Annotated in this window: 47 protein-coding genes and 3 tRNA genes; 20 read left to right on the top strand and 30 right to left on the bottom strand. The window is 34.9% G+C overall.

Annotation, left to right across the window (positions count from 1 at the left end; translation table 11 throughout):
• Nucleotides 1-336 precede the first annotated feature (336 nt).
• Nucleotides 337-3,006, bottom strand: coding sequence for a DUF7133 domain-containing protein (locus tag B0X80_RS19415; protein ID WP_077343339.1), 2,670 nt, complete (start codon nucleotides 3,004-3,006; stop codon nucleotides 337-339).
• A gap of 333 nt (nucleotides 3,007-3,339) precedes the next feature.
• Between B0X80_RS19415 and B0X80_RS19410 the strand changes: the two genes are divergently transcribed.
• On the top strand, nucleotides 3,340-3,534 hold the full coding sequence (locus B0X80_RS19410) for a tyrosine-type recombinase/integrase (RefSeq protein WP_077343336.1): 195 nt from the start codon (nucleotides 3,340-3,342) through the stop codon (nucleotides 3,532-3,534).
• Between the two features lie 28 nt (nucleotides 3,535-3,562).
• Here B0X80_RS19410 and B0X80_RS19405 read toward each other — a convergent pair whose 3' ends face one another.
• The 4 genes from B0X80_RS19405 to B0X80_RS19390 form a co-directional block, all read right to left on the bottom strand.
• Nucleotides 3,563-4,315, bottom strand: a complete 753-nt coding sequence (locus B0X80_RS19405; protein WP_077343333.1) for a hypothetical protein — start codon at nucleotides 4,313-4,315, stop codon at nucleotides 3,563-3,565.
• A gap of 3 nt (nucleotides 4,316-4,318) precedes the next feature.
• The gene (locus tag B0X80_RS19400; protein WP_077343330.1) at nucleotides 4,319-5,191 is read right to left on the bottom strand and encodes an HAD family hydrolase; all 873 of its coding nucleotides are present in this window, start codon (nucleotides 5,189-5,191) and stop codon (nucleotides 4,319-4,321) included.
• 673 nt (nucleotides 5,192-5,864) lie between these two features.
• Nucleotides 5,865-6,788, bottom strand: coding sequence for a DNA cytosine methyltransferase (locus B0X80_RS19395; protein WP_077343328.1), 924 nt, complete (start codon nucleotides 6,786-6,788; stop codon nucleotides 5,865-5,867).
• Nucleotides 6,789-7,691, bottom strand: coding sequence for a DNA cytosine methyltransferase (locus B0X80_RS19390; RefSeq protein ID WP_077343326.1), 903 nt, complete (start codon nucleotides 7,689-7,691; stop codon nucleotides 6,789-6,791).
• A gap of 218 nt (nucleotides 7,692-7,909) precedes the next feature.
• Here B0X80_RS19390 and B0X80_RS19385 point away from each other — a divergent pair, with 218 nt between their 5' ends.
• A complete protein-coding gene (locus B0X80_RS19385) occupies nucleotides 7,910-10,618 on the top strand; it encodes a class I SAM-dependent DNA methyltransferase (RefSeq protein WP_077343324.1) in 2,709 nt (902 codons plus the stop codon).
• A gap of 415 nt (nucleotides 10,619-11,033) precedes the next feature.
• A complete protein-coding gene (locus B0X80_RS20670; protein WP_281253034.1) occupies nucleotides 11,034-11,159 on the top strand; it encodes a hypothetical protein in 126 nt (41 codons plus the stop codon).
• Nucleotides 11,160-11,226: 67 nt separating this feature from the next.
• On the opposite strand, the gene B0X80_RS19380 is transcribed toward B0X80_RS20670, so the two are convergent.
• The 4 genes from B0X80_RS19380 to B0X80_RS19365 form a co-directional block, all read right to left on the bottom strand.
• The gene (locus B0X80_RS19380; protein WP_077343321.1) at nucleotides 11,227-11,919 is read right to left on the bottom strand and encodes an SOS response-associated peptidase family protein; all 693 of its coding nucleotides are present in this window, start codon (nucleotides 11,917-11,919) and stop codon (nucleotides 11,227-11,229) included.
• A 38-nt stretch (nucleotides 11,920-11,957) separates the two neighbouring features.
• Nucleotides 11,958-13,214: a Y-family DNA polymerase gene (locus B0X80_RS19375; protein WP_077343318.1), complete on the bottom strand. Its 1,257-nt coding sequence runs from the start codon at nucleotides 13,212-13,214 to the stop codon at nucleotides 11,958-11,960.
• A complete protein-coding gene (locus B0X80_RS19370) occupies nucleotides 13,202-13,615 on the bottom strand; it encodes a LexA family protein (protein ID WP_077343315.1) in 414 nt (137 codons plus the stop codon). Before B0X80_RS19370 ends, B0X80_RS19375 begins: the two co-directional genes overlap by 13 nt.
• A 63-nt stretch (nucleotides 13,616-13,678) precedes the next feature.
• Complete coding sequence (locus tag B0X80_RS19365; protein WP_077343313.1) at nucleotides 13,679-14,122, bottom strand: DUF6641 family protein; 444 nt, start codon at nucleotides 14,120-14,122, stop codon at nucleotides 13,679-13,681.
• Nucleotides 14,123-14,248: 126 nt separating this feature from the next.
• Here B0X80_RS19365 and B0X80_RS19360 point away from each other — a divergent pair, with 126 nt between their 5' ends.
• The 5 genes from B0X80_RS19360 to B0X80_RS19340 all read left to right on the top strand — a co-directional run bounded on the left by B0X80_RS19360 (nucleotide 14,249) and on the right by B0X80_RS19340 (nucleotide 18,844).
• Nucleotides 14,249-14,449 (top strand): hypothetical protein, encoded by a 201-nt coding sequence (locus B0X80_RS19360; RefSeq protein ID WP_077343310.1) that lies wholly within the window; start codon nucleotides 14,249-14,251, stop codon nucleotides 14,447-14,449.
• A gap of 305 nt (nucleotides 14,450-14,754) precedes the next feature.
• Nucleotides 14,755-15,696, top strand: a complete 942-nt coding sequence (locus B0X80_RS19355; protein WP_077343307.1) for a hypothetical protein — start codon at nucleotides 14,755-14,757, stop codon at nucleotides 15,694-15,696.
• 121 nt (nucleotides 15,697-15,817) lie between these two features.
• A complete protein-coding gene (locus tag B0X80_RS19350) occupies nucleotides 15,818-16,627 on the top strand; it encodes a bifunctional DNA primase/polymerase (protein WP_077343304.1) in 810 nt (269 codons plus the stop codon).
• Complete coding sequence (locus B0X80_RS19345) at nucleotides 16,627-18,216, top strand: DNA primase family protein (RefSeq protein WP_077343302.1); 1,590 nt, start codon at nucleotides 16,627-16,629, stop codon at nucleotides 18,214-18,216. Before B0X80_RS19350 ends, B0X80_RS19345 begins: the two co-directional genes overlap by 1 nt.
• Nucleotides 18,217-18,367: 151 nt before the next feature.
• Nucleotides 18,368-18,844 (top strand): hypothetical protein, encoded by a 477-nt coding sequence (locus tag B0X80_RS19340; protein ID WP_077343300.1) that lies wholly within the window; start codon nucleotides 18,368-18,370, stop codon nucleotides 18,842-18,844.
• Between the two features lie 118 nt (nucleotides 18,845-18,962).
• Here B0X80_RS19340 and B0X80_RS19335 read toward each other — a convergent pair whose 3' ends face one another.
• Nucleotides 18,963-19,154 (bottom strand): hypothetical protein, encoded by a 192-nt coding sequence (locus B0X80_RS19335; RefSeq protein WP_077343298.1) that lies wholly within the window; start codon nucleotides 19,152-19,154, stop codon nucleotides 18,963-18,965.
• A gap of 170 nt (nucleotides 19,155-19,324) precedes the next feature.
• On the opposite strand from B0X80_RS19335, the gene B0X80_RS19330 reads away from it, so the two are divergent.
• Complete coding sequence (locus B0X80_RS19330; RefSeq protein WP_077343296.1) at nucleotides 19,325-20,389, top strand: tyrosine-type recombinase/integrase; 1,065 nt, start codon at nucleotides 19,325-19,327, stop codon at nucleotides 20,387-20,389.
• 44 nt (nucleotides 20,390-20,433) lie between these two features.
• Here the strand turns inward: B0X80_RS19330 and B0X80_RS20490 are convergent, their stop codons facing one another.
• On the bottom strand, nucleotides 20,434-22,581 hold the full coding sequence (locus B0X80_RS20490; RefSeq protein ID WP_175623993.1) for an AAA family ATPase: 2,148 nt from the start codon (nucleotides 22,579-22,581) through the stop codon (nucleotides 20,434-20,436).
• A 412-nt stretch (nucleotides 22,582-22,993) separates the two neighbouring features.
• On the opposite strand from B0X80_RS20490, the gene B0X80_RS20665 reads away from it, so the two are divergent.
• A complete protein-coding gene (locus B0X80_RS20665) occupies nucleotides 22,994-23,122 on the top strand; it encodes a hypothetical protein (RefSeq protein ID WP_281253033.1) in 129 nt (42 codons plus the stop codon).
• Between the two features lie 107 nt (nucleotides 23,123-23,229).
• Here the strand turns inward: B0X80_RS20665 and B0X80_RS19320 are convergent, their stop codons facing one another.
• Genes B0X80_RS19320 through B0X80_RS19310 form a run of 3 tightly spaced genes read right to left on the bottom strand, consistent with a single transcriptional unit; the run spans nucleotide 23,230 to nucleotide 25,635 of the window.
• Nucleotides 23,230-24,564, bottom strand: coding sequence for a DUF6575 domain-containing protein (locus B0X80_RS19320; RefSeq protein ID WP_077343294.1), 1,335 nt, complete (start codon nucleotides 24,562-24,564; stop codon nucleotides 23,230-23,232).
• A gap of 1 nt (nucleotide 24,565) precedes the next feature.
• Nucleotides 24,566-24,949, bottom strand: a complete 384-nt coding sequence (locus tag B0X80_RS19315) for a hypothetical protein (RefSeq protein WP_077343292.1) — start codon at nucleotides 24,947-24,949, stop codon at nucleotides 24,566-24,568.
• Between the two features lie 8 nt (nucleotides 24,950-24,957).
• Nucleotides 24,958-25,635, bottom strand: coding sequence for a DNA-methyltransferase (locus B0X80_RS19310; RefSeq protein ID WP_245825504.1), 678 nt, complete (start codon nucleotides 25,633-25,635; stop codon nucleotides 24,958-24,960).
• Nucleotides 25,636-26,098: 463 nt separating this feature from the next.
• Between B0X80_RS19310 and B0X80_RS19305 the strand changes: the two genes are divergently transcribed.
• Nucleotides 26,099-26,287 carry a hypothetical protein gene (locus B0X80_RS19305; RefSeq protein ID WP_077343288.1) on the top strand — a complete coding sequence of 63 codons (189 nt, stop codon included), beginning with the start codon at nucleotides 26,099-26,101 and terminating at the stop codon, nucleotides 26,285-26,287.
• 206 nt (nucleotides 26,288-26,493) lie between these two features.
• Nucleotides 26,494-27,048, top strand: a complete 555-nt coding sequence (locus B0X80_RS19300) for a hypothetical protein (RefSeq protein WP_077343286.1) — start codon at nucleotides 26,494-26,496, stop codon at nucleotides 27,046-27,048.
• Nucleotides 27,049-27,105: 57 nt separating this feature from the next.
• Here the strand turns inward: B0X80_RS19300 and B0X80_RS19295 are convergent, their stop codons facing one another.
• Nucleotides 27,106-28,179, bottom strand: coding sequence for a tyrosine-type recombinase/integrase (locus B0X80_RS19295; protein ID WP_077343284.1), 1,074 nt, complete (start codon nucleotides 28,177-28,179; stop codon nucleotides 27,106-27,108).
• Between the two features lie 153 nt (nucleotides 28,180-28,332).
• On the opposite strand from B0X80_RS19295, the gene B0X80_RS19290 reads away from it, so the two are divergent.
• Nucleotides 28,333-28,527, top strand: a complete 195-nt coding sequence (locus B0X80_RS19290) for a hypothetical protein (protein ID WP_139345354.1) — start codon at nucleotides 28,333-28,335, stop codon at nucleotides 28,525-28,527.
• A gap of 196 nt (nucleotides 28,528-28,723) precedes the next feature.
• Here B0X80_RS19290 and B0X80_RS19285 read toward each other — a convergent pair whose 3' ends face one another.
• The 6 genes from B0X80_RS19285 to mutY all read right to left on the bottom strand — a co-directional run bounded on the left by B0X80_RS19285 (nucleotide 28,724) and on the right by mutY (nucleotide 34,850).
• Nucleotides 28,724-31,282: a DUF5906 domain-containing protein gene (locus tag B0X80_RS19285; protein WP_077343280.1), complete on the bottom strand. Its 2,559-nt coding sequence runs from the start codon at nucleotides 31,280-31,282 to the stop codon at nucleotides 28,724-28,726.
• A 100-nt stretch (nucleotides 31,283-31,382) separates the two neighbouring features.
• On the bottom strand, nucleotides 31,383-32,351 hold the full coding sequence (locus B0X80_RS19280) for a hypothetical protein (RefSeq protein WP_077343278.1): 969 nt from the start codon (nucleotides 32,349-32,351) through the stop codon (nucleotides 31,383-31,385).
• A 662-nt stretch (nucleotides 32,352-33,013) separates the two neighbouring features.
• Nucleotides 33,014-33,089, bottom strand: a tRNA-Thr gene (locus B0X80_RS19275).
• Nucleotides 33,090-33,191: 102 nt separating this feature from the next.
• A tRNA-Phe gene (locus B0X80_RS19270) sits at nucleotides 33,192-33,267 on the bottom strand.
• Nucleotides 33,268-33,450: 183 nt separating this feature from the next.
• A complete protein-coding gene (locus B0X80_RS19265) occupies nucleotides 33,451-33,729 on the bottom strand; it encodes an oxidative damage protection protein (RefSeq protein WP_077343276.1) in 279 nt (92 codons plus the stop codon).
• Nucleotides 33,730-33,758: 29 nt separating this feature from the next.
• On the bottom strand, nucleotides 33,759-34,850 hold the full coding sequence (gene mutY, locus B0X80_RS19260) for an A/G-specific adenine glycosylase (RefSeq protein WP_077343274.1): 1,092 nt from the start codon (nucleotides 34,848-34,850) through the stop codon (nucleotides 33,759-33,761).
• Between the two features lie 473 nt (nucleotides 34,851-35,323).
• On the opposite strand from mutY, the gene B0X80_RS19255 reads away from it, so the two are divergent.
• From B0X80_RS19255 to B0X80_RS19245, 3 genes are all read left to right on the top strand, one after another.
• Nucleotides 35,324-35,665, top strand: coding sequence for a 50S ribosome-binding protein YggL (locus B0X80_RS19255; RefSeq protein WP_245825503.1), 342 nt, complete (start codon nucleotides 35,324-35,326; stop codon nucleotides 35,663-35,665).
• 68 nt (nucleotides 35,666-35,733) lie between these two features.
• On the top strand, nucleotides 35,734-36,462 hold the full coding sequence (gene trmB, locus B0X80_RS19250; protein WP_077343272.1) for a tRNA (guanosine(46)-N7)-methyltransferase TrmB: 729 nt from the start codon (nucleotides 35,734-35,736) through the stop codon (nucleotides 36,460-36,462).
• A gap of 218 nt (nucleotides 36,463-36,680) precedes the next feature.
• Nucleotides 36,681-37,115: a hypothetical protein gene (locus tag B0X80_RS19245; RefSeq protein ID WP_077343270.1), complete on the top strand. Its 435-nt coding sequence runs from the start codon at nucleotides 36,681-36,683 to the stop codon at nucleotides 37,113-37,115.
• Between the two features lie 13 nt (nucleotides 37,116-37,128).
• On the opposite strand, the gene B0X80_RS19240 is transcribed toward B0X80_RS19245, so the two are convergent.
• The 9 genes from B0X80_RS19240 to B0X80_RS19200 form a co-directional block, all read right to left on the bottom strand.
• On the bottom strand, nucleotides 37,129-37,467 hold the full coding sequence (locus tag B0X80_RS19240) for a hypothetical protein (protein WP_077343268.1): 339 nt from the start codon (nucleotides 37,465-37,467) through the stop codon (nucleotides 37,129-37,131).
• A 108-nt stretch (nucleotides 37,468-37,575) separates the two neighbouring features.
• Complete coding sequence (gene ung / locus B0X80_RS19235; protein ID WP_077343266.1) at nucleotides 37,576-38,262, bottom strand: uracil-DNA glycosylase; 687 nt, start codon at nucleotides 38,260-38,262, stop codon at nucleotides 37,576-37,578.
• 106 nt (nucleotides 38,263-38,368) lie between these two features.
• Nucleotides 38,369-39,661: a threonine synthase gene (gene thrC, locus B0X80_RS19230; RefSeq protein WP_077343264.1), complete on the bottom strand. Its 1,293-nt coding sequence runs from the start codon at nucleotides 39,659-39,661 to the stop codon at nucleotides 38,369-38,371.
• A 99-nt stretch (nucleotides 39,662-39,760) separates the two neighbouring features.
• On the bottom strand, nucleotides 39,761-40,723 hold the full coding sequence (gene thrB, locus B0X80_RS19225; RefSeq protein ID WP_077343345.1) for a homoserine kinase: 963 nt from the start codon (nucleotides 40,721-40,723) through the stop codon (nucleotides 39,761-39,763).
• Nucleotides 40,723-43,179, bottom strand: coding sequence for a bifunctional aspartate kinase/homoserine dehydrogenase I (thrA, locus tag B0X80_RS19220; RefSeq protein WP_077343262.1), 2,457 nt, complete (start codon nucleotides 43,177-43,179; stop codon nucleotides 40,723-40,725). The genes thrB and thrA overlap by 1 nt, the downstream gene beginning before the upstream one ends.
• Nucleotides 43,180-43,863: 684 nt before the next feature.
• Nucleotides 43,864-44,577 carry a M48 family metallopeptidase gene (locus B0X80_RS19215; RefSeq protein ID WP_077343260.1) on the bottom strand — a complete coding sequence of 238 codons (714 nt, stop codon included), beginning with the start codon at nucleotides 44,575-44,577 and terminating at the stop codon, nucleotides 43,864-43,866.
• Between the two features lie 31 nt (nucleotides 44,578-44,608).
• The gene (locus B0X80_RS19210) at nucleotides 44,609-45,076 is read right to left on the bottom strand and encodes a YebG family protein (protein ID WP_077343258.1); all 468 of its coding nucleotides are present in this window, start codon (nucleotides 45,074-45,076) and stop codon (nucleotides 44,609-44,611) included.
• 178 nt (nucleotides 45,077-45,254) lie between these two features.
• On the bottom strand, nucleotides 45,255-46,643 hold the full coding sequence (dbpA, locus tag B0X80_RS19205) for an ATP-dependent RNA helicase DbpA (protein ID WP_077343256.1): 1,389 nt from the start codon (nucleotides 46,641-46,643) through the stop codon (nucleotides 45,255-45,257).
• Nucleotides 46,644-46,862: 219 nt separating this feature from the next.
• Nucleotides 46,863-47,591: an alpha/beta fold hydrolase gene (locus B0X80_RS19200; protein WP_077343254.1), complete on the bottom strand. Its 729-nt coding sequence runs from the start codon at nucleotides 47,589-47,591 to the stop codon at nucleotides 46,863-46,865.
• A 138-nt stretch (nucleotides 47,592-47,729) separates the two neighbouring features.
• Here B0X80_RS19200 and B0X80_RS19195 point away from each other — a divergent pair, with 138 nt between their 5' ends.
• The 4 genes from B0X80_RS19195 (at nucleotide 47,730) to B0X80_RS19180 (ending at nucleotide 51,478) form a co-directional block, all read left to right on the top strand.
• Nucleotides 47,730-49,367: a response regulator gene (locus B0X80_RS19195; protein WP_077343252.1), complete on the top strand. Its 1,638-nt coding sequence runs from the start codon at nucleotides 47,730-47,732 to the stop codon at nucleotides 49,365-49,367.
• A 405-nt stretch (nucleotides 49,368-49,772) separates the two neighbouring features.
• Nucleotides 49,773-50,441, top strand: a complete 669-nt coding sequence (locus tag B0X80_RS19190) for a GntR family transcriptional regulator (RefSeq protein ID WP_077343250.1) — start codon at nucleotides 49,773-49,775, stop codon at nucleotides 50,439-50,441.
• 525 nt (nucleotides 50,442-50,966) lie between these two features.
• Nucleotides 50,967-51,275, top strand: a complete 309-nt coding sequence (locus tag B0X80_RS19185; protein WP_077343342.1) for a DUF1289 domain-containing protein — start codon at nucleotides 50,967-50,969, stop codon at nucleotides 51,273-51,275.
• Nucleotides 51,276-51,402: 127 nt separating this feature from the next.
• A tRNA-Phe gene (locus B0X80_RS19180) sits at nucleotides 51,403-51,478 on the top strand.
• Nucleotides 51,479-51,625 lie beyond the last annotated feature (147 nt).

Below are 51,625 nucleotides of genomic sequence, written 5' to 3'. Positions count from 1 at the left end.
TTTGGTGTCGAGTTTGGCACTTATGGTTTAGAAGAATACGTTTCTTTACAAACCATTAAAATGTCGAAATAGTCAGGTCATAAATCTCACTTTATTTGTATTTTAATGTAACCTGTGGGGGGGGGCACTTAATAAATAACTTCTGTTCGGCTTAAGTTATTTTCCTCAATAATACTATTGTATTCAGATCGCCATTCACTCATAACACAAAGTTAATGTTATGAGTGAATGGATTTTATAAAGATAATTAATTGTAATATGTTTATCTAAAGTACTTATGAGGATTTTGACGTCCTGTCCTGAAATAGCCTCTTGATTGGTAACGGGTATATAAAGTTACTCTATTGGACTACCAAATATATTCAATTCAGTAACAGCCCAAGCCACTTTAGAACTACCATTTTTAAGCGTGAATTTAATAAACTTAGCTTGTTGACCTAGCGTTTCACTTACTCTAGTTGCGCTCTTTTCAATATTTGAATCAACGGTTTTCCAGTTTTTTCCGTCGATAGAGAATGTTAAATCGAAAGCGTTGGCACAGTGATGTTTCCACTTGTTACACTCCATCACAACTTGTGAAATTTGATAAACATTGGGCAGCTCTACCTGCAGCCACATACCTATTTCTTGTAAACTCTCGCTTCCCCATTTAGCCCAATCTGCTTTGCCATCAATTAAAGCGTCGAAATTTTTAGGATTATGGCTAGCGCTAAATTTCCATTGAGTTTTATTGGTTAATTCATTCCCGTAGGTTTGGTTTAATTCACTTATTGTCCACGGAGTATTTCTCTTGTTTAAGGCTTTAAGTGTTTTAACGTGATTAGCGGTAACCATTGAAGCTTTGTTATTAAAATTATTTCTAACATACGTTAATACATCAGCTATCCATTGGTCGTTATTTGATGCGATTGAAGCCATTATGCCACCAACATAATTCTTTTCTTCAATAGGCCCCGTTAAGCCATGTAAAACAATACTGCCAAGACTCGCTAAATTACCATTAACACGAGCATTGTTATGAAATGATGGTGCAATTAACTGTTCACCTGCAGGTGTGCCTTTACCGTCTTTGCCATGACAACTTGCACATAATGAATTGTAGTTTTGCGCGCCACGTTTTAACGACATTGCCAATTCTTTGTTGCCTTTAGCTAAAGCAGCCGACTTTTCTTTTTCCACTATTTGATATGTAATCGCCTGATTAATCGCTGCTATGCTTTTATGTTCAGGATATTTAGCCATAATTTGTTTACGGATTTTGCTTTGCTGTGTAGTTGGCGTATCAACATAGAAGGTAGATAAAAATATTTGCTGCGTTAGTTCAATATCGGCTTTTGAAAGCAATGATTGCCAAACATCAATGATGCTTTTATCTGATTTACTGACCAACTGTTCCGATATTCTTAAAGCTGCGGTACGAACATTACTATCAGTGTCTGAAAAAGCTGATACTAATAAATCTTTATCGATTATACCTAGCCCTTCTAATGTCCAAAGCGCATGTAAACGTGCATGGCTATTTTTATGGTTTTTAACTATATTTTTAAGTTCTGGTACAACTGATTTATCTTGTGAAAGCACAATGAGTTTTTGCGCATTAATACGCCACCAATGATTGGCATGCGCTAGGTGTTTGGTTAATTCAATAGGTGTTTCAGCGTACATGTTCGGCTTTGCGCCTAATTTGATTTCTGGCTTAGTTATACGGTAAATTCGGCCACCACCAACGATATCTGCTAAGCCAAATTTATCGATTACCTTTCTTAGAAATGAACCTTTTCTAGTCCAATTTCCTTCTTGAATAATTCCGCGGTACATATCAACAATATAAAGTGTGCCGTCTGGGCCTGTTTCACTCCAAACTGGGCGAAATGCAGCGTCAGTTGATGCAATAAATTCTTTACGTTCTGCCTGATAAGGATGGCTAATAGTGGTATAACCATCTTTACGTACTACTTCAGCGCGGCGAATTAAGTTGCCTACAGGTTCAGGTGCAATATAGTTTCCATATAACTCAGGCAGTTTATCGCCTAAGTAAATATTTTGGCCGGCAATGCCAGTAATATGATTTAAGGTGTTATCTTCTCTTAAACGTTTGGGGCCACCTTGTACATCAGGCGTTGTTTCAATCGGAAATACTTCGTTAAAACCCTCAGTTGTTTCACCATTAATAGGAATTATCCCGTAAACACTCGGAAACTGAAAACCAAATACAGGGTTTTCTCCACCGGCGGAAGAATAATAAAAACGTCCGGTTTCATCTTGCCCAAGACCCCATTGTCCTCCGCCGAAGAGTATTTCTTGACGTGTTACTTTGCCATTTTTTATTCGGTAGCGTTGATTGCTGTAAGTAACATATAACCAGTTATCAATTCCCCAAATTAAGCCGCTTGGTTGGTGTTCTAAATTACCGCCGCGAGGACCACCTTTAAAAATGGTGGTGCGTTTATCAGATATACCATCACCATCTAGATCTTCAATTAATAATAAATCAAAGGTATTGGTTTCACGGGCTAATATTTTTCCATCTTCAAGTGGCAAAATCATGCGAGGTAAAAGTAAGTTTTCAGCAAATACCGTATAACTATCAACCACACCATCGTTATTAGTATCTTCAAGTCGCTTAATACGACTTACAGGGTTCATTTGCCCTGTACCATCAGCATCTTGCATATAAGTCAGCATTTCAGCGACATACATTCTGCCTTTACCATCAAAGGTCATTAATACGGGTTCTTCAATGGTTGGTTCATGAGCAACAAGTTCAGTTATAAAACCGTCTTGCACGACTATTTTTTCATGAGATGCTTGTGGCGAAAGACCAACAATTTTATTTAATTGTTTTTTGTATCCATCGCCATGTTTATGAACTTTTGAACTGTCAGCTTTACTTGGTTTTTCTGATGAATTAGCTGAATGTACATCTTCACTATCAGTTGGAGAGTTACAGCCTAGCTGTAAACAAAGGGTTAAATAGAGTAAAGGTCTACTGATTATTCTTATCATAGTTTGGCTCATTTGAATGGTTCATAAAATCGTGAACAATATTTTTATAATCTAGCGTTAGCTATGCGATGAAAAATATCACATTTATGAGGAAAACGTTATATTTTATTAGTGAAGTATTGTTTTTGTTAGTAACGTGTGGAGTGGGTCAAATAGATATCTATCATTAATACGGATTTTAAGCTTGTATATAGGTTTTAAAATCTAGAAGAATGAGAAGCTGCACCAAAAATGGCTTACCTAATAAAGAGTACGATAAAAGCGGTAATAATCCACGCAAGCATTCTACTACCTAAATTCTCTGAGTCTTTCCTAATATGAGTAAATGCTGGTATTGAAGATTTCCGTGTACATGATTTTCGTCATACATGTGCTTCAAGGCTTGTTCAGAATGGTATGACGGTTCAAGAAACTGCTCATATATTAGGGCATTCAAATATCGCAACTACAATGCGATATGCACACTTAGAAAAGAATCAAGTGGCTGAGAAAATGAAAGCTGTGATTGATCGGTTTAATGATTTATAACCCGAGTATTTTATAAATGAAAATACATTTATTTAACTATTTTTCTAATTATATTCAAATGACGATCCATATGATCGTCAATTTCTTTTTTGAAAAGTTCTAATTCGCCCTGAAGTGATACAACTGAGCATGAATTTTGAGGACAATTATCAACCTGACTTTCTGATAATTCTGAAAGGTTTCTTTTTAATATCTCTGACTGTTTTAACAAAGTATTTAGTTTATTATTTGTCACTGAGAATTGTGATTCAACGCTTGCCGCTTGAGTGTTTTCTTTTCCATTGCTCGTAAAAAACATTAAAGATATAGCTATTGCGACTAATGCTACTGATACACCATTGTAGAATATTTTTGCTTTAGTTGTACTGTGTAGTTTTTTCCACCATAAAAACTTGATTGCACTAGATTCACCGATAGCTTGAGTTAGTCCAATTTCGGGAAGATCATCTTTGATCTCATTTTCTAGATCTATGCCTTTTAACACTGCGCCTTTAAGTAATGGGTGGTACCAATACACATCAACAAAAAAAACTAAATTCCAAACAAATAGAGCTACTAGGGCTATCAAGCTACCCACTGGAATTGTTGACTCGAATATATTTATTTCATAATTTGACTTAAGACTCACACCGATAACACTGATAAATGCAGAGATAATTAGTAAACCAAAGTTTCGAACTTTCATTTCTAAGTCATTAAAATGTTGTTGTACATCGATAACTTTTTTCCAAACTTCAACATTTAGTTTAAGCTTCTCTAGTGCTATTTCTTTATCGTTCATGGACTAGCTCAATTTGCTTGTGAATTTTTGAAATGAAAAAAGTGTGAGTATTTCTTCAAACGCATTAATAGTGTAATTGGGTGGATTATTATGACTTTGTTCTTTTATTTTTATTTCTCGTTGAACGTCTTCATTAGTCCAATGAGTAACAGCTCTTAATAAATCATAATCCGAAGTGTTACCTGAAAAATGCGCGGTTCCGTATTTAGCAAATACATCAGAAACACCAGCTTGTTGTGCCATATCCATATCTTTCATTTCACTATCTCCCACGTAAATACAATTTGAAGGAGTTGAGCCTATATCTTTTATTATATCTAACAATAAAGTAGGGTTAGGTTTGAACTCCCCATCAGGAGTGAATTTGTGATCCATTTGACTAAATTCAAATTTTGTATGTGTTCCTTCACTGTCTGGTAATTCATGATCAGGTGGAGAGTATAAAACGTCGATATAGTTGTCTAAACCCAGTTTTTTAATTCTATATGAGGTGTAATAAGATTTTGATTCAGTATAAGCAACTATATATACACCAATTTCTTTTAATTTTTTTAAGGTATCTTCTACCGTATCGTATAGTTTTAAGTGATGTTTACGTGCTTTTCTAAAAGCATAAATAGCATCATTCATCACTTCTTTGATATTTTCCGGCTCTCCATAAAGCTTTTGGAGACTAGGTAGACTTTCAAGTAAGAAAGCGTATTCGGCAGTACCGTGTTTTTGATGGATGCTTTTCATCTCAGAGAGAATAGTTTCTTTGTTTACACCTGAAATTGAACATATACGCTCAATCATTGCAAAGTTACTTGCATACCAAACGCCAAACCAGTCAAATAGTGTATTATCTAAATCAGTAATTAAGACGTTTTTTTTCATAATGGATTCTTTAAAATAGTTAAGGTTTTTAGGATAGCTATAGTTTTTTAACTATTGTATCAGGGCTCTTTATTGCGTTATTTTACACGTAATAAAGAGTAAGTCGATAAGACTGACTACTTTAAACAACAAACTAACGGATATCACTGGTGCTAATACCCAGTTCGGATATTTACACCATCAACTAATTTACCCTAATAAAATTCACCCGCAGTTTTAGTGAGTTGTATACCAACCTATATACCCTAAGCAACGGATCAAATCCTTTTTTCACCGTAGAAATCACTTAATAAACTTTTTTATTCTGATGGAATTACCCTAATATCCAATGTGCCCTAATTGGGTTTATTCAAAACAGGGTGTATTTTGTGCCTATTGATATCACGAAATAAATAATAAACTGACGTGTACACCACTAATAGTGCAGGGTAGATAAAATATTGGTGTAAGTGAAAATTGATTTAGAATTTAACCAATCGCTAGATACAAAAAAGCCCTAACCGAAGTTAGGGCTTGAATGAATGGTGCCGACTGCCGGAGTCGAACTGGCGACCTACTGATTACAAGATAGCGGCTTGGTATAGCTAAAGTCGCCATTAATGCAGTTTAACTAGCTGAATAATATATTGAAATACAATTATAGCCCTATGATTTATTGACGTGAAATTCAATATTAAGCTCTTTTCTCGTAATTACTTTTAACTTCTATTGACTCTATATACCTTAGAATTGAGTTCGCAACATGTTCTGCCATTTTTACAGGAACCGCATTTCCAATTGCCAATTCCATAGCTGTCTTACTGCCATTAAACTGAAAATTCTCAGGGAAAGTTTGTATGTAACTTCGTTCTTTCGTTGTAAGTGCTCTTACTATAGAGATATCTTTTGATTTATCAGCAGAATGAATAACATAGTTTTGTGGGATTGGACGGTTAATGCCTCGTATTGTTGCGCTAGGTTCATTAACTGAAAATATAGCTCGCCTTTGATAGCTTCTCGGGTGCATATAATAATATTCAGTATCCAGCTTATTCCCAAAGTATTCTTTTACTGTCAATGGTTTTATAGAGTGGTTACTTAATAACTCCTCTGTTAAAAAATCGTCTTCAGAATATAAATGTGCTACTAAAAAAAATCTTTTTCTAGCTTGAGGAACGCCTAAATAACTAGAATCTAAAACTAACTGGGTTATTCCATAACCTGAACGTTTTAAAATATCTAAAGTTTCAGGCAATATCTTGCTACGAGTTATATTGTAAACGTTTTCCATCACAACCCATTCAGGTCTTATCTTTTGAATTATTTCGGCATATCTACGTGTTAAATTAGCTCTTTGTCCATTTTCATTTCTTTTTCCTGCAATTGAAAAGTCTTGGCAAGGGGGGCCCCCAATAATCATATTGGGAGAAAATCTTGCAATGTCATTATCAACATCGCTATTGGATAAGTCTTTTAGGAAAATAGGGTGATCAAAATTATCTTTATACACGTCAACTGCATGCTTCCAGTTATCAAACGCAGCATTTATAGAAAAACCAGCATTTTGAAACCCCAAAGACATCCCGCCACAACCAGAGAATAGATCTACAACCTTCACTTAAATACACTCACTTTTCTTTATATAATTTTTTAAAGCTGATCCAACATATTCAGCAAGTTTAACTGGTACAGCGTTACCTATCATTAGATTTAAATTTGTTTTAGTCCCAAAAAAATTGAATTCTTCTGGGAATGTTTGTATATAGCTTCTTTCTTTTACTGTAAGCGCTCTAACTTTATCACCTATTTCGACTAAGTCACCAGGATGCTTTTTGTAACCTTTAGGAATAGGTCTATCAACTCCACGAATAGTTACGCATGGTTCATAGATACTAAATATTGCTCGTCTATTGTAATTTAAAGGGATTCTAAAATAATATTCTACACCTAAAGAATCACCTAAATAATCAAAAATAGACATTGGCTTTTGAGCTAACTTTTCATTTAAAGCATCAGATAAAAAGTGGTCTTCACCACCTAAATGACCAATCAGAAAAAAGCGTTTACGTTTTTGGGGAACACCACACAAAGATGCATCTAATATAGTTTCTGTTAAGCCGTAGCCAGCTTGCTTTAATATATTCTTAGCTTGTTTCAAAACGCCACTTTTAGTTATTCGAGATACGTTTTCCATGACAAAGAACTTTGGCTTAACAGATGAAACAATATTACTAAATGTGACTGTTAAATCAGCTCTTTTACCATTCTCATTTCTCTGTCCTGCACTAGAGAAATCTTGGCATGGTGGACCACCTATCAATATATCAGGCTCAAAAAACTTTAATTCGTCTTTAACTGATTCGTCACTAAGGTCTTTCACATAAGCTGGATGAGTAAAATTCTTTTTATAAACTTCAACCGCTGGTTCCCAGTGGTCATATGCTGCTTGAATAGAGTAACCACAATTCTGAAATCCTAATGTCATTCCTCCACAGCCTGAGAATAAATCTACTACTTTCATTAACGCCCTAAAAATAATTTTAATTGTTCAAGTTTTTACAATACTTAAATCTACAGATTTTTAAACAGCATTATAGCTTAAATACTAGATATTTTTACAGTGTTTTTATTGCAAATTTATCCACAGTCGATACTATATATTTTTTTATAGTAATCCGTTAGTTAAACGGCCTACACCAGTATATGTATTTTAAAATGGACTTTCAGAAGGATAAATAGATGCCATTAACTTGGAATGAAATTAAAAACAGAGCTCTTGCATTTTCCAATAAATGGATAGATGAAACTTCTGAACAATCCGAAGCAAAAACATTTTGGGATGGATTTTTCGATGTATTTGGTGTTGATAGAAAGCGTGTAGCTACTTTTGAAAAGCATGTTAAAAAACATGATGGAAAAGATGGGTTTATAGATCTTCTCTGGAAAGGCGTCATGCTTGTAGAACATAAGTCGAAAGGGAAAAGTTTAGACAAAGCTAAAACCCAAGCGTTTGATTATTTTGATGGATTGAAAGATCGAGATTTGCCTAGATATGTAGTTGTCTCTGATTTTGCACGTTTTAGGCTTTATGATCTAGAAAATGATACTTATAGTGAATTTCAACTAGAAGAACTACATGAAAATGTTTACTTATTTGGTTTTATAGCTGGTTATACAACAAAGCCATTAAGAGAACAAAAAGCTGTAGATATTCATGCGTCTGAAAGCATGGGGGAATTATACGAGCAATTGATCAAAATTGGTTATAAGGGACACGCTTTAAGTCTTTATTTAGTCAGGTTACTCTTCTGCATGTTTGCGGACAATACAGGTATTTTTGAGCGACAGCAATTTAGGATTTTTCTTGAAGACCGAACAGCCGAAGATGGTTCAGATTTAAGTAATTATCTGAACGAACTATTCCATATATTAAATACACCTACTGCTGAACGTTTTAAAAACTTAGATGAACAAAAGATGGCTTTTCGACATATCAACGGAAAGTTATTTGAAGAGAGTTTGCCATTAGCTTCTTTTGATTCAGACATGAGACAACTATTACTTGATTGCTCTGCATTAGATTGGTCTCAAATATCTCCAGCAATTTTTGGATCGTTGTTTCAATCTGTGATGGATGGGAAATCAAGACGTGAACAGGGGACTCACTATACCAGTGAAGCTAATATTCTTAAAGTTATAGAACCACTTTTTTTAGATAGCCTAAGAGAAGAGTTTGACCTTGCACTAGATGATAAAAACAAACTTTTAATTTTTCTTGATAAACTTTCCAATCTTAAATTTTTTGATCCGGCTTGTGGGTGTGGAAACTTTTTAGTTGTTGCCTATAGAGAATTACGGATACTGGAAATGGATGTTATTCAAACCCTTGTAGATAAAGGTTGGCTTGACGTTGAAGTGATTTCTCTGTTTAAAGTTAATATTGATCAGTTTTACGGTATTGAAATAGAAGAATTTCCAACTCAAATAGCCAGAGTAGCAATGTGGTTGATTGATCATCAAATGAATTTAGTTGCATCTATAAAGTTTGGATTTTACTTAGCACGTATTCCTTTAAATAACAGTTCAACAATCGTAATTTCCAATGCATTGTTGATTAATTGGGAAGATATTATTCCTGCAGATGAAGTTTCGTTTATATTTGGTAATCCTCCTTTTTCAGGGGCGAAAGAAGTAAGTAAAAATAAAAGTAAAGCCAAAGACAGAGCTACTGTACTTGGTCATATCAAAAACTATGGTTTACTAGATTATGTAGCTGCTTGGTATGTGAAGTCTGCAGAATACATTAAGAGAAATAATAAAGTGACATGCGCATTCGTTACTACAAATTCATTGGTGCAAGGAGAGCAACCGGGGGTTATATGGGAGTGGTTGCTTAATCAAAAAATTCAAATACACTTCGCACATCGTGCATTTCCTTGGAATAATGAAGCGAAAGGAAAAGCTGGAGTTCATTGTGTAATTATTGGTTTTGGTTCACCAACTTCAACTTCTAAGTTCTTAATAGATTACTCTAATGCAGATGGTTCGCCAGTTCGAACTACCGTTTCGAACATAAATCCATATTTAGTTGACTATAAAAATTTAACTCTTAAACGTCGATACAAGCCCATATCTGAAGTAACAAAATTGAAAATTGGTAATAAGCCAATAGACGATGGAAATTATATATTTTCGGAAGAAGAGAAGAGAGAATTTATCGTAAAAGAGCCAAAATCTAAAAACTATTTTAGGCCATACATTGGTGCTGAAGAATTAATAAATGGTGGCTGCCGTTGGTTTTTATGGTTAGGCGATTGTGAGCCAAGTGTACTAAAAAAAATGCCTCATGCTCGAAAAATAGTTTCGTTAGTAAAGAAATTTCGAGCTGATAGTAAAAGCAAACCAACACAAAAATTAGCTAACTTTCCTACTCGTTTACATGTAGAAAATTTTCCAGAAGAAAACTATTTAATTATTCCTGAAGTATCTTCGGAAAGACGAGAGTTTATTCCAATTGGATTTGAAGTTCCAAGTACCATGTGTAGTAATTTAGTAAAAATTATGCGCTCATCAGATCTTTATCATTTTGGTGTTTTAACATCAACCATGCACAATGCTTGGACTAGAGCGGTATGTGGCCGTTTAGAGAGCCGATATAGGTACTCAAGTAATATCGTATATAATAATTTCCCGTGGCCTGAAGCTCCTACTGCAAGTCAGTTGAATTCTGTTAGAAAAGCAGCTAAAAAAATATTGGATGTGAGAAAACTCTTCAAGAAAGAAACTCTTGCTGATTTATATGATCCAGACTCAATGCCTCCAGAACTAAAAAAAGCTCATATGAACTTAGATAAAATTGTCGATAAAGTTTATAAGAAAGAGGAGTTTGATTCAGAGAGAGAAAGGGTTGAATTCTTATTTGAACAGTATGAGCGGTTATTAGATTAATTTGAGGATAAATCTGGTGTAGAACAGACTGTTTCACTTTGAAATCATAGAAGTATTTTTGCGTTGTATTTTTCATAAATACAACCTTAATTACAGAGAGAACTGATTGTCGAGTAGCAACTTAGTTACATGAAATTTGGTTGGTATTACGGGTAAGTGTAGAAGCTTACCCTATCTAGGCCGAACAACTGACTATCAATAATTAACTTGGTTACTAGTATTGCCTTGTGAATATACTCGAAATTCAAAAATTTACCCTAGCTATACCGAACAACTGATATGCAATCCGTTGTTCCCCGTTATTACTAAAGGGGATTAAAGCAACTAGCACTAAATTTGAAACTAAGACCCTATTTCTTGATGTAATTACTGCTGATTTTTCGATAAATACCTTGGAAGCAATGAAGGTATTAACATGACACTATCCGATATTAAACCTATAAAACCAACACCACCGAAGAAACCACGTAAACCTAAAAAGCCAATTAAAGGTGTTGTAATTATTGATACTAAAAAAGCAGATAAAACAGATGATAATTAATTAACTTTACTTGGTTAACAAAAGTTTTGTTATTAATAACCGCTACAGTTTAAATAAAACTATCTGGTTAATCTGCTTTGATTAATTCTGGCTCACTAATTTGATTATGTGTTTTGGGTTTATCGATTTGGTGAGCGGTTAAATTTTGTGGAATATGTGGTGTAAGTAAATGATTGAAGTTATCGACATTTGTATTGCTAGTATCTAACCATGAATTAATCAGTGAATCATTTTGTGGTAGCATTAATGGCATAGCTTTACTGTGTATATGCTTTAACTTTTCATGTGGTGGTAAAGTAATTACTGAACAGGAAGTAGTGACTTCACCTGTTTGCTTATTAATCCAATCTCTTGCTAAACCACCTAATAAGATACCACCATTTTCTGCTTGCATATCGTAATAATGAACAGGCTTTTTATTGTGAAATTCAGTTTCACCAAAGCCTTTAACTGCAATAATGCAACGTGATTGCCGATATGCTTGATATCCAGCACTTCTTGGTGTGTTTAATTTATCAAATCTTGTATTAAATGATGTGTATTTTGATGGTTTAAAGCCGTTTTCGTGCTGTTCTAACAATAACCACCATATAGCGTTTTGAACAATTCTACTTTCATTAACATTTCTTACGATTGAAACGGTATCAGCAGCGCTAACAAACCTTTTATCGATAGGTTTATCAATGACTTTATTAATGTTTAAGCTGGTATAACGTTTTTTTACACCGCTATCAAATGTTGCATTAAATCTGCCGCACATAACTGGAGTTTAGTTTTAGTAATTAACTTTTATCAAGTTTAACACCTTATTTTAGGTATATGTTGCCAATTAGAAGTGTACTGTGGACTAAGAAAGTTGCGCTTCATATTCCACTTTTCTGTTTCTCCTGCACTGGCAATGTTAATACTCCCTTGACCATAGCGGTGATTAATTTTATCTAAGCACTGCATTAGCTTTGGATTAGTATTATCAGGTGTAAATAAATCAGCTTGATAAAATTTATTACTGGTTAATTCAATAGCACCAACACCACAACGATAAAAACTCACTCCTGATTGATAAATGTTAGGTAATACAGTTGATACTGCACTGGCTAGTTGATTAGTGTTATCGGTTGGTATCGCAAAGGGGTAAACAATCGCTTGTTTGTAGTAGTAATCATCATGCGGTGAACTGGCAGCAAATATCATGAGTTTATGGGTTTTTGATGATTGCTTACGAAGCTTTCGCGCAACTATCGTAGCGTGGCTAGCAAGTGCTGCATGTAATGTGTGGTAGTCAGTAATTCGTTGCCCAAAACTACGGGTAGAAAATATCTCTTTTTTAGGCTCTTTTACTTCATCCCATGAAAGACATGAAATACCGTTTAATTCACTTACTGTTCGTTCAGTTACAACACTAAATTGTTTTCTTATATCTTTTGGGTTTTGCTCTGCTAAATGTTGAGCCGTTGTTATACCTTGTAAACTAAGTTTTTTAGCAATACGCCCTCCAATACCCCATACATCACTAGTTTTCATTTGATTTAAAATGGGTTTAGCAGCTTCAATGTTGTTAATAACAGCAACACCATCAAAACCCACAAGTTTTTTAGCGGCATGATTTGCCGCTTTTGCTAAGGTTGCTGTATGGCCAAAGCCAACACCAACAGGTAAGCGTGTTTCTTGCCAAATAGCTTGCTTTATTTGATGGCCGTATTGATGCCAATTATTAATGGCTCGATGAAAATTATCGAAATGCAAAAAGGCTTCATCAATTGAATAAATGTGGTGGTTATCACAATACCTAGCGATCACAGTCATCATTCGCTCAGACAAATCAGCATATAGCTCATAGTTTGATGATCGAATAACTACTTGGTGTTGATAGAGTAAGTCTTTGATTTGAAAAAAAGGTGTAAACTTAGGAATACCTAGTTGTTTGGCAATAGGGCAAACGGCACAAATACAACCATCGTTGTTTGTTAAAACAACAACAGGTTTATTGCGAATGCTTGGATCAAACACCTTTTCAGCTGACGCATAAAAGGAGGTTGCATCAACTAAGCAATACATGCCACTAACTCAGGTGCTTTATGGTGTAATCGAATAGAACGGGTGACTACACCTTCAACTTGAAATTCATCTTGCTCTGAAATAGTAACAGGTTGGTGATATTTAGATGCGGATATTAATCGTGCTTGTACTTTATCAATGAGTTTGCATACAAAACATCCATTGTAATTAGCAACAATAACATCACCATTTTTGGCAGATATTGCGCGATCAACTATCAGTAAATCACCATCAAAAATACCTACACCTTGCATAGATTCACCAGAGGCTTGCCCAATAAAGGTAGCATTTGGGTGTCTTATCAATAACTGATCAAGTGATAAACCTAACTCCTTGTATTCCGCTGCTGGCGATTCAAATCCTGAAATACCCGCTTCAATGTATATAGGAATAACTTTCATACAAACCAAAACTATACTGTAAAAATATACAGTATAGTTATAAAGTGATCATTAATAAAGAAATTATGATTTAGTTGTTTTAGTTGGTCCTTTAACTTTAGCTAATTCAGTATCTAAGAAACCTTGCTTGGTAGCATCGATAATCGTATCAATGACCGTTAACAATTCACCTTTGTTACCAACATCAATCGTTGGTTTGTTCTTTTGAATTTCCAATGATTTAGTACCGTATTTGATCTCAAAATAATACTTACCAGTCGATTGATAAAACCAAGGGCGAACACGTTTAGGGCGTTTTACTTTTCGTTTTTCACCTGATTCATCATCAGTAATGAATACTTCCTTATATGCAACAAAATCAGTGTTATCTAGTAAACACTTAACCATAGCACGCTGCTCATTTAAACGAGTAATCAACTTATTGCGTTTTACTTCAATAGGGTTGATAGCTTCAACTTTTGGTTTAGCGATAAAGCTTAATACTTGTAGTGGGTTTGCTTTAGTCATAGTAACTCCTGATTAATTTAGTAGGATTACCATCAAGCCAATTAACTTATAGGGCAACGGTTACTTTTGTTGGCTTTTAATCTTGTTGGTTGGATGGTGTAACTACCAAAGTTAAAGGATATTGTCATGCTAACCACAAAACAAGTTAACGATATTGCATTAATAGTTTTAGATGCTGATATCGATATTAAAAACTACAATGAAGTCGAAGAGTATGTCGGCTTGTTACTAGAAAATATTGCAGGGTGTGAGTGTTTATCTGATGATGAGTTTAAAGCTATTGTGCAACAAGTACGTGTAATGATAGAAACGCTACCAAACTGTTAAATTAACTCCCAACACCATAGCTGTAGCCAAATAATATTGGCACAGTTTTATTCCTTTTATAGGATATCCAGATCCGCTAACTTATTTTTTATTAAAGGGTAAGGTTAAGTTATCAGTAAACACAATTTCTGCGTTTGGTTCCCTCTTTACTGCAAAGCCAGAAAAAGCAGATGATTATTAACAAACAAAAGTTTCTGTAGCTGTTACTAGTAATTAATTAACAGCACTAGTTTATAAAAATATAGTCTGTTTTTTCTGCTTTTACATTGTAGAATCGAGTTTCGATTTTATCAGTAGTACTTTGTATGCCAGTTAATTACTTAAACACAATTATTGATACGCATTGTTTTGACGAGTTAGTAGTTAACTCCACATCAGATAATAAACCGCTCTATATAAAGCTATTTCAATCAGCATTAACCTTCATAAAAACAAAAGATTATATCTGGGATGATGGTTTTGTAGATCCAAGCTTTATTCAGTGGGGGATCGATTGGGTTAATGAGCATGATGATGAATATATCGAATCTAAGTTAAATGAGTATGTTACCCACATTACTCGTTTAATGAATGACTTTGATGGTTATTGGTTTAAGCAAGAGATCATCGACATATTAGAAGATGAACATTACTTTGCTGAAAATTTTGCGATTACTGCAATAGTATATGCTGTAAATGGATTAACTGACAATAATGATAAGTTTCTTTATTTGGCTACTCGATGTGAAAGTTTCATGTACTTTGCTGAAGTGGCTGCCAAATCGTTGTTACGTGCTGAAGAACAAATCGACAGTCGTAATAAAGGCTTAAAGAAGTCTAAGAGTAAAAGAAGTCGTAAATCACCAATTGCACTTAAAATTGATCACTTAGCTAGCACCATTTGGCAACAACTACCTGAGCTAAGTAGCTCTGCTGCGGCTGAAAGCATTTATTCAAATCTGTCATGGGTGCTGAGCAGTTATCAGGGATATCAATGTAAAGCTTTCTATGAGCTAGGGTTATCTGACGAAGTATCTTCAGACGATGATGTTAACAATCATGCAATACCACACCCTGATAAAGATGATGTTATTTGTATTCCTACCAAGTTAAAAAGTGTTGATGCAATCAGAAAGCAAATAACACCCTTAAAGCCTAATACCGATAGAAAGAATAATTCCAGAGACTACATTCAGCAAGTACAGAAAATACTTGCTCCTGAGCTGACTTGTTCTAGTCCTAGCTGCCAGTGCAAAAATAAATTCTAGAAAAATTGGAAATTGGTAACCCGTTTCCAATCGTCCAATTTAAAATCCTTAATATTCTCAATCGAACGGTGACCAACAACGGCTCACCACCTTTTGTTTATTTAATTTTAAGGATTTACACATGACTATTTTATCTAACGCAACATCAATGGTATCACGTGGCTGTTCGGTATTCCCATTGGTAGCAAACGAAAAGTACCCTGCGGTTAAAAGCTGGAAAACAGAGCACACCAATGACCCTGAGGTTATCGAAAAGTTATTTGCAGATAACTTATATAACCTTGGTATTCCAACTGGCTCAATTAGCAACGTTATTGTTATCGACATTGACATTAAAGATGGTAAGAACGGGTTAACCGCTTTAGCTGAAAAATTTGGTGATACTTTTGAGCCATCACAAGATGTGTTTATGCAGAAAACACCAACAGGTGGATTGCATATATTTGTCGATTGGACCGACAGAGAGCCACTGAAAAATGGTGTCAATATACTTGGCATGGATGGTGTTGATATTCGTGGTGAAGGTGGTTTTGTTGTTGGTGCTGGCTCTACTCTTATTGTTGACGGTGAAGAAGTTGAGTATAGAGTCAAAGATATTGAAGCCCCATTTGCTGAAGTAACTGGCTGGATTGAAGAGTTACTTGCTGAATATCAGCAAGGGAAACCACAAGCAGTATTTGACCCGACTAAAGCAATGGAAGGTGTTGATGTTGGTAAACGCAATGACACGCTTTTCCGTTATGCCTGTCACTTAAAAGGTCATGAGCTCGACATTGGTTTTGTTACTGGCTTTATTAAACATGCTGCTAGTTTGTGTCAGCCACCGTTTCCAGAAGATGAAGCCGAGCAAATTATTGCTAATGCTTTTGCTTACGAGCCTAAGTTTCGTAAGCCAACTAAAGTTGTAACATCGCTAGAGGAGTTATTGTAATGACCGCAGTATCTCTTACTAACTCTAATTTACCTAGCTACTACATTGAGTATGCTGAAGTACTAGCAACAGGTAATGCAGACTTTAATACAATCAAAGCATTTGCGGATTTAGACGAACCGTTTGCGTATACAGAGCTTGGTAATGCCAAGCGCTTACCAGAGCTGACCAAAGGGCACCTTGTATGGGTGCCTGAGATTGAAAAGTTTGCTGTGTATAAAAATGGCCGTTGGAAAACTGATGAAGACTTTGCTCATTTTCGTGTGATTGATTTACTGCTTGAAAACCTAAATGCAGAAATTGGCTTTTATGCTGTGTTGATTAGGCAGTTAAAAGGTATGGCACATGAGCATAATGCAAAGCCTGTACTTGAAGAATTTCAGCGCAGAATGAAAGCTATCCGTAGCCATATGCTTGCTTCACAGCGTAAATCGGTGATCACGGCAACGATGGATTTATTCAAAGCGCAGCCAGGTATTTCAGTATCGTATAAGGATTTTGATAGTAAGGGTCATTACCTTGGGTGCACTAACGGCATTGTTGATTTAAGAACAGGGGAATTCATTGAAAACGATCCTGCTTACTTAATGATGAAGTCGGCAGCAGTAGTGTTTGATTCAAAGGCTGAATGCCCTAAGTTCTTAGCATTTTTAAACGAAATATTTCAAGGCGACCAAGACAAAATTGATTACCAGCAACAGATACTAGGGCAAGCGTGTATTGGTTCGATGAATAAAGATACGCTAACGCTTGAAGTTGGTGATGGTGCTAATGGTAAATCGGTTAAAAACGACTTGGCAATGCAGATCTTAGGTGATTATGCTGCGCAAGTGTCACCTGATGCCTTTATGGGGAAGACGGATAAACCTGAATACGTGCAAGCTAACTTACTTAATGTGCGATTTGTATGTATGAACGAGTCAGAGCGTGGCGATAAATTAGCGGGTGCTGTGGTTAAATCTTGTGTTGATAGTGGCATGGTGACTGCTCGCCACCCATATGGTCGTGGTTTTCAATATCAGCCGTTTTACACACCTGTATTATTGACTAACTTCATGCCTTACATCTCGTTAGATCCTGCTATCTGGCGACGTATAAAAGTGATCCCTTTTGACTATACCGTACCAAAAGAAAAGCGCGATCCTAACTTGCGTAAAAAGTTATTCGATGAAGAAGCAGCTGGTGTCTTAAATTGGATGATAGCTGGCGCTATGCGTGTACTTGAGCAAGGCAAAGTGATAGTGCCACAGTCGATTCTGGACATCCAAGACGGCTTTAAACTTGAGTTTGATAAGGTGGGTCAGTTCTTAAATGAATGTTGTGTAGAGCGCACTAGCACTAAGCCACCTGAAAAAATGAAAGTTCGTATTACGCCACTACGTAAAGGTTATGACAAGTGGTGTAAAGATAATGGTTATCGCGCAACGTCAACCCGTGACTTACGTGCCGAGCTTGAAAAGAAAGGCTTTCGAATCGCTAAAAGTACAGGTGGTCACGAATACGTTTACGGTGTCGAAATTAAAGATTTCGGTGATTCTATATCACTGATACTCCCTGAAGATGAATCCCAGTCATTAATGGATTTGTAATTTTTGTTTAACCGCAGAATTAGCAGATGTTATTGATGATACTTAAGTAGTGTATTGCAGTAAGTTGTAATTGTTTACCACTACTTTGTTGGATTTATCTCATCTGCTTTTTCTGCTCACAGTTTAGTTGCTCAATATAGGAGAATTTACCATGAGTACAGAAAAGAAGTTTAACCTTGAAACCCTTCGTCAAGCTATGCGAGAAGCGTGTGAAACCAATGATATTGATCATTATATACAAGGTTTATATGGTCCAACGGATGAACAGTTAGATGCTGAGCATGAAGAAGAATTTCGTTTGTTTATGGATGAGGTGGATCTGGCAAAAAGGTTGTCACTAGTTGAGTTCTTAGGTGAAGTAGTTAATCCAGATTATGTGCATAATTTGGTAGACGAGCCACCAAAAGCTTTGGTAAATGATATTTATCGCTTGTATACCGAATGGTGTAAGTTAGCCGATATGCCAACATTGAACGAAAAAACGTTCTTACATGGTTTATACCTTTTCGGGTTTGTTAGTGAAAACTGGCATATAGGTATTGAAGGAATCACTGGCATCGGTATCGTCGAAACTGATACTGAAATTCGGTTGAATCTTGTACCTAATTGTCATGCAGAGCTTAATTAGCCATTAATGTAACAACAGATGGAGCAGATAGTAACTTAACAACTTAATACTGAGATTTAATATTTTATAGAAAACCTTAGTAACTTTTTTGTAAGAAATCTATCTGCTTTATCTGGTATTAAAGTAATGAAGTAAGCAAATCACCAAATCCCACCAGAGAACCGTTAATTTGATAAGTAATATTACTACTAGGATTATACCAACCAAGTGGCTCGCCGTTTGGATTTCTTATTTCAATTCGATAGTTACTTAATCGGTGTATAAATCCCTTCAAACTACCGTCAGCGTTTTTTAATGTGGTTACTGCCATATAGTTATTTCCTTAATAATTTTAACTAAAACCAGCATCAAACCAATTACCAAATAAGGCAACGGATTAGTGTGAAAACTGGGTGTTAAATTCCTTGTGTTTGCTGTTGTCAGTAGGCGAGTAACGGATGGAAAGTAATGTCATATCAACGGATAAATTAGGAAATCGTTATGACATTAATTAAACAAAAATCAGGTATTTTTCAGGTGCGTTTTATGGTCGATGGTAAGACGTATCAAAAATCATCACAAACCAAGAACAAAGCCAAAGCACAACAAGTTGAACGTCAGTTTCGCCAAGAAGTGTTAGACAAAAAGTTACTTGGTGCTAAAGATACAATCACGTTGTATGGCGCATTAGATAAGTTTCAGTTATCAAAAGTTGACTTAAAGTCCTATGGTGATGTTTGCGGTCAAATTCGTGGTTTAAAAACGTATTTTGATGATAAACCGCTACATGATTTATCTACTGCTGATGTTGAGCATTATGTATTAACACGTAGACAAGAAGGAAGAGCAGCACAAACCATTGAACACGGTATTATTCAGCTGCGTGGTTGTGTCGATTATATGGAACGACTTGATTACCAAGTACCAACGATTAAGTTTCCAAAAATTAAAATACAAAATCAGCGATTACGGATGCTAAGCCGTGACGAAGAAATTCGGTTATTAAACGAGCTAGAGCCCAATAATACCAAATACTACAAAAAACTAACGCCAAATACTGAAAAAGGTGAATTACTTAAACAACGTCAAGATAACTATGATTTAGTGGTTTTATTGCTTGATATTGGTGCTAGGTATAGTGAAGTAGCAGAGCTTTCATGGCAGCAAGTTGATTTAACAAATAAAACCATTTTGCTTAAGCGTAGTAAAACGAATAATGAAGCGGTGTTATATATGTCAAATCGCGTGTATCAGGTGTTAAAAAGAAGAAGTGAACATAAGGTACATCAGAAATGGATATTCACCGATAAATCGGGAAATAATCCACGTAAGCATTCAACCATTGCTATTCGCCGTGCTATTGAAAATGCTGGTATTGAAGATTTTCGTGTACATGATTTTCGTCACACTTGTGCTAGTCGATTAGTGCAAAATGGTATGACGGTTCAGGAAACTGCTCACATTTTAGGACATACCAATATTGCTACCACAATGCGCTATGCACACCTTGAGCAAAATAAAGTTGCTGAGAAAATGAAAGCGGTGATTGATCGGTTTAACGACTAATGAAAAGTCCTATGTCAATATCGACAGAGGACTTTATCGATATACTAAAAGGTTGCAATTTTAGATAAAATTGCAACTTTCTCCTTATCAAGGGAACTATTACTAATGTCGATAGCTGGTTGGAATATATTCATATCCATTTCAAAGTGATTAAATTCGTTCAATAATGTTTTGCGGGACATAAAAAATACACGATTGCTTATAGCTTCTTCGCTATTTCCCTTAAATGCGGCACTTATAATATTGGTTAACATATCGTGTTGATTGGTATTTACATTGAAAGTATCCACCAATTTTTTTTCTACACTCAGCCTAAGAAATAGGTAGTTGAGTGTATGTGTGAGTGTCTTAGATAAAAGAGGATAGTTATCAGGAGAAAGGCCAGTTAGGTTAGTATGATCGAAATTGATAATATCTTCAGCTGACAATTGATGTTCTTGCTCTATAACACCTTCTCCCAATACTTGATTATAAATTTCAGTTAGATTTACCTTTGTTGTTTCGTAACCATGCATTAATTTTGTTAACTGATTTTTTTGCTCTACGAGCCCAAAAATTTGACAACACCCTCTTAAAAATGGGCTTATGGCTACTATGAAATTTCTTTCATCTATAATTTCATTTTTAACATCATTACGTAAGAAGTTGAGGAACTCATGAATATAGAGCAGCAGTTTTACTTCATTATTATTAACTTCAATAAAGCCGTTATTCTCTCCGGCTGTGTTGTTGAAGTAATATAAGTTAAGGCTATTTTTTTGTTGGTGTTCTAATAGTTTTATTAGATCCGTATTATGAGTTAAAACAATAGTTTTTTTCCCAGATAGTATTCTTAATATAGCGAATGCAATTTTATTTTTGTAAATAGAGTCAAAACTTGAAATTGGATCATCAAGAATAATTAATTCTTGCTCTGAATTCTTTGCTTTTAATAGTTCGAATGCTAAAGACAGAAAATTTTGTTCGCCATTACTTAAGTTGAGTTTTTGCCTTTCTTTTTTTAGAAACTCTTTATCTCCTAACAATAACTTTAAGTTTCCATTTTTATCACGAATTAAAGAAATTTTTCTCTCTAAACAATCGTTTAAAAATTTTTCTATGAAAAGAATATCTTCATTTTCAAATTTTGGTTGCTCTTTCTTTAGTTCTCGATACTCAGTAACTGAATCAGTTAAATTGGTTTGATTAGTTTTTTGAATTATTTCATTTGTAATTAAGGGGGGGAATAGCCCTCTATAGAATAATAGTTCCGCAGTTAAAGCATCAATTTCAGTTCTATCATTAGAGTTTAATGCGGTTCTTAATTTTTCTTTTATTTGAAAAGGGTCTGCTACTGTAGTGTTGTTAATTATTTGCTCAGCAATTACTTTCGTTGTTTTATCTAGTTTAGATATGGAATATTCTCGTTGTTGGTTTTTTAACTTAAGCTGATTATCTGTATCAATATTACCATCGCAAACGACACAATCAGTAACATGACTGTACTTCTCAATTATAGTTATCGCATCAATCTTTTCTTCATACTGAACAATGTGTTTTTCATCATCATTCATCGCAAATTGATGTTCCAAAATAGCCCTAATAGCTGATGCTTTATTGCTGTATTCGTTGATGAAAAACCGAAGCTTTATTTCATCGTGTTCGGGAATATTTTCTAGTTGCAGTGAAGATATGTAGTCAATGAACTCATCTCTGTCTATTTCTTGTCCTTTGGATTTTGTATTTGCGATATCTGACAAATAATTTTTAATATTTGCATCTGAAATTAAGTCGTCAAATGGAGTTTTTTTAGTTTTAATTACAAAGTTATCTTTAAGTGTCTTTGGTAAGGTACGAGTAAATAACTCTTCAAAGCTGTTATCAATTAAGGTCTTGAGTTCATACTCTCTTTTAATGTTATCACCTAAAATAAAATCTTGTGTTTCGCCTTCTATGATATTGCGATCATTTTGATCAGATATAACATGTGCTATTTTGTCGTCTTCATTAGTAAAGGTAGCTCCATTAATATCAACGTTATACTCCCCTTCCTGAGATATCACTTTAGAAAAGCTGGTTTTGCCAGTTCCATTGGGCCCGTATATTACAGCTACTTTTTTAGTGCTAATATCTATGGTGTTATTTGTGGTTAAGTTAGCAAACTCAGGGCAAAAAATAGTTTCTTTAGCGATCGATTTAATTGTTAAAAGCATGTTCAATCCTTGAATTTTAAAATTACTTAAACATAACAAAAGCATAGGACTATATGTAGCCTTAATTTTAAAATTCACTGAGTAGTTACGGATATCACAGGTGCTAATACCCAGTTCGGAATTTTACACCAGCAGATAATTTACCCTAATTATCACAATACCACTAAAACTGTGGGGTAGGGAATACCCAATTAATTCCAAGTAACGGATTAAATCCTTTTTAACCTGTAAAAATTGCCTGAAAAACGAGTTTACCTAGATGAATTTCCCCTAATACCCAATTTGCCCTAGTGGTGTTTTTTCGAGATAGGTTGGATATTGTGCCTACCGAACACACGAAATAAATAACTAGCTGACGTATAGGCCACGGATAGTGCGGGGTAGACGAAATATTGGTGTAAGTGGAAATTGATTGAGAATTCAACCAATCGATAGATACAAAAAAGCCCAGCTAATGCTGGGCTTATCTGATGAATGGTGCCGACTGCCGGAGTCGAACTGGCGACCTACTGATTACAAGTCAGTTGCTAGGTCTAGGTAACTAATTGAAATCAAATGATTAATTTTCTATTTATTTCTGAAGTATGAATATATAGCACTAATGAAAAACAATCATCTACATCAATCATTTATTGATATTCTAAAGAGTTAAAGTGAATTTAACTTCGTTTGTATTTTAAATGTGTTTTTATAAGCTTTAAAAGTGTCTAACCATTTTCTTAACGTTACAGCTCTACGTTTAGCAGTGTTTTCACTTAAACCTGCTGACTTCTCTAATAAGAATGGAACAGCGCTTTCTCGGTTCAACTCAAAAACAGATTTTACGTTTGAATGTTTTAACCACGCCCAACCACATACTGACCTTTCAAAAAGATCAATTAAGATAGTTGCTTTTTCTTTCAACTCTTCTGCCTCCGCAAGTTTTTGACCAATAGGGGTTAATTGCCCTCCCCATTTAGTTAGACCTAGCATTCTAGCAGCAGATATATAATATGATATTTGTCGTTCAACCAAATTTTCTGTATTGGAATTAAAGGGTTGCCCATTATATCTTTTTTCTACAAACGTTATTATTCTTGAAATCTCATCTGCTTGGGGAATGGATTCACTGCCAACACGACTTTGATTGTATTCATTTAATGATTGAGCAGTATCTTCTAGATCAGCTGTATCTATAGAACTTAATACATTTCCAGAGTTAGTACGAAATTCGAATTTTAAGTTATAAGTTGATAAGTTACTAACTAGAGATTCAATAGTTGATAAATCGATATCAAAACTTCTCAATTCCTCTAGGGAACCATTTGATTCAATTAAGGTTTTAAATATTTCTGATGCTTTTGAAGTTATCTCTTGATTGTGAGCTGCTTTAAATTGCATTTTATAAGAACCTACACCCGATAATGCAGGTTGGAAAGAAGGTTTTTTTAAGTCTAAAGAGTCCACAATTGATCTGTAAACAGCTTCCCAAGACCCAAATATTTCTTGAACTGAACTCCATGAAATATCTTTTTTTCCTTTCTTAGTAGAGTTACGACTTAACCTAATTTCATGGTATTGATCGTTAGATGTAAATGAATCCAAAGGACGGTTATATGCTGTGTATTCATTATCAGATAGTCTTTTGACAGCAAAACCCTGAGGCGGTAAAGCTTCATGATCAACTTCTTCATGTGTTAATAGTTTAAATTCAGCGGGTAAATCCACATCAAAATAAGTTTTTATTTCGAATATTTTTTTAAACTGAAAAACATCTCTGAGTTGAATGTATCCGTTTTCAACTCTTTCTTGTTCTATATTAGAAAAATCAACGTAGTACCATGAATCTGAATCTTCAAATTCATCGGCCCAATAAACTAATAGATCTTTATTTAATTTTTTGGAGTGCGCAACAAAAGCCCTAGGAACATCATATCTATAATATTCTTTTGTTATTGATAATTTCCCAAACTCTTTAGTCTCAGGTAAAAAATATATAGACATATTATTTAACCACCGTAAAGCAGTCTTCTATTCCTGTTTCTTCTCTGAGCCAAGCTTCAAAATGATTGTTATGATTTACTTTTGATATTTTTCCATGCAGGGGAACAAGCTCACCCTCTGCAATCTTTTTATTTCTTTGTGCTTTGAATGAATTCCTTGCAAACTCTACATTACTAATATCACGGAACATAGATGTGCCGTAATCAGCAGGTTTAAGGTTTTTACTCTTTTTTTTATGTGGTTCTTTATTATGACCAACAAAATCCAAATCAGAAGGAGGGTTGTTTTTTACTAATCGAAATGCAATACCATTAGCATCGGTTGCATCATTAGGAGGAACATTACTCGGGAAATCCTTCGGCCATGAATAGTCATCAAAAGACATAAACATCCTTATTCATTTAATAATAATCTCTCTATTGAAATTTCATATGCTTCCTCGCATAAGTCATTTCCAATAAAACTACGCCCCAAGTTTAATGCAGCTTTACCCGAAGAGCAAGACCCCATAAATGGGTCACATACGAGTTCACCTTCATTAGTACTTTGTTTTATTAATATTTCAATTAATTCAACTGGTTTTTCAGTAGGGTAGCCTCTGTGAATACGTGGAACACTTAGTATGTCAGGGATGGATAAATCCTTGATTTTCCTTTTACCTTTTTCAAAAAATAAAATGAACTCATATCTTGCTCTATAATGATAACCCATACCTATTTTCACTTTATCCCAAACAATAGGTTTCCAAAATTTAAAACCAATTTTTTCTGCAATAGGTTTAATAATAAATGCGGTTTCTTGATCACATAACAAATAAAAGTGACTGTTTTTTTTTAGTACACGGTATATCTCAATTAATAGTTCTTCAAACCTAGAATTGGGAAAGATCTCAAACCATTTGTTACTAGAAGCTTTACTATTTTTAAGTCGAGTTGTTGTACCAATTTTACGATGTTTCTCCAGTGACTCATAAGGAGGATCAGTCACAAACAAATCAACTGTTTCATCATTTAATGTTTTTAACCAACTTACAGCATCACCTAAGTGTAAATTACAATTATTTTCATTGATGGAACTAGTAAGTGACGGAGTAATATTTTTATTCAACTTTGCAGCCTTGCGATAATATGAATAGCATTTAGGTATTGTATATGTATACAGTAGTTTGTACAGTGTTAAATTTATAGATTTATATATTATTCTTCTATCATATCCTAAGTATAGGATTAAGTATCCTTTGTTATCACACATAATTAGTGAGTCGATTTTAAAATTACACCACCCACCAACACTACTCGATCAAAAATAATCATTTTTCACCGTAAATACCGATGAATTTTTAAAATTTAAGGTGTGAAATGAAACTTATCGAAGTGAAACCATTTGGTTCTAAAAAACCAATTAAACCTAAGAAATGTCGTAAACCGATAAAACCAAAGAAACCACTCAAACCAAGAAAACTTTAGTTCAAATTCGTTTAACTTTGTGGAGTTTTCAATGATGGTTAATCATCACAATTAATCTATGGTTTATCATGCTTAATACTGATCAAATTAAACAGTTACACCGTTTTTTACAGGAAGATATTGAATTACTGAAATTATCGGGTGATCAAATACCTGAACGGGTAGGGTTTTATCTAGAAAATATACCTAACATTGAAGATTACCCTGCTGATGATCTAGAAAACCTTATCAACATGATAATTAATCCACCATCTTAGAATTCGATACAGACATTTTTTTAGTCAATAACCCGTATAAAGTGAAATCCAGATCCGCTAACTTTTTTAATCCATTTGGATTAACCAACCATACCAATAATAACTTGTCAAATCGCTGGTAGCGTAGCTTCGATTATCATAATTATTAAACATACCATTACCACCGTTAATTAAATCTCAACAACTTAAAATTAAAGGTGGTTATTATGAAAAACATTGAAAATCAACGTAGCTATATCGAAAGCGCAATTGCTAACCCAGGTAGTGTTAGATGGGAGCCAATTACTGATAAACGTTATGTGTGGCGTCATGTGTTGATTAATACTAACCACTTTAATGTAAACACGTTATCACCATTTTCACCTGTATCAAGGGCGATAGTTTATTCAAATCCTCAGCGTTTTTCTGCAACTGATATTTACATGGTATTAGTCGAAGGTGATGCTCCAGTAGTTTGTTGGTTTGATTCAAACCGTGAAGTACCGATTATATTTAAAACCGATGATACAGATTCACTCATTAAAAATAAAAAATTGTTAAAATTAATCTATCGTGGATTTATGCGGTTACTTGATGCTGATGAAGTATATCGTCGAAATCAAGAGTACATGCTTGGTGATGAACACTTACAACCGCTTGATATCGATGATGATATACCTGATGATGTGGTGAAAAAGATAATCTATTCGTTGGTACATTTTACTAATTTTATTAGATCGAATAATTCAACCAAATTTATAGATATACCAGTTGTTTTATAACTTACCAAAGGGATCTAACAGTCAATTTTCTGCGGTTGGATCCCTTTATACTGCTACCTAATTTTCATCGTGGTAATTATCCAGTACCATCTTCATTTTTTGTGCAACTTGTCCATTCTCAAGGTGTGCATAACGCATTGTAGTACTGATATTACGGTGTCCAAGAATATGTGCAGTTTCTTGCAGTGTCATACCATTTCTAATTAATTTAGTTGCAGCACTGTGGCGTAAATCGTGTACTCTGAAATCATCGATACCTGCATTTTTAATTGCTTTACGAATTGATATGGTTGAATGCTTACGTGGATTTTTACCTGATTTATCAGTAAACACCCACTTATCTTGTGTTCTGGTTTCAAATCGGCGTTTAAACACTTTATATAACCGAATATCCATCAGTAAACATGATTCATTGTTTGTTTTACTTCGTTTTAAATTAACCGTTTGCAGTTCAAGATCTACTTGATCCCATCTTAATTCTGCTGCTTCCGAATACCGACATGCTAATGAAAGCAAACAGATAACTAAATCATAGTTATCAATTCGTTGATTTAATAACTGAAGTCGTTCCGTAGATGGTGTTAACTTGCTGTAGTATTTCGGATTACGTGGTTCTAACTCACTTAGTAAACGTACTTCTTCATCTTTTGATAGTGAACGTATGCGTTTATTTTGAATCTTAATCTTAGGGAAAATAACAGGTGATACCTGAAAACCTAACTTTTGTGCGTACTGATATGCACCACGCAATTGAATAATATTGTGTTCAATGGTTTGTGCTGCTTTACCTTCTCGTTTTCTCTTTAATACAAACGTTTCAAGATCTTTAGTGGTTAATTCGTGTAGTGGTTGATTATCGAAGTACAATTTAACCGTTCGTATCTTCGATAAAATATCATCATGCGTTTTCATACCTACCTTGCTTTCACCAAACATATCCAACGCATCGTAAAGTAAAATATGCTCAGGATTACCAAGGTGCTTTTGGTCAAGTAAATCTTGTCGCCATTTACGTTCAATTTCTAATGCTTTGGCTCGGTTTTTACTACCACTGGATTTTTGGTATTTCTTACCTTCAAACTGAAATCTTATTTGGTAATAACCATTCTTCTGCTTTAATACTGTCATCATTAGTACCTATTAATCATTAACGTATGAAGGTACTTTCCTCCCTTGCTAGTCCAACAATCAACAGTGATTTAAAGAAATTACTTACCCAGTTTTTGTTCTCTTACTGGTGTAAATCGGTGATGGTTAATTTAACTAAATTAACTAAAGGAAGTGATGATGAATCCAACTATTTTAAAGTATCCAAACGGTCAGTTACGTGGTTTTATCTACCGTTTAAGTCAGTATCGTGTTGAAATTCGTAATTCAGGTGGAGTAACACTTGGTTGGTACAATCCTTCTACCGATATAACCTATACCTCTGGTGGTTCTATGGTTGGATTTGGTGATTTATTAACAACTTTGTTGTAATTACTTACTAACTTGTTGTGGTAGATAAAAAGATACTGGTTTATCAAAAAATATAACTATTACGTGTTAATAATATTAATTAAAAAGTTTTAATAAATCGTTTATCTTTTTATCCTTGCTACCACCACACCACGTTATTTCTGAGATAACACCAAATAGTATCAGTATCCAGTGTTATCCCTATTATCCAACTTAACTATTCCATCAAGTCGTTATCAAACGAATTATTATCTTCGTCTTCGGTTATCACTACCTCAGGTTCAAACCAATCATTAGCAAGTTTTTTTCTACCTTTATGCTCTGGGTCATCGTATACGTAAACTACTTCGTCAACTGCACCAACCAAACCTTTAATAAAATAACCAGTACCTGTAGTTAAATTACCTGTGAGATCCTTAATTTTACGTGAAGTACTTTCAATGTAGTCATGGCGTTTACGTAGTGCATCTTTTAATTTCGCATCAAACGTCGGCTTGCCCATAGGGTTTTTAGTACCAAAGTCACGTGCTTTAATTTCATATAACTGAAACGGTATATCTTTATGGATGTATTTAAAGTCAGGGCGGTCAAATACGTGATCAATAATCCACTCTAGTGGTCCAGCTTGCGCTGCTAGTAGTGCTTCATAATCTTGACCATGTAACTCTTTAGGTGGTGATTTTAAGTCTTCTACTGATGTCAAAATTGAATGTAACCACATTGATACTTGCTCACGGTTTTCAAGTAAATGCTTGTGTTCAGTCCACCAGTCAACGGCATCTTGCCTTTTATCAAAACCTTTTACTTCCATTACATGATCAATGATCGATCTATCAACCTGTAATATTGAAAAACGTCTGTCGGATTGATCTCTACCCAGATAAACAGCACCTAACGCTCCATTACCGCCAGTAAAGTACAAAGCCAAATTATCAGATTGATAGTTCTTGCCATACTTACGGTCAATCACTAGCGATTCTTGTCCGATCATGTGCTTCAACTGATCCATATTCGCTTTATCAGATGATGCTTCATCTAGTAGAACTGCAATTTTACCTTCGATTAACCCGTTAAAATTACGCATCTGCTCTTGTCGAATAGCGATTACCTGATTTTTACCAAACATCGTACCTAATAAACGTTCAACAAGTGTGTTTTTACCCGCTCCACCTTCACCATATATTACAATACAAGGTAAGTCATACGCTTCAGGGTAAAGGTACTTCCATGCAATTACTTGTATTATGTGCTTCATATTTTCGGTTTTGTTGTCACCTAAGCTGCGAATTAAAATATCAAACACTTCGTGATACTTACCTGCTTTAGGTGTTACCCAGTGGTCACGTCTAAATCGATTTAAAATATAGTCAGGTAATTGCTTTGCAGATAACTTTTGTGTGCGGTAACTGCGTCGAAATGCTTGTAAGCGTTTTTGTAAGAATGATCTCGCACCACGAATACCAGATAAAAATTCACCGTGAATAAAGTCCGTAACTTTATAATCAACCCATTGACCCTGATCTGGTAAATATTCGGTAAGTACACCTTGATCTGAAACGTAATAAATTAAACGTGTTGCAATTAATTCATCAACTAAATCGTATAGTGTTGGTTTTTCATCTTCAATTAATTGGTTAACTTCTGCTTCCTTATTTTCAATTTCTTCTTCAACCGATTGAATTTGCTTCTTGCGTTCTTCGTCGGTTAACTTGTCGTTACTTTTTACACGATCTAGTTTTTCATTTAGTAGTTCAATTTCTTTATTAACAAACTCGATCTCTTCACTATTATCAACAACACGTTTTTGGTAGATAAAAATATCGTGTTTTTTTAAAAAGTTAATCACCACACCGAGTGAAAACTCATACTTCTTCGATGATTCCCACTTACGAATACAAGCGAATGCTGATTTTGATGGTTTTAGTACTGATGAAACCTCAATGAACTGCTGCACACTAAAACTATTGCAATGAAGTGCACCTGCAATCTTATACCAAAGGTCGTCTTCTACACGCCCAGTCTTTAATAAACCCGTGACAATAGCTTCACGCTGTCCATTAGACAGGTCAGGTCGCTCTACTGGTTTTAAATCGGTTTTAACTTCGTTTTCTTCAAGTGATAACAGATCGAACAACTCACCATGGTTATGCCAGATTTTAGCGTGTTCTAACATGTGAGCAGGGCATGAAGGGGTGTAAAATAATCTAGCACGGTCGAAGGTAGATGTATCAGCACCTTCAAAACGTCTTAATAGTGCTTGCTTACGTTTTAGTAGTTCATCTTTATCAACGGGTTCTTTTAGTAGAAATACCAAACGTAACTTGTGAACTGATTCGTCAAATTCTTTACCGCTCTCGTTACCTTCATCATCGGTAATTGTTTTGGTCATGTGACCGTATGATGTATAACCTAGATACTCTAAATCATTGAACCTTTCGTTCACATCGTTGATTGTCATACCACCGTCGATATCAACAACAACAGCACTATACTTGTCGATATTAACTGCTTTTCGTAGTAATACGGTTTCACCTGAATAATTCTCAGTGGTTTCAACACCATCATCATCAATGGATTTCGGTGATGCAGTAATAAAACCACTTTGGTTTTTCTTATCTTCAATAACATTGTGTTCACTACCCATAAACTCGTCAATAAACGATTTCCACGTCATTACTTCGGTTTTTTCAGGAGTGATTTGGTTGTCTTTTGCTGATTTAAACAAACAAACAGCGATAGGGTTAAGGTTGTGGTTTGGATTAATTAATTTAGTCATTTTGAGTTCCTTACATTTAAAAAGAACTCGATTTTAGTTATCCAAATATCCGTTGGGAAAACAGTGGCACCAGCGATTTGACAAGTTTTTAAGGATGTGGTTAGTCGCTATTATGCACTTCGAACGCTTCGTTTATCCAACGTTTTAAGGTGATTGGTTTTACCTCATTAAGTAGTTCATCTTGATCAGATAGTGAAATAGTCTTTTGGTCGCTTTGATTTAATACATCGAGTTTATCGTTTAACTGTTTTCTAATAACTTTAACCATTGAATCTGTTGTTTGTTCCTGATTATTAGATACGTGATTTTTAACCAAATCAAATACGATTTCTTTACGTAATTTGTTCATTGGTTTTTCATCGTATTGTACTTCTTTATCGTTGATAGGTGGTTTATCCGCATTATTAACAATACCTTTATCGATACGTCGATTTTGTGAATCCTCCCACTGTTCTGATAAACGAATTAATAACCTCAAATGATTTGATGCAGATATAAGCTTTGTAGCTCTAATTATTAAAGAAATACTATTTTGCTCATGTAAGTGCGCTTGAATTAAATCTTTCATAGCCAGTAATAATGGTATTTTTACCGCATCAATAGTAACCAAACTACCATCAGCATTAGTCAACTTTGTTCTATCTTTGTATGTGTAATATTGCTTGGGCTTGTGTGCTTTTTCTTGTTTCTTTTTCTTCTCTAATTTTTCATTAAACTTTGGTGAGAGTTTCATCCATTGGTTTAATGTAGCGTTTTTCGTTTCATCATTTTTCTTTTTTTGTTCAAAAACCGGGTGTTTTTTGGGGTCCGATAATACGTAAAATTCACACTCATTTGCCATTTGAAGTGAAATATTATCTATATCAAAGAGTAACCTATCAGGTTCTTCTGTAAGTCGTATTTCATCAAAATCTAACTTATCAAGGTACCAATTTTCAGGTGTTTGAATATCACCTTGGTATCCGTAGAAATTTACTAAGTGAATTAAACACTCATCTATTATTCCACCTAACTCTGGGTGATTAACTCTCTCAAATTCGTAAGATCTAATAAATTCAGATATCAACATATTGCTCTTGTTTTTCTTATTCGTTAGTTTGGGTGGTGGATAAAATACTACTGTTTTTATCAAATAATATAATTACTTAGTGATAGATATTTAAATAATAAAAGTTTTATAAATCATTAATCTTTCTATCCTTACTATTCACACACCACGTTATTCATGGGATACAAGCAGATAACCGATTTATCCAACAGGTATCCGTTTAATCCGTAATCAACACCGCTCGCAAATTAATCATCGAACCAGTTACACCACTTGCACTGATAATACGTTTACCCTAGTAGTTACACTACCTGATTTTTAATAAAGGGGTTACGAGTAGTGCAGTATAGGGTGCAATCACTTCCTAAGTACCACGGATTAATACGACTTAACCCTACACCGAAACTTACACCACTAATTACTTCAATTTATTGGGGTAAAAATTAATAAACCAACGAGATAGGGGATTAGTTACCCCATTAACTACATTTACCCTACTGTGAATATTTAAAATTGATGAAGAAATAACACGGTATAAATTTTTAAATCTAAAAATTTATTATCAGATAAACCGCAATATATGCAGTAAGTAATAGGGGAGTGGTGTAAGTAAAAATCGGGTAAGAAATTACCCTATACGTGGATACAAAAAAGCCCAGCTAATGCTGGGCTTATCTGATAAATGGTGCCGACTGCCGGAGTCGAACTGGCGACCTACTGATTACAAGTCAGTTGCTCTACCAACTGAGCTAAGTCGGCACACAAAGCTGTGTGCGATAAATTAATAGTTAACTAATCTATCTTGGCACCGAATAAAGGTTTATTGCTAATAAAAGCTAATTAAACATCTACTCTGTAAAATGGTGCCCCGACCCGGATTTGAACCAGGGACACGAGGATTTTCAATCCTCTGCTCTACCAACTGAGCTATCGGGGCTTTTTCTATTTCTTTCGTCTTTTTGGCTTTGCCTTGAAGACGGGCGCTATTAGACTGTTTTTCTTTTTATCAGTCAACACTTTTTTTATAAAAAAGTGTTGTTTGATTGTTTTTTCTACTTCTTGCTGTCTTAAACGTCTATCTTTAGGTGAAATTTACACAGCAGCTTGTTGGTTCTATATTTTACTGCTTATTTTTTACAGGAACGTAACCTTCAATTTCTGGTTCTTTTCCTTCAAAAAGAAATTCAATCATGGCTTTTTCTAAAAATGCACGGTCGTTTGCTTCCATCATGTTCATTTTTTTCTCATTAATTAGCATGATTTGTTTTTTCTGCCAAAGAGTCCAAGCTTCTTTACTAATGTTGTCGAAAATTCTTTTACCTACCTCACCTGGGTAAAGTTGATAACCTAATCCTTCGGCTTCTTTGTTTAAGTGTTGACATAAAACGGTGCGGCTCATAATGATGTTCTCTTGGTTAATAAATTTTATTAATACGATTCAAGTGTTAGTTGGGTTATTAGCTTTTTAGTGGAAGCGGCTAATCCTACTGACGATTGTTTGGTTAGATCATACCATTGTTGCTGATCTATTTCGTTTATTTCATATTCTGTTATGGCGTTTATTCTTTCACAATCAACTATTACTGCGGTTATATCTAAATGAAAGTGGCTAAAAGTATGCCTAAATTCAGGTAATGTTTGTTGGCTTGTGGCCTGTAAGTTTAACTTAGAAAGCAGAGGTGTAATGTTTTCTAACGCCTCAACTTCAACAAAACACCATAATCCGCCCCATATACCTGTAGGCGGGCGTTTTTCCATAAGTACTTTATTGCTAACGCGTGGAATTACCATAATGGTACTTTTTTCTGGCGTTACTTTTTTAGGTTTTTTTTGTGGGTAGTTAGCTTGTTCGTTTAACGAATGTGCTAAACAGCCTGATTGAAGAGGGCATTCGTTACATTTAGGTTTGCTGCGCGTACAAATAAGCGAGCCTAAATCCATCATGGCTTGGTTAAATTGTGCAACTGACTCTTTTGGGGTGAGTACTTCAGCAATAGGCCATAATGCTTTTTCGTACTTTGCTTGGCCGTTATGTCCTTCTACTGTGTAGCATCGCGCTAAAACACGCTTTACGTTGCCGTCGAGTATTGGATGATGCTTATTTAAGGCTAAGCTTAATATAGCGCCTGCGGTTGAGAGGCCAATACCGGGTAATGCTATTACTTCTTCTATTGTTTCTGGAAATTCACCTTGGTATTGCTCAGCCATTATTTTAGCTGCTTTGTGTAAATTTCTTGCGCGGGCGTAATAGCCTAAACCTGTCCAATGGTGAAGTACTTTGTCTTCATCAGCGTTTGCTAAGTGGGTAATAGTAGGAAAGCTTTCCATAAAGCGGTGATAGTAAGGAATTACAGTGGCAACTTGTGTTTGTTGCAACATAACTTCAGAAATCCATACGCGATAAGGGGTTTTGTTTTGTTGCCAAGGTAAGTGTTTTCTACCTTGTTTGTGATACCACTCAACAACTTGTGCACCAAATTTTTTGGCGGAAGAAGGAGATATTTTTATAGTATTTGTCATAGGGGCGTTAGTGTAGCTAATAATGATGGGTGTCTCAATTTGTTATTGTGTTGCGTAAACGTTAAATAATCTTGCAATAATTTGGTTAACCATTATCCTCTCGCCCATGTACTGTAAATAATGCAGTAAAATACGAAATATTTAGGGGCTGTTGACCTTTGTTTATCATTTGAGCTGAGAGAAAAAATTCTCTTAGACAAGGCAAAAATAATGAAATTCAGTCGTCTAAATGAATTATTTTTAACGCTGTATAAGACAATTTTAGCCTCAGCCCGAAGGGCAATGGCTATTTTAACCTTTAACTTCATTAGAATGCGTTTATTTACGACCACATGGATGTGGAAGGTAGTGCGACGTTTTAACCCAAGCCGAGAACAACTAAACTGCACGCATTCTGCTTTGTTAAAGAGTAAAATAGCCTATTGCTCAAACATAACACAAAGATCAACAGCCTCTAGAATAGCTAAGGAATTATGATGAAAGTTAATGCAAAAAATAGAAACCGTCGTTTACGTAAAAAATTACGTGTTGAAGAGTATCAAGAGTTAGGTTTTGATATTGGCTTTAAATTAGATGACAAAAGTACTGACGAGCAAGTTGATACATTTATGAACAACTTTTTTGCAGAAATTATTGAACCACAAGGTTTAGGTTTTGGCGGCGAAGGCGATACCTTATGGCATGGCTTAGTTTGTACACAAAAACTAGGTAAATGTACTGAAGAACACCGTAAAAGTGTTGAAAAATGGTTAACTGATAATGGCGCTACAGCAGTTTCAGTTAGCGAGCTATATGATGTTTGGTGGGCTGTATAGTTACCAAATAAAGATTTATAATATATTTTTAACATACTCATTAATCCTTTAATAAATTAAGAAACGTTATGACTGAACAAAAAAACCATAAAACCATTGAGCAAGCACAGCAAGAAGGCAAGTACATAAGAAAAGTACGTAGCTTTGTAAAGCGAGAAGGTCGATTAACTAACGGCCAAGCGAAAGCTCTTGAGCAATTTTGGGATGTTATGGGGCTTAGTCATAACCAAGGTTTAATTAATCCTGAGGCGTTATTTGGTAATACTAACCCTGTTGTTTTAGAAATAGGTTTTGGTATGGGCAAGTCGTTAGTTGAAATGGCTAAGAACGCGCCTGAATTAAACTTTATTGGTATTGAAGTACATAGACCTGGTGTTGGTGCATGTATTTCATTAGCGCAGGAAGAGGGCGTTAATAACCTTAAAGTTTATGAACATGATGCGATTGAAATTTTAGCTGACTGTATTCCTGACGGTAGCTTAACTACGGTGCAGTTATTTTTCCCTGATCCTTGGCATAAAAAGAAACATCATAAACGTAGAATTGTGCAACCTGAGTTTGTTGAAACTATTCGCCAAAAACTCAAAGTGGGTGGCGTATTTCATATGGCAACCGATTGGGAAAATTATGCTGAATGTATGCTAGAAGATATGAGTACAGCACCGGGTTATAAAAACTTATCTGAAACGAACGATTATGTACCTCGTCCTGATTCTCGCCCGTTAACTAAATTTGAGAACCGTGGTCAGCGTTTAGGGCATGGCGTTTGGGATATTCAATTTCAGCGTGTAAATTAGTATAAAATATAATTAACCTGAGTTAGGGGTAATTAGAATAGAATGATAAAAGCTCTTTATTAAGTTAATCAACTGGGTATAAGAGTGGTTCACGGTTAGAACTTTATTTTACAAGGTAAAGGATAGAATAATGAATACAGTAGGTGGAAGCAGTTAATAAATACTAAGGGATGAGTTTACTGTTTTCCTATGAACAAAAACTTTAACTGAGCTCCCTTATGAATATTATGCTCCATCCCTCTAAAGCGGATCCTAAACGCTTTAGAGTTCAAGATAAAATACTAGGTGTACAAAAGTACTTTAGCTTAAATGATAAAGCGGCTGCTGATAAGTTTTGGCAAGAGTGCATGCAAAAGCGTAAATATAGAGCACTACGCTTAGAACTTCCAATCAATCAAATTTTTAATGACGATGGCTCTGTTAAAGGTTTACAGCGTAAAATTAGACATCGAAGTGATAGGCCTGCGTATGAATGCCTTGAAGTTCAGTTAAGTACTTCAAAAGGTCAGAAAAAAACAGAAATAACCCTAGCTAACAAAACATTTGAATGCGCCTATAAACAGGCGCAAGATAAAATACTTGCCATGCTCAATATTGAACGTACTTACGAAATAACTAAAATGTTTAACGAAACCAAAAGGCTTTATTGGTAACGGGTATAGAAAACTATAAATACTCTTGCTCTACATGAAAAAGGTGCTGGCTGTTGCGCAAGTTACCTGTGCTTATTAACCATTCTTCATCAATGATTTCGTGAATTAACGCGGCCTTTAAAATACGGCTTTTGTACTGTGTCCAATAGTAAAGTGTCGCTTGTTCGTGTATCTCGTTATTGGGAAATAATTCACATCTATTTTCATTAAGATCTTGAATGATTTTTTCAATAACTTTAGGTTTTAACTCTTTTTCAATAAGTACTTTAAAGCGAGTAAATTGCTTTGCTTTAAATAGTTGCCAAATTAGCCAAGCTAATATTAATACGGCAATAACAACAATAAATTCCACACTATTCTCTTTTTACTGCTCAGATCTACTCGTAGATTTGGCTGACTCAGTTTTAGTTATTTAAATGTTTATACAGATTAGCATCATACTAAATTAGCTAAGCAGGCGTTAAGTAATTTTCCAATCAATAGGTTTATGGTTATTTTTAGTTAACCATGTATTTGCTTTTGAAAAATGCTGACAACCAAAAAAGCCTCGATAAGCTGAAAGTGGGGAAGGGTGAGGTCCAACTAACACTAGGTGTTTATTCTTATCTATATTTTTACCTTTTTTCTGAGCATGGCTGCCCCACAATATAAATACGCAACCTTGGTTGTGTGTATTTATTTCTTGAATAATATTATCGGTAAACATTTCCCAGCCTAACTTAGCATGTGAGTTAGCATTCGCTTTTTTAACGGTGAGTACTGTATTTAACAATAATACGCCTTGTTCAGCCCAAGCTGTTAAGTTGCCATGGTTAGGTGTAGTAAAACCTTCTATATCGGTTACTAGCTCTTTATACATATTGACTAATGAAGGAGGAACCTTAAAACCTTTAGCGACTGAAAAAGCTAAACCATGGGCTTGAGGTTCGCCTAGTTCATTACAGCCGTGATAAGGATCTTGCCCTAGTATTACGACTTTCACGTCTGATAAGTCAGTGAAGGTAAAAGCGTTAAATACGTCATCAACTTTAGGGTAAATTATTTCGCCGTTTTCACGTTGCTTAGTGATGGTTTGTGTAAGTTCTTTGAAATAGGGTTTGCTTTGTTCTTGGCTAATAATACTTTGCCATTGTGGGAGTATCTTCATGTGCTTGTAACCTTTCAAACATTTGGCTGATATAAAAAAGGCAACCAATAGGCTGCCTTAATCGTATATTTTTATCTAATGCATGCTTAAATCAATAATTTAAGGCTTAAGCTTTAGCTAATAAGTATTTACGTAATTCGCTGAAGTCAGCGGCCATATCAACTGAAAGAATAGTCTCACTTGCGCAATCAGCTAGTTCTTTAGGTAAACCAATTGGTTGGCCTAATGTGCTCTCTACTACGTCTTTAAACTTAGCAGGGTGAGCCGTACCTAAAAATACACCAAACTCATTATCTTGAGCGCCATATTGTAATGCTTTAAAAGCAACGGCTGCATGAGGTTCGCTGATGTAACCTAATTTAGCTAATTGGATCATGGTAATTTGCGTTTGTTCTTCATCAATAGATACTGAACTTACGCTGTCTTTATGCACTATACCTGTTTTAAGCATATGCTCTACACGTGGCCAGTTGTTAGGGTTACTAACGTCCATAGCATTAGAAATAGTAGCAACAGTGTCATGAGGTGACCATTCGCCAGTTTCTAAGTAACGAGGAACTGTATCGTTTTCATTTGTTGCGGCAATAAAGCGCTTAATCGGTAAACCTAATGCTTTAGCAAATAAGCCCGCTGTAAGGTTGCCAAAGTTACCACTTGGAATTGAAAATACGATGTTGTCTAATTTCTTAGTACCTTTTTGGCGAGTTAACTGAGCAACGGCTTCAAAGTAGTAACAAATTTGCGCTAATAAACGACTGATGTTAATTGAGTTAGCTGAGTTTAAGCCTATAGTGTTTTTAAGCTCTTCATCATCAAATGCTTTTTTCACTAACGCCTGACAGTCATCAAAATCGCCATCGATAGCAATAGTTTCAATGTTGTCGCCTAAGGTAGTAAACATTTTTTCTTGTAGTAAGCTGATTTTGCCTTTTGGATACATAATTACAACACGAATGTTGTCGATACCATGAAAAGCATGAGCTACTGCAGCACCAGTATCACCTGATGTAGCCGTTAAAATAGTGATTTTTTTGTCTTTGCTAAATGCTTGTAAACATTTAGCCATAAAACGTGCGCCAAAGTCTTTAAACGCTAATGTAGGACCATGAAACAATTCTAAAATTGCACGGTCTTCACTAATAGGTTGAATTTGAGCAGGAAAGTTAAAAGCAGAAGTTATTATGTCTGTAAGCTCTTTTTTTGTAAGATCTTCGCTAACAAAAGGGAATAAAACTTGAACGCTACGTTCTACTAATGGCATAGCAAGTAATTCTTCAATATTGTCTAATTGAGGGATTTCTTGAGGGAAAAATAATCCCTGATTTTTACCTAAACCTTGTTTTACTGCGCCAGAAAAACTGATCACTTCATCGTTTTCTTTAAGATTATAAAATTTCACTATTTCTATTTCCTACTAATTTTTGTTGCTAACCCGCCGCGAAGGGCCGTTAGTATATAATAAGTTGTTGTACTATTCACTTCTGTAATCAAGAGCAACTTATAAAACGCATGCGCCTATATCATCTACTTTACAAACATGAACAAAACCTAAGTCTGTTTGTAGGTAGTTAACTTTAAGCCAGTCAGCCATTTTTTGCGCTAGCTCTTGAGATTCAAAAACACTGAAAAGTGTAGGGCCTGAACCTGAAATACCCGCAGCTAAGGCACCTTGCGACATTAAGTGTTTTTTAGCATCGCTAAACTTAGGGAGTAAGTGTTCTCTGTATGGTTCTGCTATTACATCTTTTACTACAGCAAAGGCTTCGTGTTTGTCGCCTCTATGGCAAGCATCAACAAATGTTGCTAAATTTTGTGCAAAGGTTATGGCATCTTTTCTGCTGTAGCTAGTAGGTAAAACTTCTCTAGCAGCTTTAGTTGATACTTCAATACCTGGATAAGCCATTACATAATAACAAGCTTCAAAACCCGGTAAGGTTTTACAAATAATTTGCTCGTCTGGCACCATTAATTGTAAGTTACCTAAATAACATGGTGCTACATTGTCATAATGTAAACTACCACTTATTTGAGCTTCCATTTGGCCCATCATGAAAAGCATACTTTTTTTGCTAAAGTAAGCTTGGTTTAAGTTATGAGCTTTTTGGTAATAAGCATTTAAGCCTTCTAAGGCAGCTACTACTGAACAAGCACTTGAGCCTAGCCCACTACCTACTGGCATTTTTTTATCAAGTACCATTTTTACCGGTTCAACTTTATGGCCAGATTTTTCCATTTCTTTATTAAAAAGTAAAAGGCTGTGCCATACAATATTGTCGGTAGGTGCGCCGGGTAGTTTGTTAGCAAATTCGCCAATAACCACTAAGCTATCTTCTTCTGCTGCTTCAACAGAAACAACATCACCTAATAATGTGCCATCAATAGGTCTGACTGCTAAACCTAATATGTCAAAGCCAACACTTAAATTACCAATAGATGCTGGCGCGAAAACAGAAACAGACATTAGTGTTGTTGCTCCCATGCTAATGTTCTTAATATGTCACCAAATACACCTGCAGCAGTAACGGCAGCACCTGCGCCATAGCCACGTAATACAAATGGTAGTGGTTGATAGTAACTACTGTGAATGGCTAAAGCGTTTTCACCATCTTTTATACTGTAAAGAGGGTGGTCTTGGCCTACAGCTTCTATAGATACTTGGCATTTACCGTTTATGATATTACCAATATAACGTAGTACTTTGCCTTCAGCTTTCGCTGCTTGAACACGTTCATTAAACTTAGCATCGATAGACTTTAAGTTGCTCATGAATGTTGCAACGTCACCACTATCGTCAAAATCACTTGGTAATACAGGTTCAATGTTGATGTCAGAAATTTCTAATTGCATACCTGCTTCACGTGCCATAATCAGTAGTTTACGTGCTACGTCCATACCGCTTAAGTCATCACGTGGATCAGGTTCAGTAAAACCATTCTCTTTGGCAATAGCTGTTGCTTCTGAAAGAGGCATACCTTCTTCTAATTTACCAAACATGTAAGATAACGAGCCTGATAATATACCTTCAAAACGTTGTAATTCGTCACCTGCTTTAAGTAAGTTTTGGAAGGTGTCAATTACCGGTAAGCCAGCACCTACAGTTGTTTCGTATAAAAATCTACGGTTAGATTTTTGAGCTGCAGCGCGAAGTGCTTGGTAGTATTCCCAAGAATCGGTATTGGCTTTTTTGTTTGGTGTAACTACGTGAAAGCCTTCTTCTAAAAAGTCTACATAGCTCATGGCTAATGCTTCATTAGAAGTTGAGTCTACTAATACTGGGTTGATTAAATTGTTTTCGCGTACGAAAGCTTTTAGGTTTTCAGCGGTTACAGGAACGGCATCTTTACCTAGCGCATCTTTCCAGTTTTCTAGATCGATACCTTCTTGGTTAAATACCATGCCTTTACTGTTTGCTAAGCCGTAAACTTTAATAACAATGTTTTGCTTTGTTAATTTAGCTTGTTGACGCGCTATTTGATTAATCAGTTCACTACCAACAACACCACAACCTACCATGAAGACGTCAATGGTTGGTTTGTGAGAGAAGAAATTTTGATGGCTTACTTTCATTGCCGCGGTACATTTACGTTCTTCAATAACTACCGAAATACTTCTTTCTGAAGAGTCTTGTGCAATAGCTACTACGTTAACTTGTGCTTGCGCTAATGAACTAAAAAATTTAGCAGCAACACCACGTTGTTGATGCATACCATCGCCTACTAGAGAAATAATAGATAAGTTGCTGGTAAGATTTAATGGCTCTAATAAACCGTTAAGTAATTCTAGTTCGAATTCGTTTTGTAAACTTGTTCTTGCTGCTTCTGCATCATGAGAGTGAATACAAAAGCTAATGCAGTATTCGCTTGACGATTGGCTAATTAAAATTAAAGAGATGTTTTCACGGCTCATCGTTGCAAATACACGGCTTGCCATGCCTACCATGCCTTTCATACCTGGGCCAGAAACGTTAACCATAGTCAAGTTATCTAGGTTCGAAATAGCTTTAACTTTTTTCTGTTGGTCGTTTTCGTTAGCGATTAAAGTACCTGGTGCTGATGGGTTTCCAGTGTTTTTGATTAAACAAGGAATATGGTACTGAGCGATTGGACCAATTGTTTTAGGGTGTAAAACACTTGCACCGAAATACGAAAGCTCCATTGCTTCTTGGTACGATAGGTAATCAAGCAAGGTTGCTTCTTTTATTACACGAGGATCTGCGTTGTATACACCATCAACATCTGTCCATATTTCACAACATTCTGCTTGTGCACATACTGCTAAAACGGCAGCAGAGTAATCTGAACCATTACGACCTAATGTGGTTACTTGTTTTTCGCTATTTACACCAATAAAACCAGGCATAATCGCAATGTTATGTAAGTTAGGGTAAGTCGCTTGGAAAGCTGCTTTACATTTTTCTAATTCAGCAACGGCATTAAGTGAAACATTGTTAGTATATAAAAATTCTTCAGGCGCTAAAATTGATACTTTTTCATTTTGAGCAACAAGTACTGACTCAAGTAAAGCAACACTTAATCTTTCACCCATGCTGATGATTCTTGCTCTGATATGTTCAGGGCAGAATGAAAGCATGTTTGCACCTTTAAGGTATTGGCCTAAGCTATGTTCCCACTTTGCTAATGTTTGCTCTGAATGCTCACGATTAAAAGTAGATAATTGCGTACTTAAGTCTTCAATAATGGTATCAATTGCGTGTTTAAATGCTGTTAAGTCAGAGGCTAGTTTGGCTTCATCGTTAATATTTTCAGCCATAGCGACTAAATGATTTGTTACGCCTTGAGGCGCAGAAACCACTACAGCTACTGGTGTTGTTGAACTTTGATCTTTGATGATTGAAGCAACTTGCAAAAACCTACCAGCATTTGCTAATGACGAACCACCAAATTTTAATACACGCATTTTCAATTCCTCTTAATACAAAAAAGCCCGTGAGTGTAAGGTCACGGGCTTTGATAAAATCTTTCGTTTTTACATTAGCCAGCGACTACCGTCCAAATAATGGTAGTAGTGTTAGTCGTAATAATAATAGCGTTGCTGATTAATGTATTCATGATGCGTAAAATGCCTGAATTAGCGGATTCTGTCAAGGGTAGTTTTGAATAAAGGTGAATCGATAATTGAATAAAAGAGATGATTTTTGAATAAAATATAGAGTATTTGCATAAGTAAGATAAAATTAGGTTTAAAAAATCGTTTGTGGCTTAATTCATTTTTTACATTAATTTATAGTAAAAAAAACTAAACCATTCATAAAGTAGATATTTTTTTGCACTTTGGGTTATTGAATTTTTATTTTAGTCTTTGTTATAAAATGAAAAAAGCAAAGCCCCTATACAATTAACAAGCAAATAGTTATCACAGAAAGAATCGTTGATACAATATAAATGCCTGTGATTTTATAATTATATCTATTGAATTTCATAATAATTCTCACTTTAAACATGATGAATAAAAGTTTGGCTTAGCTTTATCTGAACTAAATGTTAAAGCTAAATTTATGCCAATACGTTTTTATTTTTAGATTATTATTTAAACAAAAAGTTTAATTTATTTTTATAGAAAATCAATTTTATGAGGGAGGGGTTACCAGTGCATTTTAGTTTGGTGTTGTTTTAGCCACTGATCTGCTTGTTTATAATGAGGCATGTGTTTTTCAACTAACCCCCAAAATTGTACAGAGTGATTTAAATGTTTAATGTGGCAAAGCTCGTGAACAATTACGTAATCAAACACCCAAGTAGGTGCCATTATTAATAAATAGTTAAAACTTAACTCATGTTTGTTATTGCAGCTTCCCCAGCGAGCTTTATAACGTTTTACTTGATACGAAGCCGGAGTGATTTTAAGTTGTTTAGATAGCTCTGCTAACCGGTAAGCTAAATAATTTTCAGCTTGGTCTTTCATCCAGTTAGCTAATTGCTTTTTAACTTGTTTTGATAAATAGCTATGATCTTCCTGTTTTTTCTCTACCAGTAAAGGTAGTGTTAAGTTAACTTCATTTTCGGTTATGTTTATTGAATTATTGGCTTTGCTTCTTTGATATCGAATGCATAGTTTTTTTTCAAGCCCGTAAATCAGTATGGTGCTGTTAGGAAGGTAAGTGGGTAATACAGGAGCACAGTGTTGCCTATGCGCGGCAAGTTTATTAAGGATCCAAGGGGTTTTATTGGTGATAAGTGTTTGAATAAAATTAGGAGAGACACCTTTTGGCGCTCTCACAATAACTTCATTATTTTTTATCTGTAGTGCTATGGTTTTACGTTTGTCACTACGAATAACTTTATAATTAATACTCATAATATGAATATCTTAAAATTTGTTGATAAAGTTATTCAATAACGCTTTCAGATTCTTTAACTGGCGTATTGGCTATATCGCTCGCTGTTTTACTTTTCGTTTTTCTTACTGCTTTTTTAGGAGCTGTTTTTTCTTTAATAGCTTCAGCTACAACAACTTGGTCTAATGTTTCTGCTGTTATTTCTTCTGTTGCAAGTGGTTCTTCAATGGCGTTATCTACGGGCTCTATTTTGGCTTTAGGTTTAGCTGCCGCTCTTGGAGCTGGTTTGGCCTTTTTGGCTTGTAGTGCAATTAAAACGTCTTCACGGTTTTGCGCTAAGTAAATACTTAATTCTTCTTTTATTTCGTCATTCAAATCAAAAGGTGAGGAGTCTAACATGGCAGTTAAATTATCTGCCATATCAAGCATTTTATCGTAATCATCTGCTGCTTTTTTGTCCATGAATGTTTGAACCTCCACACCGTGTCGAATGACAACAAACCGACTTTCAACTGCCATTTTTATTCCTTACCTAACGAATATTTATATTATCGAGTAAACTCTGGGTCTTTAATAACGTTTTTACAAAAAAGATCCTGCTAACAATATCATTTACATATGTATATAACAACAGTGCTTTGTGTCATTTTTGTTATATATAGATTTTCATTTTACTTATTTAAGATTGAAATAGCTGTTAATCGAGCAGTTGTCGTGTTCTTACGTTACGGCCTTTTAATTTGTCTTGCGAGAGTTTCTTTAATGCTTTTTTAACAACACTTCTTTCTACTGCCACATAGGCCCACGTAGCGCCTAATTGAATTTTTCCAACTTGCGAGCCTTCAATGCCATTATCGCCAGTTAATGCACCTAAAATATCACCGGGTCTAATTTTTTGTTTTTTACCCGCATCAAGTTGTATTGTTGTCATTTTAGGTTTTACTGGTGTTGTGCTTAATACGCTTGCATCGGGCAGCAATTCGCTTTCTATTGTTTTATTTAAGTAATCTTCAAGTAAGCCAAACTTGTAAGACTCTTTATCGCTGTATAAAGTACAAGCTATTCCCTTACTTCCTGCGCGGCCTGTTCTGCCTATGCGATGCACATGTACTTCGCTATCGTGTGCAATTTGGTAATTAAAAACAGCATCAAGGTTATCTATATCGAGGCCTCTGGCTGCAACATCGGTAGCAACCATAATTGAAGCACTATTATTAGAAAATCGTACTAAGGTTTGATCCCTATCGCGTTGCTCTAAATCACCATGTAAAGCGACGGCACTAAAACCGAAGTTATTCAGGGCATCAGCCACCATTTGTACTTCTCTTTTGGTATTACAAAATACAATTGAGGTTTCTGGCTTATGTGCAAGTAGTAGTAATCTAATCGCATCAATGCGTTGTACGTCGTCTTCTACTTTGAAAAAATGCTGTGCAATAGTTTGTTCGGTATGCTCACTTTTTGCTTCGACCATTTCTGGTTTATTCATTATTTTATTTGAAATAGCTTCAATTTGTTTTGGGAAGGTGGCACTAAATAATAACGTTTGGCGTTCGCTAGGTATTTGGCTAATGATAGCGTCGAGTGAGGCTTGAAAGCCCATTTCAAGCATTCTGTCTGCTTCGTCTAACACTAAAGTATCTACGTCGTTAAGTGTTAAGGTTCCTCGACCTAAATGATCTTCAACGCGTCCTGGCGTACCAACAATAATATGAGCGCCATGCTCAAGTGAGCCTACCTGTGGCCCAAAAGGCACACCACCACACAAGGTTAATATTTTAATATTGTGAATGGTTCTGGCGAGTTTTCTTAATTCTTTGGCAACTTGATCAGCAAGCTCGCGGGTAGGGCATAACACAAGCGTTTGGATACGAAATCGTTTAACGTTAAGTTTGTTGAGTAAACCTAAACCAAAAGCTGCTGTTTTGCCTGATCCTGTTTTTCCTTGCCCTATAAGATCTTTACCTGACAATATATGAGGTAGACTTTGGGCTTGGATTTCTGTCATTTCTTCATAACCAAGAGATATGAGGTTATGAAGTAGATCAGGATTTAAATTTAAAGTTGAAAAGGCGTTAGCAGTCAATGGGAAGATCTCGTTGTAAACATATGACGGCTATTTTACATGGTTTACTTTTTATTTGTCAGAGTTTTGTCGGCTTTGTTTATTGTCTATACCTGTTACCAATTAATATGCGTATTTTAGAGCATTTGAGCGATATCAATTCAAGGTAATGCTTTTCACAATAATGGCCGTTCCTTTATAAAAAACATTGTTGATGAAGTGATTTTACTCAAGCGCCATCTACGATGGATCTAAAAACCATGCTGAAATTGTATGAGCTAATAATTGAGGTTGTTCTAACGGTAACATGTGACCTGTATTTTTAATAATGTGTAAGGTTTTATTCTGTTTTTTTGATTCTTCTATCTGTTGTTCTATACGTGATAATTTAACTAAAGAGTCGCTATCGCCCACACAAAACCTTATTGGGCAATTCAGTTTGAATAATTCAGGTAATAAATTTTCTCGTTGTGTTGTTACATCTAATTGATGGAGTAATACGTTTTTACCTAAGGCTTTATCCATAGCTCGAATAGTTTGTTTTATGTGTTCGTTAGCGTGTGCTGAAGGGTGTAATAAATGATGTATGCGTTTGTCGGGTATACCATTATATCCGTTAGACTTTATCCATTGAATGGTGCGTGATCTTTCTTTTTTTTCTTTATCAGGTAATGCACTCGACATGTTTGAAACAAGTAATAGTTTTTCTATTTTACTCGGGTATTTAAGGGCGATATTTGATGCTAAATAACCACCTAACGAAAATCCAACAAGGTAACTATTGTTTGCAATGAGGTTTGATAAATATTCAGTTATTTCATCAATTGTTTTTAATGAAGGTATAGGTAAATGTATCAATTGGGTATTACTAGGGAGTAAAGTTGATAGTGAACCCCACACATGGGTCCATAAACGTTCGTCACACATAGTGCCAGATATGAAGTAAATTGTATCTTTTGAACTTGTCATAGAAATATACCGTGCAATTTTTGTAAATATTATTACTATTATTTTATAGGGTACTCTTTGTATTTACATTGCTTTTATTGAGAGTAGTTGTTAAAAATAACAAAGTAATTACTTCATACAGTATAGGTTTTATTATCAATGGAAATAACAAGTAAAAGTGAGTTAGATGATTTTTCTAATTTAAATGTGTTAATTATTGATGATAATAGGCTTGTACATGACTTTTTAAAACATACCTTTTTTAACTTAGGATTTAAAACGGTTCGATGTGCTGAAAACGCTCATCATGGTTTAGCTTTATGCGAAGAAACCCGCTTTCATATTATTATTTGTTCGTTTAATGTGAAAAGCGATAAAGATGGTTTTCATTTGTTAGAAGAGCTTAAGTTTAAAGGGCATGTAAATAAAACAACTATTCTGATTTTTTTAAGTACTGAAACCGACGAATCTTTAGTTAACTCTATTGTTGAACTACAACCTGATGATTTTTGGGTTAAACCTCTTTTGCCTAAAACCGTTATAGCTAGAATTCAATATACCTTAGATATTAAAAAACACCTTTTTAACTTATACAAAGCGATTGATCTTAAAGAGCCTTCAAAAGTTATTTATTATGCTGAGCGATTTTTATTAGATAAAGCATTAGCTAAATATCACCCTAATATTCAACGGATGAAAGGTGAAGCTCTAATTAATTTGCTTGAATATAAAGAAGCTGAAGTTTTTTTTAAAGAACTACAGTCTAAATATCGATATGCTTGGGTTTATTTAGGTTACGTAAAAGCTTTATTGAAACAAGGGAAAATGGCTCAAATTGAAGATCTGTTAGTTGAGCTTTCTAATAAACCAGATACTCGCTTTGCTCTACATGATTTATTAGCTCAATATTACATGGAGCAAGAAAATTATGAATTAGCGTACGAAGAAATTAAAAAAGCCACTAAGCTGTCACCTCGGAATATAGAAAGAAATAGAAAGTCGTGGGATTTAGCACGATTAAATCATGATCATATGGGGCAATATATAGCCACCAAAAATATCGCAATTAATGCCAAAAACTCTATTCACGATTCTCCGGCATTAATACTTAATGTTATACGTTCAGGAATTGATTTAGCTTGCGCTATTACGGATGAATCTTCTAATAAGGTATTGTCAGAAACAGATCAGTTTATAAGAAAGTTAGAGCATGAATATAAAGAAATAAATCAATTTAGAGAGCAAATAACTGTAGTAAAAGCTCGCCTTCATAATGTACGAAATGAAAATGCTAAAGCCAAAAAATTAGTCGAAATGCATTTATCATTAAAACCGACAGAATCGGTTGAAGATAATTTAGATAAAGTGAAAGTTTTCCACGAATTAGGTATGAGAGAAGAAGCATTTACTTTACTAAAAGCGGTAAAAAACCAAGTGTCTGGCGATTCTTTAACGAGTGAAGTATTAAGTAAATATGTAGAGCAAGAAACAGATGAACGCTCTGAAATTAATTTTACTCCTAAACAGCTCAATAGTATGGCTGTAGAGTTTTTTCAAAAGAATAAACTTTTACCTGCTTTAAACTCTGTAATTCAGGCATTAAAACTAGCGCCCAAAAACGTTAAGTTATTATTTAGTTTGTTGAAAATCCTTATTGTGATGAAAAAACGTGAAGAAATTACCCCTGAACAAACTAAATTAGCGATAGACGCAATTGAAAAATTAGAAAAAACACCTCTTGATGACAATAAGTTGCACGTATTTAGCGACTTAAAAATAAAATGGCATAATAAGTAATACGTTAACGTGTATGTTGAAATGAGTGTTTATTATGTAGTTTAAGTCTTTTATATTTTAAACCTACCATTAAAGTAAGTTAATTTTACTCTGCTAATAAACAACACAACACTTATCTCTGGTTTATCAGCATTTTTATTGTTAATTGATAATCCTTTTTTTGATGAGGATAACTACTTTCTATTAATTAAGTATGACCTTTTCCTTATTAACTCGTTCTATCTATACAGAATAAATATTCTTTAAAGCATACGAAGTACTTTTACAAATGTTAAAAAAAGGTTAACATAAGGTTAAGTTTATAAGATCCGATAGGTTTTTATATTTAGGTTATTAAGTTTAATTAGCATATTTATATTGATTTAAGTGCCGTTTATCTAGCCTTCATAATTTCAGGGAATGCAAATGTCCATTACGTATAAAACACGAACTCAACTTGTTGTTGAAACTATTAGAGAAAAGATCTTAAGTGGAGAAATAAAGGCTGGACAACCTTTACGTCAAGCAGCGCTAGCAACTGAATTAAATGTTAGTCGTATACCTATTCGTGAAGCATTATTACAATTAGAAGCTGAAGGTTTAGTGGCTTTTGAAGCGCATAAAGGAGCTACAGCAACCGAGCTTAATGTAAGTAGAGTCGATGAGTTATTTGAACTACGCGCCTTACTAGAGTCTGATTTACTTGCGTCATCAATTCCCAATCTAACAGATGAAAAATTAGAAGAAGCAAGTAACTTATTACATCAACTTGATCGCGCTTTAGGTACAGAAAATGCGGCTAATAAGTGGAGTGAATTAAACTCTAGCTATCATAATTGTTTATATTCAGCTTCTAACAAACCACAAACATTAGAATTAGTTAATACGCTTAATAAAAATGCTGATCGTTATATTCGTATGCATTTACTATGGGCGGGTGGTATCTCTAAAGCCGAATCAGAACATAACGAAATACTGACTCATTGTAAAAATAAAGACGTTGAGAGTGCTATTGCTGTCTTAAAGAAACATATTTTAGGTTCTAAAGATGAGATAAGATCTTTTCTGATTGACCGTGAATTGGCAAACGCTTAATTTACCCTTTTAACCTATCGAATATCCGATCAGTAAATAACAAGATAAAACAATGTTTCATCTTGTTATTTTTTGCTTACAGAGCAAGGCATTATTGACATTTTCTATTATGCTCTATATATTCACGTCGCTTGAGTCCCTGTATTTACACTCTAATGTTCATCAAACTATAAATATCGTTTGAGCTAAGTTAGCGCACAGCGAGTACTAATAATTGTTCCCATTTATGTTTTTTTGCTTGCTTGAAGATAAGTTTAGCGTATAAATAATTTTGATTGTTTGTAGGAATCATAAATACATAACAATATTCACTTTACTTTAGCTCGTATAATCTAGGTATTTCAGATAACGATGTAGAGTTGAAATATTTACAATTAAATTAAGTGTCTCGTCTCTATGAGTGTATTGTTCCAGAGCAGCCGAGTTATAAACTGAAAGTTCAACAACTCCTTACTATGCTATAATTTATTGGTACTTTTTGAACTTATTATTTTTGTCAATTGCGTTTAGGGTTTCCATGTGAGTATGCAATTAGAGTTTTTTGATGTTCCTAGTCCTTGTGTTGGAATTTGTCAGTTAAATGACAAAGGCCAGTGTTTAGGATGTTTTAGAACACGAGTAGAACGTCAAACATGGACAAACATTAACTCTGATGAAAAACAAAAAGTGATCAAGCGTTGTATTCAACGTAAAAAACGCTTTGAAAATAAAGTGATAACAAAAGTTAAAATAGAAGAAGAGAGTAAAGTGGTTCAACCTTCTTTGTTGGATCCTCCGGTTAAAAAAACATTAGATACGTCTACAGATTTCGACTTTGACGATTTTGAATTGTAAATCATCAAGTTAAATAACCAGCGTTGAAATTAAATAGGTTGCTAGCGTAACTAATACCTTATATGATATGCGCTCTTTTAGAGCTTAAACATATTTGCATGTTAGTATTGTATTAAGTCACTAAATTGCCCCGATAGCTCAGTTGGTAGAGCAGAGGATTGAAAATCCTCGTGTCCCTGGTTCAAATCCGGGTCGGGGCACCATATAATATAGTTAAAATATAACTAAAGCCTGCATTTATTGCGGGGGCGTTCAAAATTCTGTGTCAGCTTAAATTCTTAAATATCGAGCACGCTGTCTAAACGTCCCTCAAAATAAATCGCTAACTGAGATAAACAAAGGCTCCAATT

The organism is Pseudocolwellia agarivorans, from assembly GCF_002000085.1.
Classification (GTDB): domain Bacteria; phylum Pseudomonadota; class Gammaproteobacteria; order Enterobacterales; family Alteromonadaceae; genus Pseudocolwellia; species Pseudocolwellia agarivorans.
This window is presented reverse-complemented; position numbering and strand designations above follow the sequence as displayed.

Excerpts from the sequence above, each read along its gene's own strand:
- B0X80_RS19290 (WP_139345354.1), top strand. The coding sequence starts at position 28,333 with ATGATGAATCCAACTATTTTAAAGTATCCAAACGGTCAGTTACGTGGT.
- B0X80_RS19245 (WP_077343270.1), top strand. The coding sequence starts at position 36,681 with ATGAATATTATGCTCCATCCCTCTAAAGCGGATCCTAAACGCTTTAGA.
- B0X80_RS19295 (WP_077343284.1), bottom strand. The coding sequence starts at position 28,179 with ATGATGACAGTATTAAAGCAGAAGAATGGTTATTACCAAATAAGATTT.
- B0X80_RS19345 (WP_077343302.1), top strand. The coding sequence starts at position 16,627 with ATGACCGCAGTATCTCTTACTAACTCTAATTTACCTAGCTACTACATT.
- B0X80_RS19195 (WP_077343252.1), top strand. The coding sequence starts at position 47,730 with ATGGAAATAACAAGTAAAAGTGAGTTAGATGATTTTTCTAATTTAAAT.
- B0X80_RS19320 (WP_077343294.1), bottom strand. The coding sequence starts at position 24,564 with ATGTCTATATATTTTTTACCTGAGACTAAAGAGTTTGGGAAATTATCA.
- B0X80_RS19330 (WP_077343296.1), top strand. The coding sequence starts at position 19,325 with ATGACATTAATTAAACAAAAATCAGGTATTTTTCAGGTGCGTTTTATG.
- B0X80_RS19335 (WP_077343298.1), bottom strand. The coding sequence starts at position 19,154 with ATGGCAGTAACCACATTAAAAAACGCTGACGGTAGTTTGAAGGGATTT.
- B0X80_RS19370 (WP_077343315.1), bottom strand. The coding sequence starts at position 13,615 with ATGAAAGTTATTCCTATATACATTGAAGCGGGTATTTCAGGATTTGAA.
- B0X80_RS19365 (WP_077343313.1), bottom strand. The coding sequence starts at position 14,122 with ATGACTAAAGCAAACCCACTACAAGTATTAAGCTTTATCGCTAAACCA.
- B0X80_RS19215 (WP_077343260.1), bottom strand. The coding sequence starts at position 44,577 with ATGAGTATTAATTATAAAGTTATTCGTAGTGACAAACGTAAAACCATA.
- B0X80_RS19265 (WP_077343276.1), bottom strand. The coding sequence starts at position 33,729 with ATGAGCCGCACCGTTTTATGTCAACACTTAAACAAAGAAGCCGAAGGA.
- trmB (WP_077343272.1), top strand. The coding sequence starts at position 35,734 with ATGACTGAACAAAAAAACCATAAAACCATTGAGCAAGCACAGCAAGAA.
- B0X80_RS19340 (WP_077343300.1), top strand. The coding sequence starts at position 18,368 with ATGAGTACAGAAAAGAAGTTTAACCTTGAAACCCTTCGTCAAGCTATG.
- B0X80_RS19255 (WP_245825503.1), top strand. The coding sequence starts at position 35,324 with ATGATGAAAGTTAATGCAAAAAATAGAAACCGTCGTTTACGTAAAAAA.
- ung (WP_077343266.1), bottom strand. The coding sequence starts at position 38,262 with ATGAAGATACTCCCACAATGGCAAAGTATTATTAGCCAAGAACAAAGC.
- B0X80_RS19300 (WP_077343286.1), top strand. The coding sequence starts at position 26,494 with ATGAAAAACATTGAAAATCAACGTAGCTATATCGAAAGCGCAATTGCT.
- B0X80_RS19390 (WP_077343326.1), bottom strand. The coding sequence starts at position 7,691 with ATGAAAGTAGTAGATTTATTCTCAGGCTGTGGAGGAATGACATTAGGA.
- mutY (WP_077343274.1), bottom strand. The coding sequence starts at position 34,850 with ATGACAAATACTATAAAAATATCTCCTTCTTCCGCCAAAAAATTTGGT.
- B0X80_RS19360 (WP_077343310.1), top strand. The coding sequence starts at position 14,249 with ATGCTAACCACAAAACAAGTTAACGATATTGCATTAATAGTTTTAGAT.
- B0X80_RS20670 (WP_281253034.1), top strand. The coding sequence starts at position 11,034 with ATGACACTATCCGATATTAAACCTATAAAACCAACACCACCGAAGAAA.
- B0X80_RS19400 (WP_077343330.1), bottom strand. The coding sequence starts at position 5,191 with ATGAAAAAAAACGTCTTAATTACTGATTTAGATAATACACTATTTGAC.
- B0X80_RS19315 (WP_077343292.1), bottom strand. The coding sequence starts at position 24,949 with ATGTCTTTTGATGACTATTCATGGCCGAAGGATTTCCCGAGTAATGTT.
- thrB (WP_077343345.1), bottom strand. The coding sequence starts at position 40,723 with ATGTCTGTTTCTGTTTTCGCGCCAGCATCTATTGGTAATTTAAGTGTT.
- B0X80_RS19280 (WP_077343278.1), bottom strand. The coding sequence starts at position 32,351 with ATGTTGATATCTGAATTTATTAGATCTTACGAATTTGAGAGAGTTAAT.
- B0X80_RS19185 (WP_077343342.1), top strand. The coding sequence starts at position 50,967 with ATGCAATTAGAGTTTTTTGATGTTCCTAGTCCTTGTGTTGGAATTTGT.
- B0X80_RS19405 (WP_077343333.1), bottom strand. The coding sequence starts at position 4,315 with ATGAACGATAAAGAAATAGCACTAGAGAAGCTTAAACTAAATGTTGAA.
- B0X80_RS19200 (WP_077343254.1), bottom strand. The coding sequence starts at position 47,591 with ATGACAAGTTCAAAAGATACAATTTACTTCATATCTGGCACTATGTGT.
- B0X80_RS19380 (WP_077343321.1), bottom strand. The coding sequence starts at position 11,919 with ATGTGCGGCAGATTTAATGCAACATTTGATAGCGGTGTAAAAAAACGT.
- B0X80_RS19210 (WP_077343258.1), bottom strand. The coding sequence starts at position 45,076 with ATGGCAGTTGAAAGTCGGTTTGTTGTCATTCGACACGGTGTGGAGGTT.
- B0X80_RS19375 (WP_077343318.1), bottom strand. The coding sequence starts at position 13,214 with ATGTATTGCTTAGTTGATGCAACCTCCTTTTATGCGTCAGCTGAAAAG.
- B0X80_RS19350 (WP_077343304.1), top strand. The coding sequence starts at position 15,818 with ATGACTATTTTATCTAACGCAACATCAATGGTATCACGTGGCTGTTCG.
- B0X80_RS19415 (WP_077343339.1), bottom strand. The coding sequence starts at position 3,006 with ATGATAAGAATAATCAGTAGACCTTTACTCTATTTAACCCTTTGTTTA.
- B0X80_RS19285 (WP_077343280.1), bottom strand. The coding sequence starts at position 31,282 with ATGACTAAATTAATTAATCCAAACCACAACCTTAACCCTATCGCTGTT.
- B0X80_RS19305 (WP_077343288.1), top strand. The coding sequence starts at position 26,099 with ATGCTTAATACTGATCAAATTAAACAGTTACACCGTTTTTTACAGGAA.
- thrA (WP_077343262.1), bottom strand. The coding sequence starts at position 43,179 with ATGCGTGTATTAAAATTTGGTGGTTCGTCATTAGCAAATGCTGGTAGG.
- B0X80_RS20490 (WP_175623993.1), bottom strand. The coding sequence starts at position 22,581 with ATGCTTTTAACAATTAAATCGATCGCTAAAGAAACTATTTTTTGCCCT.
- B0X80_RS19355 (WP_077343307.1), top strand. The coding sequence starts at position 14,755 with ATGCCAGTTAATTACTTAAACACAATTATTGATACGCATTGTTTTGAC.
- B0X80_RS19385 (WP_077343324.1), top strand. The coding sequence starts at position 7,910 with ATGCCATTAACTTGGAATGAAATTAAAAACAGAGCTCTTGCATTTTCC.
- B0X80_RS19190 (WP_077343250.1), top strand. The coding sequence starts at position 49,773 with ATGTCCATTACGTATAAAACACGAACTCAACTTGTTGTTGAAACTATT.